At 35.3% G+C, this 57,671-nt stretch carries 49 protein-coding genes (2 of these 49 only partly in view); 32 read left to right on the forward strand and 17 right to left on the reverse strand.

What is annotated here, in order from left to right; translation table 11 throughout:
• The 8 genes from V0410_RS16480 to V0410_RS16515 all read left to right on the forward strand — a co-directional run.
• Window positions 1–1,244, forward strand: partial view of a Na+/H+ antiporter gene (locus V0410_RS16480; protein WP_330744911.1) — the 3' portion only. It extends 109 nt beyond the left edge of the window; only the last 1,244 of its 1,353 coding nucleotides appear in the window; the start codon falls outside the window, past its left edge; its stop codon occupies window positions 1,242–1,244.
• The gene (locus tag V0410_RS16485) at window positions 1,245–1,475 is read left to right on the forward strand and encodes a hypothetical protein (RefSeq protein WP_330744912.1); all 231 of its coding nucleotides are present in this window, start codon (window positions 1,245–1,247) and stop codon (window positions 1,473–1,475) included.
• Between the two features lie 155 nt (window positions 1,476–1,630).
• Window positions 1,631–1,969, forward strand: a complete 339-nt coding sequence (locus tag V0410_RS16490; RefSeq protein ID WP_330744913.1) for a Y-family DNA polymerase — start codon at window positions 1,631–1,633, stop codon at window positions 1,967–1,969.
• Between the two features lie 259 nt (window positions 1,970–2,228).
• Entirely contained in the window at window positions 2,229–3,569 is a 1,341-nt protein-coding gene (locus V0410_RS16495; protein ID WP_330744914.1) for an SIR2 family protein, read from the forward strand.
• Entirely contained in the window at window positions 3,566–5,593 is a 2,028-nt protein-coding gene (locus V0410_RS16500) for an ATP-binding protein (protein ID WP_330744915.1), read from the forward strand. The genes V0410_RS16495 and V0410_RS16500 overlap by 4 nt, the downstream gene beginning before the upstream one ends.
• Window positions 5,594–5,609: 16 nt before the next feature.
• Complete coding sequence (locus tag V0410_RS16505; protein WP_330744916.1) at window positions 5,610–7,085, forward strand: putative phage abortive infection protein; 1,476 nt, start codon at window positions 5,610–5,612, stop codon at window positions 7,083–7,085.
• 17 nt (window positions 7,086–7,102) lie between these two features.
• Window positions 7,103–7,954, forward strand: coding sequence for an FRG domain-containing protein (locus tag V0410_RS16510; protein WP_330744917.1), 852 nt, complete (start codon window positions 7,103–7,105; stop codon window positions 7,952–7,954).
• Between the two features lie 21 nt (window positions 7,955–7,975).
• Window positions 7,976–8,356, forward strand: a complete 381-nt coding sequence (locus tag V0410_RS16515) for a hypothetical protein (protein WP_330744918.1) — start codon at window positions 7,976–7,978, stop codon at window positions 8,354–8,356.
• A gap of 607 nt (window positions 8,357–8,963) precedes the next feature.
• On the opposite strand, the gene V0410_RS16520 is transcribed toward V0410_RS16515, so the two are convergent.
• Complete coding sequence (locus tag V0410_RS16520; protein WP_330744919.1) at window positions 8,964–9,206, reverse strand: helix-turn-helix domain-containing protein; 243 nt, start codon at window positions 9,204–9,206, stop codon at window positions 8,964–8,966.
• Window positions 9,207–9,375: 169 nt separating this feature from the next.
• Here V0410_RS16520 and V0410_RS16525 point away from each other — a divergent pair, with 169 nt between their 5' ends.
• From V0410_RS16525 to V0410_RS16540, 4 genes are all read left to right on the forward strand, one after another.
• A complete protein-coding gene (locus tag V0410_RS16525) occupies window positions 9,376–9,738 on the forward strand; it encodes a superinfection immunity protein (protein WP_330744920.1) in 363 nt (120 codons plus the stop codon).
• A gap of 14 nt (window positions 9,739–9,752) precedes the next feature.
• Complete coding sequence (locus V0410_RS16530) at window positions 9,753–9,911, forward strand: hypothetical protein (RefSeq protein ID WP_330744921.1); 159 nt, start codon at window positions 9,753–9,755, stop codon at window positions 9,909–9,911.
• A gap of 7 nt (window positions 9,912–9,918) precedes the next feature.
• Window positions 9,919–10,098, forward strand: coding sequence for a hypothetical protein (locus tag V0410_RS16535; RefSeq protein ID WP_330744922.1), 180 nt, complete (start codon window positions 9,919–9,921; stop codon window positions 10,096–10,098).
• 124 nt (window positions 10,099–10,222) lie between these two features.
• Entirely contained in the window at window positions 10,223–10,927 is a 705-nt protein-coding gene (locus tag V0410_RS16540) for a hypothetical protein (protein WP_330744923.1), read from the forward strand.
• 78 nt (window positions 10,928–11,005) lie between these two features.
• Here the strand turns inward: V0410_RS16540 and V0410_RS16545 are convergent, their stop codons facing one another.
• Window positions 11,006–11,200 (reverse strand): alpha-ketoglutarate-dependent dioxygenase AlkB, encoded by a 195-nt coding sequence (locus V0410_RS16545; protein WP_330747713.1) that lies wholly within the window; start codon window positions 11,198–11,200, stop codon window positions 11,006–11,008.
• 198 nt (window positions 11,201–11,398) lie between these two features.
• Here V0410_RS16545 and V0410_RS16550 point away from each other — a divergent pair, with 198 nt between their 5' ends.
• The 4 genes from V0410_RS16550 to V0410_RS16565 are packed head-to-tail and all read left to right on the forward strand — an operon-like array spanning window position 11,399 to window position 21,081.
• The gene (locus V0410_RS16550; RefSeq protein ID WP_330744924.1) at window positions 11,399–13,018 is read left to right on the forward strand and encodes a T9SS type A sorting domain-containing protein; all 1,620 of its coding nucleotides are present in this window, start codon (window positions 11,399–11,401) and stop codon (window positions 13,016–13,018) included.
• A 9-nt stretch (window positions 13,019–13,027) separates the two neighbouring features.
• Entirely contained in the window at window positions 13,028–16,936 is a 3,909-nt protein-coding gene (locus tag V0410_RS16555) for a DUF5977 domain-containing protein (protein WP_330744925.1), read from the forward strand.
• Between the two features lie 6 nt (window positions 16,937–16,942).
• Window positions 16,943–20,470 (forward strand): DUF6443 domain-containing protein, encoded by a 3,528-nt coding sequence (locus V0410_RS16560; protein WP_330744926.1) that lies wholly within the window; start codon window positions 16,943–16,945, stop codon window positions 20,468–20,470.
• 2 nt (window positions 20,471–20,472) lie between these two features.
• Window positions 20,473–21,081: a hypothetical protein gene (locus V0410_RS16565; RefSeq protein ID WP_123869400.1), complete on the forward strand. Its 609-nt coding sequence runs from the start codon at window positions 20,473–20,475 to the stop codon at window positions 21,079–21,081.
• A 49-nt stretch (window positions 21,082–21,130) separates the two neighbouring features.
• Here the strand turns inward: V0410_RS16565 and V0410_RS16570 are convergent, their stop codons facing one another.
• Window positions 21,131–21,898, reverse strand: coding sequence for an XRE family transcriptional regulator (locus V0410_RS16570; protein WP_330744927.1), 768 nt, complete (start codon window positions 21,896–21,898; stop codon window positions 21,131–21,133).
• Between the two features lie 91 nt (window positions 21,899–21,989).
• Between V0410_RS16570 and dinB the strand changes: the two genes are divergently transcribed.
• The 6 genes from dinB (at window position 21,990) to V0410_RS16600 (ending at window position 29,407) form a co-directional block, all read left to right on the forward strand.
• Window positions 21,990–23,138, forward strand: coding sequence for a DNA polymerase IV (gene dinB, locus V0410_RS16575; protein ID WP_330744928.1), 1,149 nt, complete (start codon window positions 21,990–21,992; stop codon window positions 23,136–23,138).
• A 16-nt stretch (window positions 23,139–23,154) separates the two neighbouring features.
• Complete coding sequence (locus V0410_RS16580) at window positions 23,155–26,211, forward strand: DNA polymerase III subunit alpha (RefSeq protein ID WP_330744929.1); 3,057 nt, start codon at window positions 23,155–23,157, stop codon at window positions 26,209–26,211.
• A gap of 87 nt (window positions 26,212–26,298) precedes the next feature.
• On the forward strand, window positions 26,299–26,574 hold the full coding sequence (locus tag V0410_RS16585; RefSeq protein WP_330744930.1) for a hypothetical protein: 276 nt from the start codon (window positions 26,299–26,301) through the stop codon (window positions 26,572–26,574).
• A gap of 226 nt (window positions 26,575–26,800) precedes the next feature.
• Window positions 26,801–27,661, forward strand: coding sequence for a hypothetical protein (locus tag V0410_RS16590; protein WP_330744931.1), 861 nt, complete (start codon window positions 26,801–26,803; stop codon window positions 27,659–27,661).
• Between the two features lie 10 nt (window positions 27,662–27,671).
• The gene (locus V0410_RS16595) at window positions 27,672–28,484 is read left to right on the forward strand and encodes a hypothetical protein (RefSeq protein WP_330744932.1); all 813 of its coding nucleotides are present in this window, start codon (window positions 27,672–27,674) and stop codon (window positions 28,482–28,484) included.
• An 8-nt stretch (window positions 28,485–28,492) separates the two neighbouring features.
• Complete coding sequence (locus tag V0410_RS16600; protein WP_330744933.1) at window positions 28,493–29,407, forward strand: hypothetical protein; 915 nt, start codon at window positions 28,493–28,495, stop codon at window positions 29,405–29,407.
• Here V0410_RS16600 and V0410_RS16605 read toward each other — a convergent pair whose 3' ends face one another.
• The 3 genes from V0410_RS16605 to V0410_RS16615 are packed head-to-tail and all read right to left on the reverse strand — an operon-like array spanning window position 29,408 to window position 32,731.
• Window positions 29,408–30,967, reverse strand: coding sequence for a tetratricopeptide repeat protein (locus V0410_RS16605; RefSeq protein ID WP_330744934.1), 1,560 nt, complete (start codon window positions 30,965–30,967; stop codon window positions 29,408–29,410). It lies immediately after the preceding gene.
• Window positions 30,968–30,980: 13 nt separating this feature from the next.
• Window positions 30,981–31,592, reverse strand: coding sequence for a YdeI/OmpD-associated family protein (locus tag V0410_RS16610; protein WP_330744935.1), 612 nt, complete (start codon window positions 31,590–31,592; stop codon window positions 30,981–30,983).
• 5 nt (window positions 31,593–31,597) lie between these two features.
• On the reverse strand, window positions 31,598–32,731 hold the full coding sequence (locus V0410_RS16615; protein WP_330744936.1) for a serine hydrolase domain-containing protein: 1,134 nt from the start codon (window positions 32,729–32,731) through the stop codon (window positions 31,598–31,600).
• Between the two features lie 98 nt (window positions 32,732–32,829).
• On the opposite strand from V0410_RS16615, the gene V0410_RS16620 reads away from it, so the two are divergent.
• Window positions 32,830–34,158, forward strand: coding sequence for a M48 family metalloprotease (locus V0410_RS16620; RefSeq protein WP_330744937.1), 1,329 nt, complete (start codon window positions 32,830–32,832; stop codon window positions 34,156–34,158).
• A 94-nt stretch (window positions 34,159–34,252) separates the two neighbouring features.
• On the opposite strand, the gene V0410_RS16625 is transcribed toward V0410_RS16620, so the two are convergent.
• Entirely contained in the window at window positions 34,253–35,782 is a 1,530-nt protein-coding gene (locus tag V0410_RS16625) for a hypothetical protein (protein WP_330744938.1), read from the reverse strand.
• A gap of 82 nt (window positions 35,783–35,864) precedes the next feature.
• Window positions 35,865–37,406 carry a glycine--tRNA ligase gene (locus V0410_RS16630; protein WP_121486492.1) on the reverse strand — a complete coding sequence of 514 codons (1,542 nt, stop codon included), beginning with the start codon at window positions 37,404–37,406 and terminating at the stop codon, window positions 35,865–35,867.
• Window positions 37,407–37,691: 285 nt separating this feature from the next.
• On the opposite strand from V0410_RS16630, the gene V0410_RS16635 reads away from it, so the two are divergent.
• Both V0410_RS16635 and V0410_RS16640 read left to right on the forward strand, forming a co-directional pair.
• Window positions 37,692–38,399, forward strand: coding sequence for a pseudouridine synthase (locus V0410_RS16635; RefSeq protein ID WP_280213234.1), 708 nt, complete (start codon window positions 37,692–37,694; stop codon window positions 38,397–38,399).
• A 560-nt stretch (window positions 38,400–38,959) separates the two neighbouring features.
• Window positions 38,960–39,997 carry a quinone-dependent dihydroorotate dehydrogenase gene (locus tag V0410_RS16640; protein ID WP_330744939.1) on the forward strand — a complete coding sequence of 346 codons (1,038 nt, stop codon included), beginning with the start codon at window positions 38,960–38,962 and terminating at the stop codon, window positions 39,995–39,997.
• 30 nt (window positions 39,998–40,027) lie between these two features.
• Here the strand turns inward: V0410_RS16640 and V0410_RS16645 are convergent, their stop codons facing one another.
• Window positions 40,028–40,918, reverse strand: coding sequence for a hypothetical protein (locus V0410_RS16645; RefSeq protein WP_330744940.1), 891 nt, complete (start codon window positions 40,916–40,918; stop codon window positions 40,028–40,030).
• Between the two features lie 27 nt (window positions 40,919–40,945).
• Window positions 40,946–42,190, reverse strand: a complete 1,245-nt coding sequence (locus V0410_RS16650; protein ID WP_330744941.1) for a DUF445 domain-containing protein — start codon at window positions 42,188–42,190, stop codon at window positions 40,946–40,948.
• A 142-nt stretch (window positions 42,191–42,332) separates the two neighbouring features.
• On the opposite strand from V0410_RS16650, the gene msrB reads away from it, so the two are divergent.
• Window positions 42,333–42,779, forward strand: coding sequence for a peptide-methionine (R)-S-oxide reductase MsrB (gene msrB, locus V0410_RS16655; protein ID WP_330744942.1), 447 nt, complete (start codon window positions 42,333–42,335; stop codon window positions 42,777–42,779).
• Between the two features lie 127 nt (window positions 42,780–42,906).
• A complete protein-coding gene (locus V0410_RS16660) occupies window positions 42,907–43,662 on the forward strand; it encodes a murein L,D-transpeptidase catalytic domain family protein (RefSeq protein ID WP_062673223.1) in 756 nt (251 codons plus the stop codon).
• Between the two features lie 30 nt (window positions 43,663–43,692).
• On the opposite strand, the gene V0410_RS16665 is transcribed toward V0410_RS16660, so the two are convergent.
• Both V0410_RS16665 and V0410_RS16670 read right to left on the reverse strand, forming a co-directional pair.
• Complete coding sequence (locus tag V0410_RS16665) at window positions 43,693–45,066, reverse strand: HAMP domain-containing sensor histidine kinase (protein WP_330744943.1); 1,374 nt, start codon at window positions 45,064–45,066, stop codon at window positions 43,693–43,695.
• Window positions 45,063–45,749 (reverse strand): response regulator transcription factor, encoded by a 687-nt coding sequence (locus tag V0410_RS16670; protein ID WP_330744944.1) that lies wholly within the window; start codon window positions 45,747–45,749, stop codon window positions 45,063–45,065. Before V0410_RS16670 ends, V0410_RS16665 begins: the two co-directional genes overlap by 4 nt.
• A gap of 238 nt (window positions 45,750–45,987) precedes the next feature.
• Here V0410_RS16670 and V0410_RS16675 point away from each other — a divergent pair, with 238 nt between their 5' ends.
• From V0410_RS16675 to V0410_RS16685, 3 genes are read left to right on the forward strand one after another with little or no spacing between them, the layout of a single operon-like run.
• Entirely contained in the window at window positions 45,988–47,316 is a 1,329-nt protein-coding gene (locus V0410_RS16675) for a hypothetical protein (protein ID WP_330744945.1), read from the forward strand.
• Between the two features lie 11 nt (window positions 47,317–47,327).
• Window positions 47,328–47,747 (forward strand): Dabb family protein, encoded by a 420-nt coding sequence (locus tag V0410_RS16680; RefSeq protein ID WP_330744946.1) that lies wholly within the window; start codon window positions 47,328–47,330, stop codon window positions 47,745–47,747.
• A 21-nt stretch (window positions 47,748–47,768) separates the two neighbouring features.
• Window positions 47,769–48,248 (forward strand): hypothetical protein, encoded by a 480-nt coding sequence (locus V0410_RS16685; RefSeq protein WP_227941155.1) that lies wholly within the window; start codon window positions 47,769–47,771, stop codon window positions 48,246–48,248.
• A 143-nt stretch (window positions 48,249–48,391) separates the two neighbouring features.
• Here the strand turns inward: V0410_RS16685 and fabF are convergent, their stop codons facing one another.
• The 5 genes from fabF to V0410_RS16710 form a co-directional block, all read right to left on the reverse strand.
• Window positions 48,392–49,633, reverse strand: a complete 1,242-nt coding sequence (fabF, locus tag V0410_RS16690; RefSeq protein WP_330744947.1) for a beta-ketoacyl-ACP synthase II — start codon at window positions 49,631–49,633, stop codon at window positions 48,392–48,394.
• 200 nt (window positions 49,634–49,833) lie between these two features.
• Window positions 49,834–51,102 carry an acetyl-CoA C-acetyltransferase gene (locus tag V0410_RS16695; protein WP_330744948.1) on the reverse strand — a complete coding sequence of 423 codons (1,269 nt, stop codon included), beginning with the start codon at window positions 51,100–51,102 and terminating at the stop codon, window positions 49,834–49,836.
• Window positions 51,103–51,112: 10 nt separating this feature from the next.
• The gene (locus tag V0410_RS16700) at window positions 51,113–51,718 is read right to left on the reverse strand and encodes a TetR/AcrR family transcriptional regulator (protein ID WP_330744949.1); all 606 of its coding nucleotides are present in this window, start codon (window positions 51,716–51,718) and stop codon (window positions 51,113–51,115) included.
• A gap of 177 nt (window positions 51,719–51,895) precedes the next feature.
• Window positions 51,896–52,315 carry an OsmC family protein gene (locus V0410_RS16705; protein ID WP_002982623.1) on the reverse strand — a complete coding sequence of 140 codons (420 nt, stop codon included), beginning with the start codon at window positions 52,313–52,315 and terminating at the stop codon, window positions 51,896–51,898.
• 88 nt (window positions 52,316–52,403) lie between these two features.
• Window positions 52,404–53,270: a helix-turn-helix domain-containing protein gene (locus V0410_RS16710; RefSeq protein ID WP_330744950.1), complete on the reverse strand. Its 867-nt coding sequence runs from the start codon at window positions 53,268–53,270 to the stop codon at window positions 52,404–52,406.
• A 201-nt stretch (window positions 53,271–53,471) separates the two neighbouring features.
• On the opposite strand from V0410_RS16710, the gene V0410_RS16715 reads away from it, so the two are divergent.
• Window positions 53,472–54,350, forward strand: a complete 879-nt coding sequence (locus V0410_RS16715) for an AraC family transcriptional regulator (protein ID WP_330744951.1) — start codon at window positions 53,472–53,474, stop codon at window positions 54,348–54,350.
• 387 nt (window positions 54,351–54,737) lie between these two features.
• Window positions 54,738–57,671, forward strand: the 5' portion of a protein-coding gene (locus V0410_RS16720; protein WP_330744952.1) for a SusC/RagA family TonB-linked outer membrane protein. Its footprint extends 33 nt past the window's final position; 2,934 of the gene's 2,967 nt are visible here — the first part of the coding sequence; the start codon lies at window positions 54,738–54,740; its stop codon lies beyond the right edge, outside the window.

Genomic DNA, 57,671 nt, shown 5'->3' on the forward strand with positions numbered 1-57,671 from the left:
GACTGCTTGTTAGTTTTGTGCCAGGTCTTCCGGTGGTAAAGATCAATCCGGATCTTATATTTTTTATCTTTTTGCCTCCTCTTTTGTTTGAGGCTGCATGGTCAATTTCCTTTAAAGAAATGAAAAGATGGTGGCGTATTATCGGAAGCTTTGCTTTTTTAGTGGTCTTTTTTACAGCGCTGGCAGTAGCGGTGACAGCGAATTATTTTATTCCCGGATTTACACTTGCTCTCGGGTTTTTGCTGGGAGGCATTGTGTCTCCACCGGATGCTGTGAGTACAGGAGCCATTATGAAATTTGTAAAAATACCATCCACTACATCTGCGATTCTGGAAGGAGAGAGTCTGTTGAATGACGCTTCCTCTCTTATTATATTCCGTTTTGCTCTGATTGCTGTAGGAACCGGACAGTTCGTATGGCAGGAAGCTTCTCTGGATTTTTTATGGATGGTAATCGGAGGTGCAGGAATCGGGTTAGTACTGGCATGGTTTTTTGTACAGGCTCACAAGCGGCTTCCTACAGAAGCTTCTTCTGATATTGCCCTGACCCTTATTGAACCGTATCTGATGTATTGGGTCGCAGAGCAGTTTCACTGTTCCGGAGTTTTAGCTGTAGTTTGTGGTGGGTTGTATATGTCTGGAAAACGAATGATATTTCTAAACAGTACCAGCCGTATCATGGGGTATAGCGTATGGGAAAGCTTCGTATTTATTCTGAATGGCATCGTATTCTTAATAATAGGGCTCGAGCTTCCTGAAATTGTCGGAGGGCTGCGGTCAGAAGGAATTCCTTTGAGAATTGCTATCCAATATGGAGTGTTGGTGACCGGTATTCTGATTGCCGCCAGAATCATAAGTTCTTATGCCGCCATGCTGGCTACATTGATTTTCCGGCCAAGTGTCGCTCCCCGTGCTTCTTCTGCAAGAAGACGTCTCCTGATGCCTTTGATGCTTGGATGGACAGGAATGAGAGGTGTTGTCTCACTGGCCGCTGCCCTGGCCATTCCGATTACCCTTGAAAACGGACTCCCTTTTCCCAACAGAAACCTTATCCTATTCATTACTTTCGTGGTAATCTTGCTTACCTTACTCGTACAGGGACTTACTTTGCCTTACTTTATAAAATATGGACATGTATTTGATGATTTCACAGATGAAGAAAAAGATAAAAAGACACGGGAAGAAATAAAATATAAACTAAAGCAGCATGTCTACCATTTTCTTAAAACCAAGCATGAAACCTAATTGAACAGCCATGCAGGATTAGAAAGAATGCTGAAACAATGGGAAGAAAAGATCCAGACCAATAATACTGAATGGATGAATGAAAAGGCCAAAGATATCTTTTTTGAAATGCTGGAAAGCCAGAGACAGTTTCTTTCAGAATTGAATAAAGATACTTCCGTGAATGAAGAAATTATCCGCCATCAGCTCTATCAGCTCGACCTCGAGGAAGAACGGTTGAGAATGATTTAATCCTGATCCCAGTGAATATTTTTTGAAAACAAAATTACAGCACTAATACGACAAAACATGTCGTATTTAAAAATTTTATTCATTTGTTTTCAGAGTGTTAAATATGATGTTAATTATGGCTTAAAAGATTATTTTATTCTTTAAAAACTATAATTTTGTATAGATTTTACTATGCAATTGTCATGTACGCTCTGGTAGATTGTAACAATTTTTTTGTTTCCTGTGAAAGGACTCTAGATCCCGATCTTGAAGGCAAACCCGTTGTGGTTCTTTCCAACAACGATGGATGTGTTGTATCCAGAAGCAAAGAAGCAAAAGATCTGGGAATTCCCATGGCTGCTCCTGCATTCAAGTACAAAGAGCTTTTCCAAAAACATGATGTGAAAAGCTTTTCTGCAAAATTTGAACTGTATAATTACAAAAGCCAGCAGGTTATTAATATTGCCAAATCGTATGTCCTTGACCATGAGGTGTACAGTATCGATTATCAATAGTTATTTTTAATCGTAACTTCAGTTCAATTTATGATGATAATATATTGATTTTTAGATTGTATTTTGATAATAATGTTTCGATATAATTATCAATTTGTTATTTGATTTCGGATCCAATTCACATCTGTTACTTTGGATTTGTACTTTAGTTTTTACGGGAAACCATATTGTTAATATTAAATATTTGTGGATATTTGCTATAATGCTAGTTCCCAATAAAATATGATTAGCATGTAAAAACTAATAAATCAACTCCAATATGCCATTATTTTTTTATAAAGGAAACGAGAATACTATCGAATACAAAAATACTCAATCTGAGAATGTACCAACTCAAAAAATTAAAGATGCTTTTTTAAAGGTCTTAGATAATAAGAATTTATCTTTTTTATTAGGCAGTGGTTGTTCATCGTATGAAATTGAAAATAAATCGGAAGCTGGAACTGACTCTCAAAATGTAAAAATCCAAGTTGGTATACCAATTATGGTCCCCATGGCAAAGGAGTTTTATGGTTCTGAAGCTTTTAGGGAAAAAAAAGAATGGCTAAAAAGCAGCTTAAAAATTGATGTAGATGCTTCTCCATTTGCAACCAATCTTGAAACTTTTTTATCGACGCTTCATAATTTGTCTTTCTATCATTTAAGTATTTTAAGTGATCATGATAAAAAGGAAGCTGTTACAATAATTAACGAAGGAAAAAAAGAATTCGCTATAAGAACTGATTTTCAAAAAATAGAAACTATAATTATAGATGCTCGAAATTTCTTATTACGAAAGTGTATAAATGAATCGAATATTAATTCTGGATTGGATAATGAATTGATTGAGTTGTATAAAGAATTCTATAGGAAATTACTTTCTAGAAATTCAACTTTGCCACGATTAAATATATTTACAACAAATTATGATTTATACTCAGAACGTGCTATGGATTTACTCGGAATTCATTATGTAAATGGTTTTACAGGTGGAATAAGTAAATTCTTTAATCCTGCAATTTTTAATTATGCACTTGCGGAAAAAATGGATTTATCACAGTCTAAATGGAGTGTTATTGATAATTTTTTCTACCTCTATAAAATTCATGGTTCAGTAAATTGGATTGAAGAACAAGGAGAAAACAAACTCTTTAAAGTTCGTGAAATTCAGGAAGCAAAATATGATATTTTAAAAGAAAAAGATAATATCATGATTCATCCTACTCCTTTAAAATATAATGCTAGTCTTGGTAGTCCATATTCAGATTTATTCAGAGAGTTCCAAAAAAATTTAATGCAAAATAATAATATCCTTATAACACTTGGATATAGTTTTAGTGATGAACATATAAATAACATAATATTTCAAGCATTTACAATTCCATCTTTCAGATTAATTGTAGTTGGTGAACCTAAAAATGGAAATTCTATTGAAAAACTACAAAAGTTAAATGATTCAAGAATATGGATTGTTGGAGGTAAAGATGAATTGGATAGTTCTGATTATCCCTTACATTATTTTAGACGTTTTGTTTATGAAATGTTACCTGATTTAACGGCTGACGATTTGGATAAAAAAATGGAAACGACATTAAATAATTTGAAAGATTTACTAAAATGACAAAAGAGGATAAACAAAGAGTAATTGGTAAAATAGTAACAATTAATTCTGATCGTTTTAGCGTAGAACTTTTAAGTGGGCTGGATAATTTTAATATGAATGGTTATGATGACATACATTATTTTGCGCAATTAAATAGTTACGTTATTATTCCTTACCAGAACTATCATATTGTAGCAGAAGTTGCAGGTGTAAGAGAAAAGGATCTAAATCTTGCATTCTCTAACCCAACTGATCAAATCCTTAGTAAAATACAAGCAGGAAAATTTCTAGATGTTTTACCAATTGGTACTATAAAGGCTAATAGCAAGAACGAAGATTTTGAATTTGGTGTTAGTGTATACCCATCTTTATATTCTGATGTCTTATATATTAAAGAATATGAATTGGATGTTATATTTAAGACTAATAAATTGAAAGAAATAAATTGCCAGAAGTTAGAAGAATGTGCTCAAGGTGATTGTAAGTGTGATAGTAAATATACTTCTTTACCAATAGGAAAATCAATAATTTTTCCAGATTATGAAGTAAAAATTGACATAAATAAATTTTTTGGAAGTCATTCTGCTGTTCTTGGAAATACAGGTAGTGGTAAGTCATGTACAATTTCATCTATGTTGCAAACATTGTATAAATTTAAAAGCTATAGTGCCACTGGAAGTACATTTGTTTTTTTTGATGTAAACGGAGAATACAGCCAAGCTTTTGGAGAAGTAAACATTGAGAATAAAGATATTGAAGTAAAAAACTTTACTATCGATTATATTGAAAAAAGTAATGATAAATATGAGAAATTTATACTACCACATTGGCTTTTAAATATTGATGAATGGGCATTATTATTAAAAGCGAGCGAAAAATCTCAATTACCTATTTTAAGAAATGCTCTTGCCCTTGCTGTATTATTTCAAATGAATTACACTGATAAGATAAAAAATCACATCTTGGCTTCGTGTATTACCCAGATTTTAAGAGATGAGACTAGTAGTCCATCAAAAAAAGACAGAATAAAATCAATATTACAAAAGTTTAATACGCCTGAAATAAATTTGGCAATTCGCTGCGGAGTTGGAGATTTTAATAATGGATTAAGAAATGTTTCTTGTACAATTGAAAATTGTCTTTTTATTCATTTTGGGGAGATGAAAGGCATTAAATATTTATACGATTATTTAGAACAGAAAGATGAAGATGGTGAATATAAATTTTTAGATTCAGACTTTTCACTTCCGTCTTATCAAGGTAATCAATTTTTTGATTTTAAATTTTTAGATGATGCTTTGGATCTTGCAATTCTATATGAAGAAGCTCATGGCAATCGTCAAATTAGAGATTATTGTTCATCATTAATAACTCGATTTAAAAGTATTAAAGAAAGAGAAGATTTTAATTTCTTGACTAAAAACAGAGTTGATATTGATAGTTTTAGTTATTTGAATAAGTTTTTAGGTATAGATGCGGAAATAAAAAAATCTCAAATAATTGTTTTAGATTTAAATTCGGCAAATGATGAAACGACAGAAGTAATATCATGTGTTCTTGCGAGACTTATATTTGAAAAATTAAAGATTGTAATTGAAAGAAATATATTTCCAGTAAACTTAGTTTTGGAAGAAGCACATAGGTATTTATCAACTAATGCAGGAAAAGTATTTGGAGATGCTAATAACATTTTTGAACGTATAGCCAAAGAGGGAAGAAAGTATGGAATGTTTTTACTTGTATCTTCACAAAGACCAAGTGAACTATCAAAAACGGTCTTGTCACAGTGTAGCAACTTTATTGTACATCGAATTCAAAATCCTGAGGATTTATCCCATATACGACAAATAACTCCTCATATATCAGAGACTGTCCTAAAACGTCTTCCATCAATTCCAATACAGCACGCATTAATATTTGGTCACTCGGTGAATTTACCAACAACTTTTAAAGTAAATGATGCAAATCCTAAACCGAAAAGTGACAATAATGAAATAAGTGAAAATTGGTTTAAACCAAGGAATCATCAAGTAAAACTATAAAAACTTAAACTATACCATGAAATCAAAAATTATTTTAGGTGCTGCTATTTCATTAGGTTTGCTTTTCACGTTAATCTCTATTGTTTTTGCTGCTAGATATTTTTATGATAATCAATTATTTCCTATTTCTGAAAAATATAATACAAAAGAATTAAATGATCTCAACGTTGAGAATGACACCGTATTTATTAGGCAAATAGCCTCTCCTAAGACTATTGTTATTGATAGTACTTTGATCAATCCTTTGTCGCCAGGAATAGAAAATTTTTTTCAAAAGAAAGTTAGATTATCTAAAAAAATATTATCTAAGAAAGATTCGATTTCAAAAAATAATTCAGCGATATCAAAAGATGTTAATGCAGTTGATTATTATATTATTCAAAAAGATAAGGAATCTTTCCAGCTTGGAGATATTGGAGATTTTTTAGGTGGGTATTTTGGTGTACTATTGGGGTTCGCAGGAATTGCTTTTACTTTTATTGCATTTTATGTACAATATATAGCTAATATAGAAGTTCAAAAACAATTTCGATTACAGCAATTTGAAACTCAATTTCAAAAATTAATTGATATATATTTAAATAATAAAGATAAATTTGAAATAATAGGATATAAAAATCCAGATAATTTAGAGACAAATCTGAACATGAATAGTGGAACTAATTTATTAGACAAATTAAAGTTCATACTTATTGCTAAAAGAGGACAGAGTGGGATATCCTATTTCGCTCAGCCACATCAGGCGTTATTGACACAGACCAATAATAATCGAATATTTATTGATTATAATACTAAAGATCAAATAGTATTTCAAAAGATGTTAGTAGAATTAAAATGTGTTTACAGAGTATTCTTAGAAGCGTATAAGGAAAAGAAGGGAAAAAGAGAACAAGATCTTTCAGATTTAATAAAAAAAGAATTGTTTTCAATGGCTTACAAAACATTCTTTAAGGGCCTAAATAAATTTTCAAAAGAATACTTAGAAGATAACACTATAAGTACAATAGATGAAGGTGTTATTAAATACAGCTTTTCTATTTTAAAAGAGCTTAGAAGTATTTATAAATTAGATGGAACTAAAGCATACCAAAATTTTTATAAGGACAGTAGAGACCAATGGAAGACTCTCTGGTTAAAAGTTAATTATGAACCGTTTAAAGGCTATCTTCATTTTTTACCACAATATTACCGTAACCTTTATACAATGGTGAAATTTGTTGTAAATGATAATTCAGACTTAAAATTAAATGATGAAGATAAATTAAAATATTTACGAATTTTAAGATCTACTATGTCAGATTATGAACAAGCTATGCTTTTTTATAACTGGTATAGTGGAATTGGTGATGATTGGGAAAACAGCAATAACAAGTTTCTATCAAAGTATAAAATGATTCACAATATGAAAAAAATTACTCTAATAGATCCTCAAATTGACATTTTAACAATTTTAGGAATTTCATCAACAGCTAATTTCTTTGAGAATTATTAATTTATGATTATAAATATATGTACACAATTGTAACCAATTTAGCTGAGTATCAAAAGACTATTGAAAATTTACAAAATTCCGGGATGATATGGTTTAGGGGGCAAAGTAATGCCAGTTATGAAATAGTACCATCACTCTTTCGAGAAAAATTTGTAATTGGAGATGATCAAGGAATTGATAGACATAAGTACGGATTTAAAAAATCCGATGCTATTATGAAAAATGATATTAAAGCAATAGAAATCTTTAAAAATAAATTTGAAACACTATATCCTTCGAGAGTAATACGTGAAATAGATTGTTTGTACTTAATGCAACATTATGGAATAAAAACTAGATTGTTAGATTTTACAACAGATCCGATAATTGCTTTGTATTTTGCGCTTAATAAATTTAAGAAATGTGATAATGAAAACGATGAATACGTTGATATTGATGAAAAATATGGTTATTCAGAAAAAGGGAGCAGTATTTTTTGCATCGATCCCAATTTCTTAAATAAGGAAAGCTTTAATGATGGCGAAATTGTTAATTTAGAAAACTCAGAGTTTTCAGAAATTAAGGATATTTTTCATCCTGTAGCAATAGAAACAGATTTTGATGAGCCTAGAATTAAAGCCCAAAAAAGTAAATTTGTTTTTTTTGGAATTGATTACAAGCCATACGAAGCATATGACGTTTTAAAGAGTCACTATCATAAAATTATCGTTCCAAATTCTGCTAGAAAAGATATGTTTAATGAAATTAAGCAAAATGGATATAATCATTTCACTATATATCCGGATTTAAAAGGATTGGCTTTAGAGACAAATGATGAAATAGAATTTGATTATTCGAAAAGGGTAGAAAAAATAAAGAATAATAGATAATTACCATTTTTTAAATCGATAATGACATATTTACAGATTTCGGAAATTGTGAGAGATAATTTTTTATCAGGCTTAAAAGATTATAAAATTAAAAATCTTGATGATTTACAAAACTTACATGAAGAATTGATACAAATTAGAACTAATTTGCATTTTGATTACGGTTTTGATGTACATCCTCATTATAGAGGAGAACAATTATTTGGCAGAGATATCATACCTGGAATTTTTCGTCCTCCTTTTTCAGCAGATGTTAATATGGAGAATGCTAGATTAATCGAAAAAAATGCAATAAATATTTTTAAAGAAAAGGTAATTGAAGAATATGGTAAAGATGTTATATTTAAGTATGAAGAGCATTCTGAACATTCTGAATCTTGGAATTTACTGTTTCAAGCTTAACATGCAGGTGTTAAAACTAATTTAATTGATTTATCTACATCAATTTTTAGTTCAGCTTTCTTTGCTACCGAACCTTCAGAAAAACATGATGATAAAGCTGGGCAACTTTGGTGCTTACTAGTACCCTCAGAATTTATATATGGTGAAAGTACAGAGTATGATAAACCATGCTATTCAAATTTAGATCCATTTAAGTTAGATGAGTCATTTGTTTGTAATGTTCCAACCTTTATTGATAACATTGATCAAAGAAAATATCAGTTTAGATTATTTCGTCAGCATGGTAGATTGTTTGTTTCATCAGATAGGGACATCAATATCCCATTAAATAAGAAAGAATTTTGGAAGAATATGATTGTGCCTATAAAGATATTGCCTCAAAATAAAAAAAAGATTTTTAGACAATTAAATGATAATGGTATCAATCATGGGAAATTAATCTTAGATGATGATGATAAGTCTCGTGAATTTATTACTAAAATTAATGATCAAATAAAAGATATATAAGCGAGTGAAATAATATGAAGCGTATTGGATAATTGTCAACTATTTCTATAAAATTAAAATTTAATTTACGTACAAAGAAAGTGGTTATACTTTATTTTTATTATTCTTCAAATCCTTCTGAAAAAAATTCTTCCAGAGTCATATCAAAAGCATATATTATTTTCGCCAATGTACTGAATCTTAAATCTTCTCCTTTTTCGTATCTTCCAAATTGAGCTCTAGATATATTGTGTTCATAAGCAAAATATTCATAGCTAGAATAACCTTTAGCTATTCTAAGTTTTCTTATTCTTTTCCCAAGCTTCTTCAGGATTTCTTCCTTTAAAAATTCTTTTTCCTCCATATAGCCTCAATTAGAGAATACAAAGCTTGGAAATAAGCGTCAGTTATGTTACCACTAAAAAGATGTATCTTATTAGTGGCTTTTTTTAAGAAAAGTTTTATATTTGACCTATTCTTTATTGTGAGGCTGCTGACATAAAGAGAAATAGATTAAAAATAAATTATAAATAATGTTGGTAATACTTTCTGCTATAAGCCATAGTGATGGAGAAGCTCTTTTTTTTAGAATAATTCTTTTCATTTATTTTGCTCCTACTATAATAGCTTTATTTAGATCTCCAATTATAAAGTTTAAATTCTTCAGTGTATTATTTATTAATCTTTTTTTTGGCTGGACTTTATATGGTTGGTGGCTGGCATTTGCAAAGGCTTTTTCAAGTAAGAATATTATTAATCTTAGGCGAAAGTCACAAGATCCTTTAATACTTGATAAGTACGATCAGCTTAGTAAATTAGATAATTTGCGTTCTAAAGGTATTATTAATGAAGAAGAATTTGAATCCGAAAAGAATAAAATTTTAAATCTGAAATAATTAATCTAAATGCAATGATGAAGGTTGTTCTGAAAATTAATGAAAAGGATTTAGATTCTATGTTAAAAGAGTTTTTTAAACTTGAGATTAAAGAAATTAAAATTAAAAGAATTGCTAAGAATAAAAATATGCGGAAGGTTCCTATCAGCACATATAATGAACCTGATAAATAAATTTTATATGAAAAAAGGAGAATTAAGAAAGCTGATTGATACAACAGAAAAAAGAGGTGTTGTTGTTTATAAAGGAAAAGATACTAGAAAGAAATTTGATGAGAGCGTTACTCAAAATAAATTAATTATATTCTCTAAATTAATAGGAGATAAAACAGAGGAAATTAAAAAGATTTTAACAACCTGATATTATTAAGTAATTTCAGTTGATCTAACTTTAAATAGTGATTTGCGAGAACCCGTAATTTTATGAATAGTTTAATTTGTTTATTTGTTACTTTGATTTATTCGAATAATATAATAAATAAAAAATGAAAAGATTTTTTGATGCACTTCTTGCAAATAGTATATTAACATTTTTAAAGGAATATTTCGCAATTATTATTTTTGTCCCTACTTTATTAGGTGGATTGGGGCAACTTTACCAATTAGTATCACTTTCTCCATCTCTTATAGAATACTTTTCTATTAGCCAGCTTCTAATTGATGGTATTTTAATACTTATCAGATCTCCATTATATCTTATAGGAATTCTTTCATATGGTTTTTATCTGGCTATTAAGAATGATAAACGACAACACATAAAATTTTGGATTACTTTATTTTTTGCTTTTATGGCCCTGGCACTAAATATTTATAGGGATTTCGTAGATGAAAATTATTATAAACTCTTCAAAAGCTTTATGCTACTTGGAATTAATATTTTTTTCATTTTTCTTTATAAAAACATGGGAAATGCAAAGACTAGTTTAAAGATTTTTGGACTTGTTATCACTGCTGTTTTATTCTCAATACTATTAAATATTTTAGATAGACAATTTGATTATAATTCTATAGAAAATATTTCTTTATTAACGGATAAAGTAAAAGCTCAGTATCCTAAAGCTGAATTTAGATATTATAATGATAAGTTTGTGATTTTTGAGAATACAACTAATCAAAGATATATCATTAAAGAGTTTGGAGATTTGTTTAAAGAAAATGATTTAAAGGATAGCTCCATTGAAACAAAATGATTAAACATTTTCAAGATACCTTAAAAAGCTTATTTCAATCGAAGTCGTAAAGTTAAATTAATCCGTTCTTTCATAGTACTATTGATTTAGAATTCTATGTTCCCAATACTCCTGAAGGTCACCTTTCATAATGAGTAATGAACCATTAATGAGTAGTAAGCTATATTTACTTGGATGATGACCTATTTTTCTGAAATCGAAATTCCTGGTTTGTTTAAGGCTTACTGATGCAATAATTGAGTGCTTACCATAGTTGATATCGACGTAAAGTATTTAATATTTTGCGTAGGGTTCTGTCGTTGTACTGTAGTAGATTTGTAGAATCAATGAAAGGCTATAGAATCACAGAAGATTTCCTAATGTTTGGAAATATTTTGTATTAAATCACGTATATACGACTTATATGAACTAAAAAAGTTAAATTTGTGCAAAATTTGAAAAGCTAATTACTAAACTCAAAACAACACGGGAATGAAAAAGATTTATCTCAGTGCATGTCTTATATGTACAGTTCTTGGGGTGTCTGCCCAAGAGGTTCTGTGGCAGAAAGATATCAGATCTTCTACCCAGGATTTTCTAAGTCAGGTTACCACTACCATCGATCAGCAGTATCTTATTACAGGAAGCTCCATACAGAGCGATAAACTTCAGCAGGGAAGCAAACAGAACAACGGTTACGATTTCCATCTGCTTAAGCTTAACCAGCAGGGAGAAGAAGTCTGGGAAAAATATTTCTCCGGGGACAATCACGATTATTTATCTTCTACAGTAAGCACCCAGGAGGGTGGATTTTTAATTTCCGGAACCAGCTATTCGGGGAAAGGTTTAGATAAAAAAGAGGAATCCAAAGGCGGATCAGATATCTGGCTCATCAGAATCAATGAATTCGGGGATGAGTTATGGCAGAAAACGTTGGGAACCTCTTCTGATGAAGAAGCCAGAGCAGTAATTCAAAGTACAGATTTAGGCTTTTTTGTCGCCGGAAATGTACAGAACTCTTCCAGTGGCTATGGTTCAAAAGATGTCTGGATCACTAGGATCAATAAGGATGGCAAGGAACTTTCCCAGCTGATTTTAGGCGGAAAAGGCCTTGATGAAGTGGAAAAGATGATTCCCACAAAAGACGGTGGCGCTTTATTAGGGATTTACTCAAGGAGCTCCGAGTCCCGAGGTTCGGGATCCGGGATTAGATATCCTGAAGCAAGATCTTCTGCTGCAGATACTGCTACCCGCAACCTGCTATCTGCAGTCTCAAAACAAAGCAGTAATTTCGGTGAAGGGGATTACTGGATCGTTAAGCTGGATAAAAACGGAAAAGTAGAATGGGAAAAGAACTTTGGCGGTAAAGGAGATGATCATATCAGAACATTGGCTTTAACATCAAATGGTTACATCATCGGTGGGGAATCGAGATCAGAAAGGTCTGGCAACAAAACCGTAGGAATTGAAGAAGGCACAGATCTTTGGATCATTGCTCTTAACGAAAGAGGGGATGAGCAGTGGCAGAAGTCCTACAATTTCAAAAATCGGGATATACTGATGGGAATGAATGTGATTCATTCTGCAGACAATCAATCTAAAGGAATTCTGTTAGGTGGTTACACCCAAGCCGAGGGAAGAATAGAAAAAGATGATGAAACCTTCTGGATGTTATATCTGGATTGCAACGGCAATGAGCAGTGGAGAAAGCATGTAGCAGGAGAATCTAGGCAAAAAGAAGAGCGGCTTTCGGACTTGAAACTAAATCGTGATGGTTCAATTGTTTTAGCAGGAACCAGTGCCAAAGAATTAGGGAAAGAGAACTGGAAGATTGTAAAGTTGGGTGACAAACAGGTGAATGATTTAATTGCAAAATACGATATCAAAGTCTATCCAAATCCAGTAACTGATTATGCCTATGTAGAAATCGGATTTGATTTCAAAGAAGCTGATATTATGCTGTATGATATGAGCGGAAGACAACTTCAAAACTTCGAAACCAAGAATAGAGTGACTAAAATTAATACGCAAGCTTTAGTACAGGGAGCTTATTTGGTGACGATAAAAACTGATAATAATAAAACAGCGAATGCAAAGCTGATAAAAAAATAAGGATAAATAATGAAAAAAATATTTTTAATATTTCTATTATATAGCTATGGTAGTATATATTCTCAAAAAAGTGTAATAGACTCAATGGCCAAAAGTGATATTCTTAGGTCTTTAGACAAAATATCATCTCTTGGTGGAACTACGAGTAAAAATTCTACTGATAATGATGGCTCTCAATATAATACACAAACTCCCAATACTAACAGAGATTTATTCCAATTTAATAAGATAGAACCATTTGGTTTAAATAAAGTTGTAGGTAAGGTTAATGTTAAAATTCCTTTGTATGAAATTGACTTTCAAGGGTTAAAGATTCCGATTGAACTTGTTTATAATTCTGGGGGAGTTAAAGCTGATCAATTTGCTACTGAGGTCGGATTAGGTTGGGCATTAAATACTGGAGGGGAAATCAATAAAAATATTGTGAAAATAAATGATGCAAAGTCAAATATACAATACTCTTTTGGTTTAAGTAAGTTATATGAATTTTGCTTAGGGTATCTTTCGTCTATTACCATGGATTTTAGTAACTCAATGCCATCCTATAATAAAGATTTACCTGATGTATATGATGTGAATTTTTTAGGATTAAACTCTTCGTTTTATATTGACCCTAACTTACAACCAGTACATATTAATCCCTTTAATGGGCAAAAAATATCACTTACTTATGAAAGATTTGATCCTAATTTTGTAAACAAATATGGATTTTATCGTGAATATTCTTCGGGGCACTTATGCCCATCTAATCCTGGGCTTACCAAAGTTCCAGTATATTTTTTAGGACATCATCAGAATTTGGGGTGTAATTCTATATTTTTAGCTTATAAGGATGTACAGAAAATTAATATCATTAAAGATCACTTTACTTATGACTTTAATGACTTCTCGGTACAAATACCATCAAGTGCCTCTGATTTAGGGCATCTAACAGATTCTGGTGCAAACTATACTTCTACACGTTCTAGTGAAGTAACTAGAAATGTTAATAAATATCACATCAGTTCTATTACAGATAATATAACGAAGAAAAAGGTGCTTTTTTCATACATGGTGCATAGTGGTATAAATGATTATATTAGGCAGGGAGCAACCTATAATGTACTAAGACTTGGTTATGATGGAGATTATCAGGCACCCAATTCAATACAGGATGCAGTAACCCAGGATTATGATGGCTTTATTAAAAAAAATATAACTCAAATTAAAACTGATAAAGAAATCATTGATTTTGAATATATTAATGGTAGAGACGATAGTAAATCTCTTGATATATTGTTAAGCAGCCCAACAAATTGGGTTGGTCACAATAAAGATCCTTATTTATCCAAAGTCTATATTAAGGATTATAAGGGTAATCTTAAATGGATGTACGTTTTTAATTATAGTTATTTTGATTCAAAATGTACAGATTATAATCTGACATATAATGTGGAACAATGTCGTAGATTGAAGTTAACATCAGTTTATAAATATTCTGATGTAGAAATGCAAAATATTGTTGATTATAATATATTTAGCTATTATGAGGATCGTGATCAGCCTAAAATAGGAACTTATCATGTGGATCCTTTTGGCTATAAGTCACCCTTAGATCCTGCTGCAACATCATATTTGTTATCAAATAACGAATGGGATCCTATAGATTGGCCGACCAAAGAATATGGAAAAAAATATGCTAATAAGCGGATGCCAAGAAAACCGAATATGTATAAGTATACAGAAACACAAGGAGGTTTTAGTTTAGATTATTATTCAACATTGATAATACCTGCTTTATCTCCAGTTTTAGTAAACTACGGTGGATATAATCAAGAACTTTCAACATTAGAGGATTCAAGAGCTTGGAGCCTAAAATCAATTCAGTATAGAACTCAAGGATTGCAAAACTTTAATTATGAATTAAATACATTTAATTGGAAAGGGCAGCAAATATCTGGAGCAGGTATAAGAATTGCTAGTATTGATTTAATTGATGATGGTAAAATTTATACTACCACATATCAATATTCTGGTGGGCAAATTGCTCACCTCCCAATAATAAGTAATGGAAAAACTGGTGTTGCCAATCCAGTCCTTTCACAAAATCTATATGGAAAAGAAACTACTTATAACGGAGGTACTGTTCAATATGAAAACGTAACAGAGAAACTCCCTAATGGTGGGAAAATAGTTGAAAAATATTCTTCAATAAGTGATAATCCTCAAAAAGTGACTGCTATAAATACAGTTACAAATGCAAACTTTGATCTTTATAATTATTATTTTCCTGTTGGATCAGAATCGTTTTTGTATATGTTAAAACATCCTCTCGTGGGGCAACTATTAGAAAGAAATGAATATAATGATTCAAATGATTTAATTAGAAAGACAGAATATAAATATACTTTAGAAAATAAGGACTTTCCTATAATGGATATGATTAGGTATGATGCGAACCAGCAATATATACAAGATAATAACATACCATATACTTTTGCTTTTGATTATACAGGACCTGGAGTTAATGTAAAGATTCCTGCTGCATTGTTCAACCTCGTTCCTGGGACTAGTACAGGCTCGTTTACCGTAGGAAAGGATAGCAGAATGTATCGTAATAACCTATTAGAGGTAAAGACAACTGACTTTTTTAATAGTCGAAGTCTCACTAAAAATAAGGTTTATAGTTATCTAGATGCTTATAATTTGTTAAAGAGTACTACAGATTACTTAGGCGCAGATACATATAAAAGTGAATTTTTATATAGTTTTGAACAAGGCGATCAATTTAACCAACAGATGTCTACTGATGATAATGTTAAAACAATGCCTGTTGGGAGTAAAGAGTTTAAAAATGGAAAATTTACTATTTCCAATATTGATAAATTTATTTACACGCCTAGTGGGAGTATTAATTTAACAGAAAAAATAAAAGGTTATCCACAGGATGATTCTGATAAGACTTACTTTACTCGCTATGATAATAAGGGAAACATTATTGAAGTAAAAAATTCTGTACAGACCCCAACAACTTTTATTTGGGGATATGGCCAAAACTCATTAATTGCAAAAATTGAGGGCGCGACTTATGCAGAGGTGATGCAAGCATTCTCTTTGGATCCAAATAATTCTAATTCTTATTTAGATTTGGATATTGTTAAGAAGTCAGATTTACATATCAATGACGGAACCGAAGGTGAATTAATTTCTAATTTAGAAATATTTAGAAAGAAGGCAGAATTTAAAAACTTTAAAATTTCTACCTATACTTATAATACTTTAATAGGAATAAAAACAGAATATAACGAGACAGGAGTTAAAACTGTTTATAAATATGATGCATATAATAAGTTGCAAAAAATTCTAGATCAGGAAGGAAACATTTTAAAGGAATATAATTACAATTTCGCTTCGAGAATATTTTACAGTAATACAAAAAGTGGAAGTTTCTTAAGAGCTAATTGTGGGCCAGGAACTCTACCGGAAGCAAGTCTCTATACTGTTCCTGCAGGGAAGTATACATCTACTTTAAGTCAAGCCGATGCTGACCAAAAGGCCCAAAATGATGTTAATGTTAATGGTCAAAACTATGTGAATAATAATGGAGTATGTAAACCTTATGTATGTACTATTACTCCTACACATCTTGCAGATATTTATTACTCTTCTTTCCAAGAAACTTCTTTCGGACATATAAAGGTTATTCTAAGTTTTCCCATAACTGGCTACAACGGATCTACACCCAATTGGTCTAATGGAGTGTTTATAGGAACATTAGATAGTTTATGTAGGCCAAATTCTTATAAAAATATAGATGTGTCCTCCAATGATGGTGGATGGAGTGTATCATTAGGCCCAGCTGGAGATGTTACAGTAAGATCTACAGGAGGAAACTCAGGCAGTTCAGCAACTTTATATTTTGAATATGATAAAAACTAGTAATAAATGAGAAAAACTATAATTTTAATTAAAATTTTTGCTTGTACTGGGGTAATATATGCTCAAAGTTCTCCAAGTACAGGAGAAAATTATATACAGAAAAAGGAGTATTTGGAGCCTGTTAGTGTGAGTAGTTCAACAGCTAAGCAAATTAATACAATAAAATATTTTAACAGATTAGGAGCACCTAAACAAACGATTAATGTGAAGGGATCTCCAAAGGGAAAAGATATAGTAAAACATATAGAATATGATAATTCTGGAAGACAAATCAAAAACTTTCTTCCAGTTCCTCAAAGCTCTACCCAGAATGGAGCTATTTATTCTAACCCATTAAGTAATGCTACTGATCCGGAAATTTATGGAAGTGAGAAAATATATTCTGAAAGAGTAATAGAAAACTCATCTTTAAATAGGATAAAAGAGGAAAAACCATTAGGAATTGGTTGGGATGGGAAATCAGTACAATTTGGTTATGATGTAAATATTTTTGAAGATTATGTAAGAAAATACGAAACAATTACAGAATGGGATGCAATAAATAAAGTTTTTAAGCCTTCGGTAAAGCTTCTTCAATATTTTGATGCAAATCAATTATATAAAAATACTGTAATTGATGAGGATGGAAATAAAAGTATTAAATTTAAAAATAGTAAAGAGCAAATAATATTAGTTAGAAAGATATTGAGCTCTACTGAAAATGCTGATACTTATTATGTTTATGATGATTATGATCGATTAGTATATGTAATTCCACCACTTGCCTCTGCACCAACTGTTGAGCCTAGTACGCTTGAAAAACTTTATTATGAGTATAAGTATGATAACAAAGGTAGACTGGTAGAAAAGAAAGTACCAGGTAAAGGATGGGAGTATATTATCTATGATAAGCAAAACAGAAAGGTACTAACTCAAGATCCAGCTTTACGAACATTAGAAAATAGCTTTAAAAAGAAAGGTTGGTTATTTAATAAGTATGATAAATTTGGAAGGATTGTCTATACAGGATTTTTTGCTAATACATCTACTAGAGTAGATTTGCAAACTGTCATAAATAACATGACAGCTAATCCTGGGAATAATGAAGAAAGAAGTACTGCTCCGTTTTCAATAAATGGGATGGATGTGTATTACACTAAAAATGCTTTTCCAACAGAGAGTATGACTATACTAAGTATAAACTATTATGACACTTATCAATCCTATAGTTTTAATCCTGTTTTTCCATCTAGCATATTGGGTGCAAATACACTAACAGATAATTCTATTGGTAATATTTTAAGTACTAAGAATTTACCAGTAATGAGTTTTGTTAAAAATATTGAAGATGATAGCTGGACAAAGAATTATACTTATTATGACAATAAGGCCAGAATAATTGGTACACATTCTATTAATCATCTGGGCGGTTATACTAAAACAGAATCTAGGCTGGATTTTGTAGGAGTAGTCCAAACTGTAATCACTAAGCATAAAAGGCTGGAAACAGATCAGGAAAGGGTAATCACAGAAAATTTTGAATATGATAACCAAAACAGACTGCTCGTACATAAACACCAGGTAGACGCCAACCCTGTTGAAATCCTTACCCAGAACAAGTATAATGAACTTACCCAGCTTGAATCTAAAAAAATAGGTGGAACGGATATTATTAATCCTTTACAAACAGTAGATTACAGATATAATATCAGAGGGTGGTTGACTAAAATCAATGATCCTTCTAATCTGAATGGAAAATTATTTGGATATGAAATAAAGTACAATAATCCATTAAACTCCACAAATTCACCTGGCAGATTTAATGGAAATATTGCAGAGATAGACTGGAGAAATTCTTCAGAAGATATTTTGAAAAGATATAATTATCAGTATGATTCCCTGAATCGTTTAAAAAATGGCTTCTACTCAGAACCTAATGCCACTAATCCTGCTAATGGTAATTTTGATGAATACCTTACTTATGACCTGAACGGAAATATCAATACCTTGAAAAGAAATGCGATTCCTGTATCGGGAGGAACCTCTACTTTGGTAGATAACCTGGAGTATAAATACACAGGAAACCGTTTGAATCAAGTTATAGAATCTGCCATGAATGATGCAGGGTATGAAGGCGGGAATAATATGATTGATTATGATGCAAATGGAAATATGACCACTATGAATGATAAGGGGATCTATTCTATTGTTTATAATTATTTAAATTTACCCAACTCCTATTCAATTCAGGATAACAAGTTTGGGCTTCCTATGTATATAGGTCTGAGCTATCTTTACCGTGCAGACGGAACTAAGCTTAGAAAAATCTATTCAAGCAGACCTGTAAGAGGTTCAACCAGTTACACTACAACTGATTATTTAGATGGGTTTCAGTATACTTATAGAGAAGGTGACGGAATATGTATAACCTGTCGTACAGAGTCTGCTTTTGAACAACAGGCTTATGGAAGTATCAGTAAAGTTTTTCCTGATCTGGAACTCCCCCCAAGATGGATACTGGATTTTGTACCTACAGCGGAAGGTTTTTACAGTTTCACAGAAAACCGTTATATTTACCAGTATAAAGATCATTTAGACAATGCCAGGGTAAGTTTTGCCAAAAACAGTGCAGGAGTTCTTGAAGTAACAGATACAAACGACTATTATCCATTTGGGTTAAACCACATCTCAGGAATGTTTAGTCTTTCTAATTTTGGAGGATTGTATAGTTACAAATACAATGGTAAGGAATTGCAGGAGACTGGAATGTATGATTATGGCGCAAGATTCTATATGCCGGATTTGGGAAGATGGAGTGTAATTGATCCAAGGAGTCAATATACTCATGAAGCATATAGTTACGTTTGGAATAACCCAATAAAGTTTGCTGATCCAACAGGTATGCAAGGTGAATTGATTGGAAAGTGCCCGCCTGAATGTCCAGAGGGAGTTAGTGCAATTAATGTACTTCCAAGTGGAGAGAGTGAAACTCAGATTCAGGAAATAACCTTTACAGGTCAAGCAGGAAACAAGAATTCTGGACCTGGTAGTTTAGCAATGATGGCCCTATATGTCTCACAAGTTGATTCTCCGGCACCTGGACCCGCAGATATAGTAGCAGCTGTAATGTTGGCAACAGCGGGGGTTTGGTGGACATACAATCATCTTAGTACACCAACTACAGGATATACTACCATTGCAGATCCTGGTGCTGGTTATGGTAGCATGAAAACAGAAGATGCAGCTGAAGAAGATGTGAATGGAACAGATGTTCCTCAAGAAGATGGAGAAAATTCGCTTTATGAATCAAAGACTGGTAAAAGAGCTGTTAACAACAGGGAAACGAATATCTCTCAGGGAGAGTTTGAAAAGAATTTAGAAGAATCCGGATTTGAAAAAACAACTTCTTCAGATGGAGAGAGAACTACTTATTCGAAAGACGGAAAATCTTATACGGTGAGACGGAATAGTAAAGAAGGAAGCCCAACAGCAGATTTTAGAAAAAGTCCTGATGGAAAAGGAAAAACAGACATTAAAATAAGATTAAAACCATAACAATGATTGATTTTGTAAAAAATAAACAAGAATTTGAAGATTATAGAAGTAGGTTTCTACGATTATTCAATTCTGATAAAGAGATAGAGAATAATATATTTAATAATGAATTAAAATATTATTTAGCTTTTGATTTTGATTATATTTTTGATAATTCGTTTTTTGATACTTTGGTTATGTTTTTAATAAGTATAAAATCTGAAAAGATAATATTTTATACTATCAATCCTTCACCAGAAAATTATTTCCTATCATTCAATAAGTATAATGTTTTTAGCTTTAGTACTTCAACCGATTTTAACGAATTTGAAGATATTCTTTATAAGGAACCGGATAATAATGTAATAGACTCCATAGGTTACAGTTCAAATGATATTGCTTTGTTCTCAAGTAATTCTGATGAATGGGCTATAGCAGGGTCAAGAGATTTGGAAGTAGCTATTATTGGGTTTAAAACTCAAGATATGAAGGAATATTTTTCGAGTTTCTTTACAAGTTTTAATCCATGTCTTCCTATAAAAGAGTATATAAAAGATTTGGATGATAGTATCGGATTTAATGAAAATCAGTGGACATACTATAACAGGATAATAGACAGTTATACTGAGTAATGACGTAAATAATCAGTAGTTTTAAAAGTCTAACCAGCTAAAAGGCAGGTTAGACTTTTTTATGAGATTGTTTGTTGGCGTTAAATGCTACATTTTCTAATCTCTGAATATCTTTTCGTAATTCCAGAAACATGTCTTTTACGTTATGGTCTCTGCTGTCAGGTTCAAAATCCTCTGGAAATATACTCGAAGCGTATTGCCATATCTCCACAATATCTTCTAATGGAATATCATAAGGCTGGTAAAATGGATTATCAGCAACTACGGTAATTGATTTTTTCTTTCCGGCATCGAATCTCTTGTAAGAAATCCCATCATTGAGGGTAACAAATATGTAGCTTTTGCCAGGTTTCAGATCTTCGATATTTTCCACATACTTTCCGATAATGTAAGATCCATCTTTAAAAGGAGGCATTGAATCTCCTTGCGCTGGAAAAGCTCGGTATTTTCCATTGGTTAAAAAAGGAAATGTGATCCTTTGCAGCCCTTCAATATATTCCGGGTCACTGTAGCCGGATAAATAACCCATTGATGCTTTTTGCGGAACTATCTCGATACTGTTGTTTCCTAATTGGTCTACAACAACAGGTAAGACTATTCTATTATCAGGAAGTTTCAGGATATCTTCCAATGGATATTTTCGGATATCAACAGTAAGAAGTAAATCAATGCTTATATTGAAGTACTTCGAAATCTTTATTAAAACTTCGTAAGGAGCTTCCGAACGGCCACTTTCATATTTGGAGTAGCGATCTCTGCTGATGATCAGAATATCATTGGCAAAAGCCTGTTGGGATAATCCTCGCTTAACTCTCAAAAACCTTATGTTATCTGCAAAAGTTGACATTGGGACAAATTGTACCAGCAAATATAATAATTTTGGGACAAATAGTCTCTAATTTTGTAACGTGAATCGTGCAATTGTACATATGGACCTTGATACATTTTTCGTATCCTGCGAGAGGCGTAATAACTCGCAGCTTCAGGGTATTCCTCTCATCATAGGGGGTGGAGATCGTGGAGTGGTAGCCTCGTGTTCCTATGAAGCAAGAAAGTTTGGGGTTCGTTCAGCAATGCCAATTCGTATGGCGATGAGACTTTGTCCTGATGCAAAAGTTATCAAAGGCGATCATGAAATGTATTCCAATTTATCACATACTGTAACCGAAATTATTCAGGAGAAAGTTCCACTGATGGAGAAAGCAAGTATCGATGAATTTTATCTGGATTTATCAGGAATGGATAAGTTTTTTGGCTGCTACCAATGGACCAAAGAAATTGCTGAGGCGATTACCAAAGAAACAGGCCTTCCGATAAGTTTTGCTCTGTCAACTAATAAGACCGTTTCAAAAATCGGAACCGGAGAAGCCAAACCTGTTGGAAGGTTGGAAATCAGAGAAATGGAAGTGAAACCATTTTTAAACCCTTTATCCATTAAAAAAATTCCAATGGTGGGTGACAAGACCTTTCAGTTATTATCAAGGATAGGAATCCGGACGATTCATACCTTATCTGAAATGCCAGTACTGGTTCTGCAGCAGATGATTGGCGTTAACGGAAAGGAACTCTGGAAAAAGGCCAACGGAATTGATGAAAACCCTGTTGTTCCTTATTCTGAAAGAAAATCTATCTCAACTGAAAGAACTTTTACCAATGATACCATGGATATTATCGAGTTAAAACGGATGATATCGGGAATGGCAGAGCAGCTGGCCTATCAGTTGAGACAGGAAAAATGGCTGACATCTATAGTGGTGGTAAAAATAAGATATTCCAATTTCGATACCGAGACCAGGCAGTGTAAAGTGTCTTATACCTCTGCTGATCATACTTTATCCAGGGTAGCATTAGACCTTTTTAATAAAGCCTATACAAGGAGAATGAGGCTTCGTTTGGTAGGGCTGAGATTTACAGGATTAGTACACGGAAACCATCAGATGAATCTATTTGAAGACACCGAGGAACAAATGAGTTTATATCAGACAATGGATGATATCAAAAACCGCTTCGGGTCTGATGCGGTAGGGCGCGCCTCCGGTTTTGACTTCGGGAAATAATTTTAAATCTTTTAACATGTTTATTAATTGTCATTCTTTCCACAGCCTTCGTTATGGAACATTATCCATACAGGAATTAGTAACACAAGCCAAAGCTTTAGGGATCAAAGAGCTGGTGCTTACTGATATCAATACCGTGACGGGAATTTATGATTTTAAAAAAACATGTGAAGAGCTGGGAATAAAACCTATTCCCGGTGTTGAGGTCAGAAACGGGGGGAAACTTCTTTATGTAGGCATAGCCAGAAAATTCTCAGGAATTGGTGAGATCAACAAAATGATTACAGATCATAATTGTAATGGTAAAGAACTGACTGAAGCTGCTCCTGAATTCAAAGATGTATTTATTGTTTATCCCATGAGTAATATTCCTCGGGAATTGAAAGACAATGAATTTATAGGAGTAAGAATAGAAGAATTAAATTTTCTGATACGTCCCGAATATGAAAAACACATCGCTAAAATGGTTGTTTTTCATCCTGTTACCTTTAGTTCTGATGAAGAATACGAATTGCATAAAATTCTGCGGGCTATTGACAACAATACACTACTGTCTAAGCTGACCAAAAGAGAAGTGTGCCGCAGATCTGAGTATTTTATTTCCAAACAGGAGATGATAAAGGCATTTGAAAGATATCCCCGGATTATTGAAAATACGAAAAGCCTCCTCGAACAATGTAACTTTGAATTTGATTTTGGAAAAGTAAAGAATAAGCAACACTATAAAAAATCCAAAGAATCTGATGTAAAACTTCTCAGAAGATTAGCCTATTTAGGATTGAAAAAACGGTACGGAAAAGATCATGAGACGGCAAAAGAAAGAGTTGAAAAAGAGCTGAAAGTTATTGATGAACTGAATTTCTGCGCTCATTTTCTGATCACCTGGGATATTATCCGCTACAGCAACAGTATGGGATTTATGCATGTTGGCAGGGGAAGCGGAGCGAATTCCATTGTAAGCTACTGCCTGGGAATTACAGACATTTGCCCTCTGGAGCTTGACCTTTATTTTGAAAGATTCCTCAATCTTAACCGCCAGGTACCACCCGATTTCGATATCGACTGGAGCTGGCAGAACAGAGATGCTATATTGGAGTATATCTTCAACAGGTATGGAAAAGACCATGTCGCCTTTTGCGGAACTAATGTTGAATTCAAATACAAATCAATTTTCAGGGAAGTAGGAAAGGTATTTGGTCTGCCCAAGGAAGAGTTGGATGATCTGGCAGGTAAATCAATGGAAGTTCATGACCGGAATTCAGTAGTGGAACAGGTGCAGAAATATGGTAAGTTATTGGAAAAGTTTCCTAACCAAAGAAGTATGCATGCCTGTGGAATCCTTATTTCGGAAGAGCCCATTACCCACTACACAGCATTAGAAATGCCCCCCAAAGGTTTTCCGATTGCCCAGTTTGATATGAACGTGGCAGAAGATATAAAAATGGAAAAACTGGATATTCTCTCACAACGTGGGCTGGGTACTATTAAAGACACGGTAGACCTTGTAAAAAAAACAAGAGGAATTGATATTAATATCTGGGATACAACGATTTCCAAAGATGAACAGAAAGCTAACGAATATTTGGCAATAGGAAGAACTATCGGATGCTTCTATATTGAATCTCCGGCCATGAGAGGACTCTTAAGAAGATTAAAATGTGATAATTACAGAATATTGGTTGCCGCTTCCTCTATTATCAGACCTGGAGTAGCACAAAGCGGTATGATGCGGGAGTATATATTCAGACATAATCATCCTGAGCAGTTTGAATATTTTCATCCCATATTTGAAGAGCACTTAAAGGAAACTTATGGCATTATGGTCTATCAGGAAGATGTGCTGAAGATTGCCCAGTATTTTGGAGGGCTGTCTCTTGCAGACGGTGATATTTTACGTAGGGCAATGAGCGGAAAAGGAAGATCAATCAAAAAGCTTCAGGAGGTAAAAGCGAATTTCTTTGCATCATGTAAAACGAAAGGTCATTCGGAGCTAATGACAGCTGAAGCTTACAGACAGATTGAGTCTTTTGCAGGATATTCTTTCTGCAAAGCTCACTCCGCTTCTTATGCCGTGGAAAGTTACCAAAGTCTTTATCTGAAAGTATATTATCCGTTGGAGTTTATGGTTTCTGTGATTAACAATCAAGGTGGATTTTACCGCACCGAAGTCTATATCCATGAAGCAAAAATGTCAGGTGGAAATGTTCAGGTTCCTTGTGTGAATACCAGTGAATATAAGGCAACGCTTAAAGGAACAGATATTTACCTGGGGCTGATGCTTTTGGAAGGGCTCGAAACAAGAGTCGCACATGGTATTATTGAAGAACGCGAAAAAAACGGAGTATACAAATCGCTGGAAGATTTTATCAGACGAATTCCCATTGGTATTGAAACAATACAGATTCTTATTTTTATTGGCGCGTTCAGATTCACAGGTAAACCTAAAAATGAACTGTTGGTGGAAGCCCGATTACTATTGGTCAATTTTAAACCGGAACAGAGAGGGCTTATGCTGATTGAAGAACCTGTGCAGGAATTTAAACTTCCGCAATTAAAAAGGGAACAGTTTGAAGATGCTTTCGATGAAATCGAACTGATTGGTTTTCCGGTTTCATGCAGCCCTTTTGATTTACTGCAGACCCAATACAGAGGTTCTGTTTTTGTTAAAGATCTGCTGCAATATCATAAAAAACAGGTAAAGATACTCGCCTATCTTATTTCAAGGAAACATGTTCCAACCAAAAAAGGAACGATGTATTTCGGAACCTGGATTGATGCAAATGGAGATTACTTTGATACTGCCCATTTTCCGGATAGCCTGAAAAATTATGACTTTCAGGGTGGCGGCTGCTATTTATTACTGGGAACAGTAGAAGTAGATTTTCATTTTCCAACTGTAACGATTCATAAGATGGCCAAAATGCCAATGATCCCAGACCCCAGATACGCTTATGATAAAGAAAAACAATATGATATCCACAGACAGATTAAGGAAGATGTGAGTATGACTTTTCGAAAACCTTATCCACAGGCACATGAGATTGGGCTGCCAAGACATAGAATAGTTAAATAGTATCTCTTATATTAACTTTAAATTTTCATTGACATTATTTTTAATTCAAAAATTCTGTTTATTTTTCCCTTTATTATTTCTTATTGAATGGAAAATAAAATACCTGAAATCAATAATTTAGTATATAAACTTGAACTGGAAGACTTTTCCGGATATGAATTTGTAGATTACTGGGACGCAGATACTACAGCTTTAGGACTGAAGAAGGGAAATGTTCTCATTTATATTTCAGCATACGACTATTTTAAGACCAATGGCTATGATGTCATTATTGAGGAATCTGAAACAGGAACAATATTGAGATCGGAATATGAGAGATCGTATAATGAACTTATTAATGACATCCAATCTTTTCTGAAATAATCTTTTTCATCCAAAAGCATAAATTCTTTAAAAATTTCTTACGAAATAGGGTTCAGTTTTATCGTAAAATAATAAAATTCCGTATTTTGATAATGTAAAATAATATCCTATTTTGCTTATTATCAATATTTTAAGTGTTTGTGTCTTAAGCGGGGCTATTGTGTGGGATGTGCTTTTACATTTATCTTTGACCAAGAAATGTACTCGTTTTAAAACCACAAATTAAATGAAAAATCTAAGTATTTTGATGAAGGGAATTCTGGTTCCCTTATGCTTTACCATAAGCTATTCAAAAGCTCAAGTAGGTATTAATACTTCAGGCCCTCAAACTATTTTCCATGTGGATGGGGCAAAAGATAATCCCTCATCCGGAGCTCCGTCCTCTACCCAAATTTCCAATGATGTTGCCATCACTTCTGCCGGAGAAATCGGAATCGGAACTTTAACACCGGCCACCAGAATCGATACGCGCTCAGCCACCAATACTGATAATGCAATCGGAATAGGAGAAACCAGTCAGACAGCATCAGCTGCAGGCGGAGGTGCTGTACGGTATAATCCGCTGAATGGTGGAAAGATGCAGTATTCGGATGGTATTGTATGGCAGGATCTTATTTCTTCCCCAACAAAGGCAGTAGTGGTAGCCAACCTTCAGGCTGCGAACTTTGCCGTTAAAATTCCCTATCAGGCTGCTACAGGTATTACAGGCTGGACAGAGGTTTCCGACCCGACAGGAAACTTTACTCCCGGAACAGGTATTTTTACAGCGCCAAGAACAGGAGTATATCTTGTTTCTTTTACGTATGACTTTGTAAGAATTCCTATTGTTTCAGGCTATTTTTCAGAAGCAAGATATGTTGTAAACGGAAGCACTACGGTAAAAAAATGCGTAAAATCTTACTCCAATATCTCAAAACAGGCACAGGTGGCAGGATCTTGCGTTGCAGGCGTTCAGCTCAATAAAGGAGACACGCTTCAGCCGTATATCTATCAGTCTGTTTATAATGGCAACCTGAGTCTGAGAACCGATACTTCTTCTGCAAGCAATGAATATGGCTTTGTAAATCTTTCTATTCTGGAACAATAACACATTGGATATGATAAAAAAATTAGGACTGGCCCTGGTCATTTGCAGCAGCATAGCGATGAAGGCCCAGATAGGAATCAATATGTCTTCCCCGGAAGGAGCAGTACATATTGACGGACAGAAAAATACAAATACCTCAATACTTTCCAGTTATTATGATGATGTAGTCATTACTTCTTCCGGAAATGTAGGAGTAGGAAAAAAAACTCCCAAAACAAGACTGGATCTGAGATCAGGGGAACGCCTGAATGCTATTGGAATCGGAGGAACTTCACAATCTGCGTCTGCAGCAAAGGCAGGAGCGATGAGGTATAATTCCGGAACTCAGGATCTGAGCTATTCCAACGGAACGGCCTGGGTAGCACTGGCTCATAAGGCTCCCAATGATTTTGTGGATGCCGAAAATGCTTCCATACAAAGTTTCAGCAATGGAGTACAGACTGCCGTTACGGGCTGGACTAAAAAAACAGATGTGAACAGCAGCTTTAATGCCGGTACAGGAACTTTTACAGCTTCAAAAGCTGGGGTATATATTGTATCCTTTACCTTTTCACTGGCTTCCGGAAGTATTGCAGACGATTCAAGATATGAAACCTTGATCCAGACCAATTCTACCTCTTCCGCAACCGGTAAAGTTTTCAAATGTGTAGGAAGTTATCCCGGAAACAATACAATTGGAAACCGCGTCGCAGGAAACTGCTCAGGTATTTTCAACCTGAACCAGGGTGATAATATTACAGTAAGCCTGAATCAGAAACTGGGAAGTTCAAAAACCCTGGATACCGATTCTACGCTAACTTCTTTAAGTATTTTCGGATTATAAAAACATACATGATGAAAAAAAATTGTTTACTGATTTTAATGACGTTAAGCTTCCAGTGTGCATTTTCACAAATTGGAATCAATACCCCAAATCCGCAGGGCATTTTGCATATTGACGGACAAAAAGATAATCCTGCTTCAGGGTCTGCATTTACTCCAGCCCAGCAGAGTAATGATATCCTTGTGAACAGTGCAGGGAAAATAGGAGTTGGAACTTTGGTTCCAGCCGTAAAAGTGGATGCCAGAAATTCCGGAAACGGCGCCATTGGTTTTGGAACATCTGCCCTTACAGCCGCAGCCGCAGATGAGGGTGCCGTACGGTATAACAACGGTGTGGAATATTCCAATGGAAATGAATGGCTTCCTTTGCTCACAGCACAGCCTGCCAGTAATAAAGTAATCGTTATTGCAGCCAAAACGACCAATAATGTAAAACTGGCAACTCCTGCTGCTCCCACTATAACTGCGGGTTTACAGAACAGAGCAAGCAATTATCTTGTAGACTGGAGTAAAACTTTTGAAAGCAATTCCGGGACGAGCTTTAATGCTGCGACAGGTATTTTTACAGCTCCCAGAAATGGAATTTATGTAGCCACTTTCACTACAGATCTGGCTCCGCTGGCCATTAATTATACAACGGATCCTTTAAATCCTATTCAGATAGAAGCCATCTGGCAGCTTTACGATAACACGGCCGGACTGGCTGTCACCAATATTATCAACACCGTAAAATGTGCCAATACCATGTCCTCAAACAGCGTAGGAAATATTGATGCAGGAAGTAACTGTACTGCTTCATTCTACATGACAGCAGGGCAGAGGCTGATGCCTTATATCTGGTTTAATTTAAATAATTCAAACCTCGCGAATTTTTCACTCAACAATACGGGTGGCTATAATAATCTTACCATAGCAGAACAGTAATCAGGAGATTTCATCAAGGGTTTTGATAAAAGCAGACGGGTGAAGTCCTGTAATCTTTTTGAACTCAAGAGAAAAAGCACTGTGGGAGGAATATCCCGTAATTTCTGCAAGGTGATTGATCTTATACTTTCTGTATTGAGGTTCATTTTTCAACTGGTTAACAATGTAATTGATCCTCAGATGATTAATGTATTGGTTGAAATTGAATTTCTTATGTTTCTTAATAACCGTTGAAAGATATTTTGTGTTGATATTCAATGTGTTGGCAAGATTGTAACGCGAAATGTTTTTGTTGTTAAACTCAAGATTTTCTTCAAATATTTTTAATCCCTGTAATATGTTTTCCTCTACTTCCGGCGAAATTTTTATTTCTGTTGGAGTAGAGGTATTTTTTGCCTGAATATCCTCAGAAATTTCCTGTGGATCTTCCTCATAAATAACGGGTGAAATGCCTTCTCTGTAAATTCTGGAAACAGCTTCTTTATGTTTTTTACGGAGACGAAGGCTATTGAAAATCACAGCTCCTGAAACAATTAACAATGCAAGGCACGCAATAATAAGCCCTTTTGAGACAGAATGGCTTTCATTGAGCTGCTGATGAAAGCTTTCTTCTTTTTTAGAAAGTGTTTTGTTGACGGCCATGGCCTTGTTGTAAGCAATGCTGTCTTTTAATGTAAGATTTTCAATTTTATATTTTTCGGTATTGGTGTCGTCGTGAAGCTGGGCGTAGGCTTCTTCAAGATTTTTAGTTACCTCAATCTTTTTTTCATTGAATCCATACCGATCTACAATGGCCAGGGATTTCTGATAATAAAGCACCGCACTATCCGGTTTATTCTGTTTTGAAAAAGAAAATCCGATATCATTCAGGATGTTTGCCCGAAGATAATAATTGTTTTCCCCTACCAGCGAAAGGGCTTTTACAAAATAAGGTTTAGCCTCCCTGAATTTTTTTACCTCAGATAAATTATATCCCATATTGGTATAAGCGGAAATCAGCAGTTCGTTTCTTCTGTTGACATTCTTAAGCTTCTGAAATTCCTGAATGGCACTTTTGGAATAATATGCTTTTTCTTTATACTGTTCCTTGTTAAGAAGGATCAAAAAAGAATTATAGATCATTCCTTTCAGCTCATGTCCTTCTTCGGTATTATTATTTTTTACTTCAGCGAGTGCATTCCGGAGGCTGGCAGAAGACTCTTTAAGCAGCCCGAGCTTTGCATATTGAGTTCCCTGCATTCTGTATGCGAGAGCTTTTCCGATGCTGTAATCGCTTTGGGTCGCTATTTTAAGCGCCTTATCTGCAAAATCAAGACTTTTCTCAGCATCAGATCTCAGATAGCTGTTGAAAGACTTTAAATAATAAGCTTTTGCTAAAAATTCCGGCAGATTTCTTTTCCGTGCAGAATCTATAATCTTATTCAGAACAATTTCTGAGCTGTCCGGATTTTTGGACGATAGTGTACGGGCATACTTATATTGTCTCTCAAAATCAAATTCCTGAGCGAATGTAAAAATTGAAATAATCAGGAAGAAAAAGAGAATAATTTTTTTCTTCATTGTGTGTGTTTTTTTATTTTTTCTGGTACTTCCAGTTGCGGCCTTTACCTTCGGCTATCCATTCCAAAGACTGTTCCAATCTTTTATTTCTGGTAGCTTCTGTTTTGGCTTCTGTAAGCCATGCAATATACTCTTTTCTGAAAGATGGTGAAGCTTTTTCAAAAATTTCTTTTGCTTTCGGCTGAGCATCCAGAGCAGATTGAAAATAATCAGGAATTTCCATTTCTATCCTGGATGGGGGTGCTTTTTTCATCGTTACACCCATATCTGTAAGCTCCATGGCTTCTTTAATTGCTCTTTTCAGCTGAGATTGGGATGGCAGATCTTCAAGACGGGTTATTTTTCCCAAACTGAACATTGAACTTTTTTCAGTATTTGTTTCTATTTCCTGTAAAGCTTTCATTTCCTGATGCAGCCAGAATCCCAGGCTGCAATATTGCTTGAAAGCGGTGATGGAACATAAAATCTTCCCTTTATACATGAAAGTGGGAAACTTCCATTTGATGGCTTCTTCCACATCGGGGCTGGCTTCATGAATGATTTCACGAAGATAATCTAAGATAGGTTTTGCAAAATCAGGAGATTTTTCAATGTATTCATCAACTTTTACGCTATGTTTTTCCATACTGTTTATCGGAATAGTTCTACAATTTCATTCACAAGGAATTTTACCTGGTCAGGTCTTCCTCTGTCATTCTTAGGATTATTGGAATAGCTCCCGGTTTTTACAATAACCATATTATGCTCCGGAACCATGATAATATATTGTCCCTGTAATCCGAGGAAATAATAATGTTTGACAGGATTGTCATGATTGATCCAAAGTCCCATTCCATAAATGTTTTGAGACTTTTCAGTAGGAGTTCTCATCTGTTCAATAAAGTCTGCATTGAGAATCTGATGATCTCCGGCTTTCCCATCATCCAGAAAAAGCTGCCCCAGTTTGGCAAAATCTCTTGCATTGGAATGAATACAGCAATAGGCTTTTTCCATACCGTGATCATCTGTACTCCATTTCGCATTCTGTTCCATTCCCAGCGGGACCCAGAATTTTTCTGATAAATAAGTTGCCAATGGCTGATTCAATGCTTTTCGGAGTGCAAAACCAAGAAGCTGTGTCGAGCCGCTTTGATACTCAAATCTTACACCTGGTTCTTCTTTAAATTTTCGGGAAAATACAGCTTTTACAAGGCTTTTTCCATAATAGGCTTTAGCATTGGGAAGAAAAGGATTGTTGTAATCTTCATTCCAGTCCAGTCCGGCTTCCATCTGGGCCAAATTCTTAAGGGTAACCTGATTTCCAAAGGGTTTGTTTTTAAATTCGGGATAAAAATCGGAGAACTTTTCATCTAGAGTTGGAATAATTCCTTCTTCCAGTGCCTTTCCCAGAAGCATCACTGTCACTGCTTTTGCCATAGAAAAAGAATTGGTTTGTGATAGCTGGTTGTAGCCATCCCAATACTGTTCATGAAGAATTTTTCCATTCCTTATCACTACCAAAGCAGCTGTTCTGGAACGTTTTAAGTTTTCAACTAAATGTTTAGGTAATTCTGTTTTATTGTAGTCCGGATGTTCCTCCCAGAGTTTAGGTTCTTCTGTTGCAACAGGATTGCTCGGGAAAAGATTTCCATCATCAATATGGGCGCTTGATTTTCCTTTCAGGTAGGTTTTGGAAATGCCATTGAATAAATAATCATATCCCAGAAAATAAGCTGCTGCCGCACCGGCTACAGCCCCGCCTATCATATATTTTAGTATTCTCATTTTTTATGAATGGGTCTTTAACAAATTTAAAATAATTTGGTTATAAAATTTAAAATGAATCAGCAAATAAGTTATTTTTGTTCTTATTGATGAAAACTATGACCAGAAAAATTTTTGTATTGGGGTACTTCCTGTTTTCAATCCTGGGAACAGCCCAGATTTATAAACCGATAGATACTGCAGATTATATACAGAGAAAAGCATTTTTAAAGAGTTTTGAAGGGAATAATGAAGCGACTGTAAAGAGATTAAAGTCTCAATATTCCGGGAAAACAGGCTCTGAATTATCCAAAATTTATAAAGAGTTCGGAACAGACTTTGAAAAGCAGGTGAAGAATAAGGATTTTATTTTTAAATCTGAATTTGAAACCAGCATACAGTCCATGATTCAACGTCTTAAAAAGAACAACCCGGCAATTCCCCAGGATCTTAAAATTCTGATTGCCAAAGACAACACTCCCAATGCCTATTGCCTTGCTGACGGAACTTTTGTCATCAATATGGGTCTTTACAGCTGGCTGAATAACGAGGAACAGATTGCTGCAGTGATTTCCCATGAGCTTGGGCATAAAATAGAGGAGCACTCCCTGAAGACTTTTTTGAAAATTATAGAACAGGATAAACAGGATAAACTGGTGGTTGAGAATATCAAATCCACTACGACAAGCAGAAGCCAGAGCCAGAACCAGAAGGCTTTCGATATTTTTAAAAACAGAGTCTACAAGAAAAGCGTGGAAAGAAGACAAAATGAAATACAGGCAGATTCTTTAGGGTATGTTATTTTTAAAAACAGTGATTTCAGGAAAACAGAATTTGTCAATGCTCTTCAGAGGTTACAGGATTTTGATACGATCTCTCCACGGGAATTAAAGGTGGAAACCTATAAAAAACTGTTTAATCTTCCCAGACAGGCATTCAATGAGAAATGGATGAAAAAGGAAGATTTTTCCCTGTACAATTATAACTTTTATAAAGAAAAGCTGAACAAAGATTCTCTGGCATCGCATCCTGAAGTTTCCAGAAGAATAGAAGCGCTTAAAAGGACTTTTACAGAACTTAAAACTCCTGTCAGTCCGGAAAAACCTTCAGACCTTTTTTTAACATTAAGAAAAACTGCAAGGATGGAGATTTTACCCAATTATTTCCATTCGGAAGATTATGGACTGGGAATTTATGCTGCCATGCAGTTTTTGCAGGATGAAGAGGAAGAAAAATATTATAAAAGCTGGTTGGGAAGATGTTTCTCCAAAATATATGAGGCGAGAAAAAATTATAATCTCAACCGGTATCTGGATAGAATAGAACCTAAAAATCAAAGTGAAAGCTATCAGCAGTTTCTGAACTTTATGTGGAACTTAAGTCTTGATGAAATAAAGAATATAGCAGACTATTATCAGACAAACGAGACTATAGCAAAAGTAAATTGATTTTTATTACAAGTGATTGAAATATCAATAGGAACGGGCTTTAGCCTAAACACAAAAGAAAGAACCCTGATGTTTTGTCAGGGTTCTTATTATTTTAATAATTTAATTTCTCCAAACGGATTTTATTGAATTTCTCTTTCTCGTTATACTCACGAAGCAGGATATAGCCTTCTTTTCCTACATATGGCGTTACTGCATAATTATCTTTTTCAGAGATCGGAATAATCTCCTGTTTGAATTTTCCATCAATAATGGTATTGATAAACAGATTCCATCTTTTTTGTTTGGTGACTTCATCTTTTTGATAGTCACGATAGAAAAATACCACGTCTTTTCCTCCGTTGAGGTACTGTGAAAACAGATAATCGCTGTTCACCCATTTTGATTTTTCCTTTTCAAAAACCTGAACATTTTTCACTTTAAAATCCTTATCCGTGTAGATGTACACAAGATCAGTCGTCTTTGGTGCGTTATATTGACCGGCCGGCTTATACTTTTCTGATAAAATACCCACACTTCCATCATTCATAAAGTACATGTCTTTAGTCTGAAGCATGTATCCGCTTTCTACCATACCATTTTTATTGAGCTTCGGGAGAAAAGCAGAGATGTTGGGCTCGTAATTAATCGTTTTCGTATCTACAGAGAAATCGGATTTGTTGAGGAGCATTCTTGCAAACCCTACTGATTCTGAGTTATCATAGTTTCTTCCCAGCAAAACTACTTTATCATCAAAGGTTTTATCATTATCAAGCTTTCTGTAATTGGAGTAGAAGGATTCAATATTGTCTATGGTATCATCAGATAATCCGGTAATAGGCTTGCTGGATTTCTCTTTTCCGGTTTTCATATCAAGAACCATGAGACTGAATGTTTTCTGCTTGTCATTCACTTTTTTCATAATGCAGTACATATTGTTCTCATCCCTTTCCAGAACAGAAAGGGTAGTGTACAGTTTTTTGCTGCCGTCTGTGTTGTATTGATACCTCCAGATTTCCTTTTTGTTTTCATCAAATCTCATGAGGCTGTTGCTGTTTTCATACTTACCGTAATCTTTGTATTCAACAGCAAAATAACCGCCTTCTTTCAGTTCTCCTACTGCGGAAACGTAGTTGTAGCCTTTTTCTTTTTTCTCATCACGGTTTTCCTTACGCTGTTCTTTCCAGCTCTTTGGTTCGTTAATCTCTTTGAAAGTACCGTTTTCCAGATAGTCGTAATATATTTTCCGGGTAATGGAGTTGGTTTTCGGATCTATTACCATAGAAACCGGAGTAAATATTTCTTTGCTTTTCACAAGAGAATAATCCATCATGGAAGGCTTTAAGATAATCTGACCTTTAAAATCAACATATCCCAGATAAGAGGCTGCCGTGATATCTCCTTCAAACTCCTTATTGGCAACAGGGTTGAGGTTTTTATCAAGAATTACATACTCAAATTTCTTGGTCTTGTCACCGGATTTACCATAAGAATAGAGAGAAACGTAACCGTACAAATTATCTTTATCATCGAATAGCGCATTCATTCCTACGTGATCACCTGCAGCTAATGTTGTCAGGTCCTGAGTTTGGGAAAAAGCAAATGTCTGGATCAGGCCAAACATCATCAGAGTTATTTTTTTCATGGTTAGAATTTGAGACATAAAAGTAATAAATTAACCCATATGTTACGAAAAATAAAAAAGCCCTGAAACCAGGGCTTTTCAACTATATTTTAGAAAGTAAATTTCTGAAGTTTGTTTTTTCATCAATGATTCTTCTCAACTCTGAAACAGGAACTCTTTCCTGCTGCATCGTGTCTCTGTCTCTGATGGTTACCGTGTGATCTGTAAGAGAATCGTGATCCACAGTGATACAGTATGGAGTACCAATGGCATCCTGTCTTCTGTAACGTTTTCCGATAGCATCTTTCTCTTCGTAGAACAGGTTGAAATCATATTTCAGATCATTGAAGATCTTTTCAGCATATTCTGCTAAACCATCTTTCTTCATCAATGGAAGAATAGCTGCTTTAATGGGTGCTAATGCCGGAGGTAATGATAAAACCGTTCTTTCTGAACCGTCTTCCAACACTTCGTCTCTTAAACAATGAGAGAATATAGAAAGGAATAATCTGTCTAAACCTACTGAAGTTTCCACTACATAAGGAACATAGTTTTCGTTTCTTTCAGGATCAAAGAACTGAAGTTTTCTTCCTGAGAATTCTTCATGCGCTTTTAAGTCGAAATCCGTTCTTGAGTGAATACCTTCCAGCTCTTTAAATCCGAATGGGAAGTTAAACTCAATATCAGCGGCAGCATTCGCATAGTGAGCAAGCTTTTCATGATCGTGGAATCTGTAGTTCTCATCTCCTAAACCTAAAGCCCTGTGCCAGTTCAGACGTTTCTGCTTCCATTGTTCATAGAATTCAAGTTCTGTTCCCGGAGCTACAAAGAACTGCATTTCCATCTGTTCGAACTCACGCATTCTGAAAATAAACTGTCTCGCAACAATCTCATTTCTGAATGCTTTACCGATCTGCGCAATACCGAAAGGAAGCTTGTGACGTGAAGTTTTCTGTACGTTTAAAAAGTTAACGAAAATACCCTGAGCCGTTTCCGGTCTCAGATAAAGATCCATTGCACTGTCAGCAGAAGCTCCCAGTTTTGTTCCGAACATCAGGTTGAACTGTCTTACTTCAGTCCAATTTTTAGAACCTGTATCAGGATCTGCAATCTCAAGCTCCTCGATCAAGGCTTTTACATCAGCAAGGTCTTCATTTTCCAGAGACTTTGCCAATCTTGAAAGAATAGCCTCTCTTTTTGCTCTGTATTCAATAATTTTTGGATTGGTAGCAACAAACTGATCTTTATCGAAAGCCTCACCGAATCTTTTCGCTGCCTTTTCGATTTCCTTATTCTCTTTATCTTCAATTTTAGCACAATAATCTTCCACCAAAACGTCTGCTCTGAAACGTTTCTTGGAATCTTTATTATCAATCAATGGATCGTTGAAAGCGTCTACGTGGCCCGATGCCTTCCATGTTGTTGGGTGCATAAGGATCGCCGAATCAATGCCGACAATATTTTCGTTAAGCTGTACCATAGCTTTCCACCAATATTGTTTGATATTATTTTTTAGTTCGGCACCGTTCTGTCCATAATCATAAACAGCGGATAAACCATCATAGATCTCACTCGATGGGAAAATAAAACCATATTCTTTAGCGTGAGAAATCACTTTCTTGAAAACATCTTCTTGCTTTGCCATAATTTTTTTACGTCTGAAATGCAAAAATAGCAATTTGGATCCAAAATCATGAGATTCAATAAAAAAAGCAGTTAATAAACAGACAAATATTGACAATTTAATTTTTCAGGAGCCGGGAACCCGCTCTCCGTTACAATTCCTCGCTCGGCGGCTCTGCTTCGCGCCGCCGCCTCACTGCGGGATTTTCTCTCAGATCGGGGCTATTGATAAAGGAATGTCTAAACCTGTTAGGTTTACAAAGATGGCAGCATATAATATCAATCGAAAAATCTTTACTTTTGCCGGATGTTAGAAATTCTTTATCGTGACGAGCATCTTATTGCCATCAACAAACCCAGCGGGTTACTGGTTCATAAATCTTTTTATGCCGGAGAAGCTGATACCTATGCTATTCAGGAGTTGAAGAAACAGATCGGGCAAAAAGTGTATCCCGTACACCGGTTGGACCGGAAAACTTCGGGGGTTCTGCTGTTTACTCTGGATAAAGATACGCTTAGAATCATGAGCGAGCAGTTTGCATCACGCGATGTGGAGAAGAAATATCTGGCCATTCTTCGAGGGTGGACAAAAGAAGAAGAAACTATTGATTATGATTTAGTTAATGAAAATGAAGTTAAACAAAATGCGGTTACAAACTATCGTCGTTTGCAGACTTCAGAAATAGATTTACCTTTTTTAAAACATCAGACTTCGAGATATTCTTTGGTAGAAGCAATTCCTGAAACAGGTAGATTTCATCAGCTGAGAAAACATTTTAAGCATATTTTGCATCCTATTTTAGGTTGTAGAAAACATGGCTGTAATAAACAGAACAAATTGTGGCTTCAGACATTTGATATCAACAAAATGACGCTTCATGCCCATCAATTGATTTTTAATCATCCCATTTCTAACGAAAGAATCACCGTAAATGCTACTATAGATGAGGAATTCAAAAGAGTAGGAGATATTCTGAAATTCGATCTGAGTGCGTACTCTTCATTAAAACCTTAAGATTTTAAATATCCTTGTCAAGGTTTTAAACCTTGACAAGGATGGTGAAGGTATTTCTCTGTTTCTATTGTTTTAACGCAATGCTCGCAAAGTTATTGATAAATAGCTTTTATTTCCGATCGCGAGTGCACTTCGTTCAGTAAAGACTGATAGCGTGTACTTTGCTTAGTGAAACGCCCTTGCGAACCAAAATGTTTTCAGGATTGTCCAATTTCTTTGAAATCGTAGCGTTAAAAAACTTACTTGCTTGCAGTGCATATAGATTGTACTTATTGTTTTAACGCAATGCTCGCAAAGTTATTGATAAATAGCTTTTATTTTCGATCGCGAGTGCACTTCGTTCAGTAAAGACTGATAGCGTGTACTTTGCTTAGTGAAACGCCCTTGCGAACCAAAATGTTTTCAGGATGGTAATATTTCTTTGCGATCGTAGCGCTTAAAAAAATTATCTCACCAATATGTATATCTTATAGATGCTGTATATGAGATATTTCGATAAAATATCATACATCAATCCAACATTAATTTTAAAATGAGTAATTTTGTAAAACTTTTTTTCAATGTACAAATCGCTCATTCGTCCGATCCTTTTCAAATTTGATCCTGAAGAAGTTCATTATTTTACATTTTCAATGCTTAAAAATTTTGGATTTCTTACCAAACTGTTTTTACCCAAACCTATTGAAGACAAACGTCTGGAAAGAGAAGTCTTTGGATTGAAATTTAAAAATCCTGTAGGACTGGCTGCCGGTTTCGATAAAAATGCAGTGTTATTTAACGAATTGGGAGATCTTGGTTTCGGATTTGTAGAAATCGGGACGGTAACTCCAAGAGCGCAAGCCGGAAATCCTAAAAAAAGATTGTTCCGTTTGATTGAAGATGGCGGAATCATCAACAGAATGGGATTCAATAATGACGGTCTTGAAGCAGCTATTGAAAAACTGAAATCCAATAAAGGAAAAATAGTTATCGGTGGAAACATCGGGAAAAATACAGATACAAGCCCGGAAAATTATACGCAGGATTACTTAGATTGTTTTGAAGGTCTTCATCCTCATGTAGATTACTTTGTATTGAATGTGAGCTGCCCGAATGTAGGAAGCCACGCCAAACTGGAAGACGTAGACTATCTGAGAGAACTGATTACGGAAGTTAAAAAAATAAACCAGTCAAAATCTGTACAGAAACCTATACTGCTTAAAATTGCACCGGATTTGAATAACAATCAATTGGATGAAATTATTGATCTGATCGCAGAAACAAAAATAGATGGTATTGTAGTTTCCAATACATCCGTGAACAGAGAAGGACTGAAAACCTCTCCGGAAGTTTTAGCACAGATAGGAAATGGTGGATTAAGCGGAAAACCCATCCGTGAGAGAAGTACAAACATGATCAAATACCTTTCCGATAAAAGTAACAGAGCATTTCCAATCATTGGAGTTGGAGGAATTCACTCTGCTAAGGATGCGATGGAGAAGCTGGATGCAGGGGCTACACTGGTTCAGCTATATACAGGATTTATTTATGAAGGTCCGGAACTGATTAACGACATCAATAAGGAATTACTAAAAAGAGCCAGCAGGTTGCCGAGATAAAATAAAAGAGAGTTGATATGACTCTCTTTTTTATTTTGACTTTACAACAGATGCATTTTTAATATTTACTGTAAGCGTATGGGGCGGAGTGCTTTCGGTTTTTCCTATTTTATAGATAATCGTTTGTTTGTCTTTGGATTTCGTTTTGGTAACGTCATATATATTTTCGCGGCAGCTCTCAGTCAGGAATTCTTCATAGCTTTTATAATTCCAGTCTTTTGTGAAGTAAAGAACCCGGTAGCCTTTCTCCCCATTGCTTGCCCCGCATTGCCCGCAGGCATTAAAATTTGATATTTCCTCAAAATACAGTAAAATCCTGTTCCCATTTTCTCCTGAGGAATAAGATATTAGCTCGTTTCCGCCTGCTTTATTAATGAAATCATAGGTGTTTATTTTCTTGTTATTCGGTAAGTACAGATAATTGTTGAGACGGTAGATCATCGTATTGCCTGTAAACAATTTTGCAGGCTGAGCTTTTCCATTCAGATAAAAATGTCCTGGAACAGGGCTGGTATTCCGGCTGCTATTTTCAAATACAATAGATTCCTTTGGAGCTAATTTCTGGGCTATTTCATCAGTCTTTTCTACCTTCTGAAGAGAGGTAATCTGCTCTTTCAAAAGCTTCGAATTCTGTTTTTGTTTCGCTCCAAAATTATATAGCGACAAATTTCCATAATAGTCATATATTCCGGTAAGCGGGATTTTCTTTTTGTATTTGTCATAATAATACCATCCATCCACATAATGCTGATACTGATTACAATCTACTATTCCTGTATAGTTGAGTTCTATGGTAATCGGAATTCCTCCGATTTCTCCGGTAAAGGTCTGGGAAGAATCCGTTACTTTCTTTAATTCAACTTTTTGACACAGGGCAAATGTGAGGAAACAAAAAAAGAAGAGACTGAAAATTTTTTTCATGGCTGAGTGATCGTGGATTTTAGTTTTTTAAATGAAGAAGTGTGCGATGGTGTAGATAATCAGACCGACCAGCCCGCCGACCAGCGTTCCGTTGACCCGGATAAACTGCAGGTCTTTTCCTACTTCCAGTTCCAGTTTTTCACTGAGCTCTTTTCCCTGCCAGTTCCCAACGGTAGTACTGATGAGGTTTCCGAATTGATGAGTGTTTTTCAGGATGTACTTATAAGCCGTTACGCGAACCCAATGGTCAATTTTATTCTGAAGGTTTTCATCTGTTTTTAAATTCTGGGCAAACTCATTCAGATTTTTTGAAAGGTAATTTTTCAAAGCGGAATCCTCCTCCTGAAGTTCTTTCATCAATGTCCTTTTAATGGAAACCCAGATATCATTGGAATATTCATCCAGTTTATCATTTTTGAGAAGACCGTTTTTAATCGTTTTAAATTCCTCATCCCATTTCGGATCTTCTTTCAGATCAACGGAAAATTCATGAATTTTCTGAGTGATCAATGCTCTTACTTCATGCTGAGGATCTTCTTCTATTTCTTTGAAAAAATCAGAAAGTCCGTCGGCAATTTTATCAGCAATTTTGTTATCTACAAAAGATGGAATGAACGAATAACTGCCTTTTTTTACTCTCTCCTGGATCATTTCATCGTTTTCAATGATGTATTCTTTGATCTGTTTTGAAAGATTGGTGATGATTCTCTGGTGATCATTTTTTTCCAGTATATAACCGATTCCGTTTCCTACTACTTTATTAAGCTTGACATCATCTGTCATTTCAGAAACCTTTTTGCTGATAAACTGGCTTACCGTTGAATCATCCAGTTTATTGAGAATATCAAGAACAATATCCGAAAGGTTTTTAATCAAAATGTCCTGGCTTTTTTCCTTGGCCAGCCATTCTCCAACAAAATTGGAAACTTTAAGCTTTTGGATGTAAGGGCGGATATTCTGAGGTGAAAGGAAGTTTCCCACCACGAAATTTCCAAGATTGTCTCCCAGTCTCTGCTTACTGTTTTCAATCAGATTGGTGTGGGGAATAGGAAGCCCGAGAGGATGCCGGAATAAGGCCGTTACCGCAAACCAGTCCGCAAGCGCACCCACCATAGCGGCTTCAGCAAAGGCCCGGACATAGCCAATCCAGTGAGAGTTATCAGACTTCTGTAAAATAGTGGTAACAATGAAAATAACAGCCATCAGGACAAATAATCCGGTGGCAAATGCTTTATATTTTCTAAGTTGTTTTCTTTTTGCTTCGTCATTCATATTCTCAAATTTACTAAATTTGGTTATGAAACCATTCGTGGTTAAAGAATTAAAATTTACTATGAAATTTTTAATTTCAATAACCCTATTAATTATTCTGCAGGCATGTACGCAGAAATATGAACCTATTAAAAAAACTCCTATGGAAAATACACAAGCAAAAAGCAATCCATACTACTCCAGAACAGATACTTCAAAACTCAATGTTTCGAATGAAGAATGGAAAAAAATCCTTGCTCCGGATCTATACGCAATAGCCAGAGAAGCGGCAACAGAAAGAGCTTTTACAGGAAAATATAACGAATTTGATGAGGTAGGAGAATATTATTGTGCGGTATGTGGAAATCATCTGTTCCGTTCGACATCAAAATTTTCCAGCAGCTGCGGCTGGCCGAGTTTCTTTGAAGCTGATAAAGAAGGAGTCTATTATGTAAGAGATCAGTCGTACGGTATGGATAGAGTAGAGGTACTTTGTAAAAGATGTGATTCCCATCTGGGACATGTTTTTGATGACGGTCCGAAACCTACCGGATTAAGATATTGTATGAATTCTGTAAGCCTGGAATTTGTTCCGGATTCTCTAAAATAACCACTTTAATTCACAAAATCAGGACGTTAAAGTTTCTTAAATAGCGTTAAACTTTGTAGAGTTATAACTCCTTGGTAATTATGTTTTTATAATTTTGCCCCACTAATTTGGATTTATATAGTATTGAATGAAAGGATTTTATAGCGTATTAGGCCTTGTTTACATGGTGACGACTTCATTCTACATTTCCCCAAAAGTGGTGGCGAAAAGTGAGAATGTGAAAACAACGAAAACTGAAAAAGTAGCTGAAACGAAATCTGAGAAGAACACTGCAGCAGTGTCTTCATCAGAAGCACTGTACCAATCTATTGCATTTGAGCCGGGGCATGAACTGAATTATGATGTGTTCTCAAAAGCATTGACTGGCTATGAAAATTTAAAAAAAGCAGGATTGCTTACCCAGGACTCGCATTTATTGACTATCTGCGATTTTTCTATGTCTTCTAACACCAAAAGACTTTGGATTATTGACCTTGAAGACAAAAAAGTTCTGTTCAACTCATTGGTAGCACACGGAAAAAATACCGGCGAAGAATTTGCGACGAATTTTTCTAACAAGGAAAGTTCGCTGCAGAGCAGCCTGGGATTTTATATCACGGATGCAACCTATCAGGGTGATAACGGATACTCTCTGAAATTATTGGGAATGGATAAGGGCTTTAATGATGCTGCATACAGAAGAGCAATTGTAATGCATGGTGCGGATTATGTGAGTGATGCATTTGCTGCGATGCACAAAAGAATCGGAAGAAGCTGGGGATGCCCTGCCGTCCCAAGAGAACTGACACAGTCTATAATCAATACGATTAAAGGCAAAAACTGTCTGTTCATCTATTATCCTGATCAGAATTATCTTTCTTCCTCAGAATGGTTGAAAGCATAAATTAAAAAGCAGTCTATTTTAGACTGCTTTTTAATTTATGGAAGGAAATTCCACAGTAAATATACTTCCTTTGGCTACTTCAGAGTCGATAGTCAATTTTCCTTCGTGTATTTCTACAATTCTTTTTACAATGGAAAGACCGATTCCGTTTCCTTTTTCGAAACTCTTATTGGAACCGCGATAAAAAAGATCAAAAATTTTTGAAAGATCCTTTTCTGAAATACCGATCCCATGATCAATAAAATGAATTTTTATATGTTCCTGTTTGGTTTCTATCTCGATATGACAGCTTTTGTCTGCCGAATATTTACAGGCATTCTCTATTAAGTTGGAAAAAGCAACCTGCAGCAGGTAAGGGTTACCAAAAAAATCATAATTGTTTTCATCATCATCTGAGGCATTGCTCATATAATTGATCCCGATTTTGTAACTGGCATTTTTCTGCAGCAATGCAAGTTTGGCTTCTGCCAAAATCTCATCCAGACGTAGATTGGTAAAACTGATTTGTGATACATCATAGCTGGCTCTGGCAAAATCCAAAAGAGCAGAAGATAGTTCCGAAGCATCATTCGCATCCTGCAGGGCATTGTCAATAGAAAGCTTATAGTCATCCAAGGTCACGTTAAGTTCCTTGGCAAGCTCAAGCTCAGCAATTAAGGTAGAAAGAGGTGTCCGGAACTCATGGGAAATAGTGGTGACGAATTGCTTATGATTGTTGAAGGATTTTTCAAGTCTGTTGAAAGTAGAATTAAAAGTTTCCGTTAGTTCATAAATCTCATCTTTTGCTTTGGGAATATCCAGCCGTTTATTAAGGTTGTGCTCTGAAATATCACGGATCTGGAGAATGATATCCTTTAAAGGCTTAAGTGTATAATAGGAAAAAAGAAATCCTATAATAAAAATGATAACAATGGAGCTGATGTAGATGATGATAATATCTTTTTTAAACTCAGAAATATGGGCTTTTCCCGTAACATCTACTGCACTTCCAATGATATAATATTTTTCTCCGTTGGATGGAAACTGCATGGCAATATACTGACGGTCACCCTGCTGCCAGAATATTCTGTTTTTATTGGACCGGGTAATTTTGTTCAGGTATTTTTCATTGCTTTTGAGAGGAGGAATATCTGTGAAGGTAAGCTCTTTTTTGCTGTTATAAACACTGATGTCTGCTTCATTCAGAAGTTTTTGGTTACGCCGGTGAAGTTCACGGATTTTTTCATCACTGATTCTGGCATCAAATATAAATTCTGAACGCCAGATCACTTTGTATCCCAGCCGGTCATTGAATTCATCTTCTCTGTTTTTTTCAGAAACAAAATAAAGAACGTAGGCAAACAAAAATAGGATGCCTGCAGTAAGGATGGAATAAATGAGTGCTGTTCGGGTTGCTATTTTCATAATTGTGAAGCAAAAATAAATCCTACTCCGGGTTTGGTATGAATCAGTTTATGGTCAAAATTTTTATCAATCTTTTTCCGTAAATATGCAATATAGACATCAATATAATTGGTTCCGGTGTCGAAATGATTCCCCCATACATTTTCGGCAATTTCTTCGCGGGTAAGAATTCTTTCGGCATTGCTTACGAGAAATACCAGGAGTTTAAATTCTTTGGGAGTAAGTTCTATTTCCGCTCCGTTTCTGAAAACCCTGTTGAATTTCTTATCGATCTTCAGGTCATGATATTCGAGTTTGGTCAGATAAGCTTCTTTATTTTTATTTGATCTCCTCTGCAGAATAGCTTTGATTCTCACATAGAGCTCCCGGATCTCAAAAGGTTTCACCATATAGTCATCCGCTCCGGCGTCAAATCCTTCAATTTTTTCATCAATCGTTCCCAGAGCGGTAAGCATGATGATGGGGAGGTCAGGATATTGCTGTTTGATCAGTTTGCACAGATCAATACCACTCATTTTCGGGAGCATAATATCCGTAATGGCCAGATCAAATGTTATTTTATTCAGCAGGATAATCGCATCTTCTGCATCTTCCGAAATATAAACCTGATATTGCTGGCTTTCCAGTCCTCTTTTCAAAAGACTTGAAACACGTGAGTTATCTTCTACAATTAAAATTTTCATAAAGAAATACGATGAATAGGGGTGTTGGTTTTTCAAACGTTTTTTTGATTTTAAAAGCCTGACTTTCATTTATTCACAAAGCACTTTACAAAGGTATTTTATATTTTTCTTTTATCAGAAAACATTCCCCCTTTTAATAGTTTTCTATAAGGTTTCTAATAGATTTCTAATACCTGTCGGGCTTTTAGCAATCTAATTTTGTCCCGTTGAAATCAACAAAAGATAAGAATAGAAAAATATGAAGACTACCTCTTTCAAAACAGCAATTGCGTTGTTTTCCTTATTAGGACTTATGGGGAAATTAGAAGCCCAGAAAAAAAATGATTTTAATAATCCCGGATTGACTCATTATTTCAATGAAGATCACTCAAGATATATTTCCTTTAGCGGATATGCAGAATTGTGGGGCAGATATACTCAGCTTAACCCTGGGAGCCTTGTCAATAACGAAGCAAAATCAGACCTGTCTGACCTTTCGCTTAGAAGGGTTCGTGTAAAAATGACTTATAAGCCAACAGAAAAACTGATGTTTGTATTGCAGGGTGGAACTACCAACGTGAATGTCAATGCAAAAGGAAGTAATTATTTTGACCTTCTGGATGCCTACGCTGAATATGCTTTTAATGATAAAATTGCTTTTGGTGCAGGACGTTCTACATGGCGCGGCCTCTCAAGATTTACTACAGGACCTTTGAATACGCTTTTATACGACCTGCCGGCTTATGCAACCTCCAATGCAGGGACTACGGATTATACCGTGAGGGAATTGAGTGCCTATATTAAAGGGCAACTCGGAAAGTTTGATTACCGCCTGGTAGTAGCCGATCCTTATACCATGGCAACTTCTGATCCGAAACTGAATGTCGCTTCCTTTAGTAAAAACTCCCCCGGAAAAGACTTCTCAGGATATTTCAGATATGCTTTTTTGGACAAGGAAAATATTTCCACTCCCTTTAATGCAGGAACTTATGTAGGGAAGAAGAATGTACTGAGTCTGGGAGCGGGGTTTGATTATATTCACAATGCATTATGGCATCTGGATTCCGGTAAGAATACAGTGAATGATGATATGAAAAGCTTTGCAGTAGATTTATTTTATGATGCACCACTGAATAAAGAAAAAGGAACGTCAATAAGCGCTTATGGGATGGCGATGCATAACGACTACGGACCCAATTATATCCGGTATGTAGGTACCAATAATCCTGCAACTTCTGTAGATGTGACACAAGCGAGTCTGAATGGAGCAGGAAATGCAATGCCTGTTATCGGAACCGGAAATACATATTATGTACAACTGGGAGGAACCCTGCCTTATCTGGACAAAGAAAAGAAAAGTCTTCAGCTTCAGCCTGCCGTAGGAATGCAGCTGTCAGATCTGAAAGGGCTTCATGATAATGCTGTGATCTATGATGCAGGAATATCTCTGCTGATGAACGGAATGTCTTCCCGTTTAACCTTTGACGCCCAGAACAGACCTGTTTATACCAATGACCCTTCAAACAATGCCGTAGTTTCAGACCGGAAATGGCAGTTTGTCCTTAAATACAGAATAGATTTTAATTAAAATAAATGACAATGGAAAGAAGAAAATTTTTATTCCGCTCAGTCCAGGCTTCTGCTTTGCTGCTGATCTCAGGAAATATGTTTGCCTCTGCTTTACCCATGTTTAATCCTAAAAAAAAGAAAAAAGTGTACTTCCATTATTTGTTGTTCTGGCTTAGAAAAGACCTTTCCGGGCCTGAGGTAAAAGAATTTGAAAATTTTTTTGAAGGTCTTAAAAAGCTTCCTTATCAGAAGAATCTCCGTTATGGAAAGCCGGCAGCTTCCAGCCCGAGAAGCGTTTTAGACAGCACATTTACTTATAATGCTTCTATGGAATTCGATAGTCTGGAAGAGCTTGAAGCATATGGAAAACTTCCTGAACATCTTTCTTTGGTTCAGAAATATAAACCATTCTTTGACAGAATGCTGGTTTACGATACTGTTTATAATTAAAAATAAAAAATTAAATTTATAATGAAAAACATCATTAAGGGCTTAAGCCTTGTTTTAGTAGTAAGTACTGTAGGATTTATGAATGCACAACATAAAAAACACAACCATGTGAGCGTTACAGCGGAGAGCTCCACTGAGTTTATTCCTGCCATAAGATTAATTAATAATCCTGACGGCTCATGCTCTTTTGAGAAAGGGAAAATACCTACTCTTAAACATATGAATACCACAACATTCTGGATGAGCAATAAAACGGAGGAGTGGGAAAAAAATGCACATCCGGCTCCCAGAAGACAATATGTGATTACCATCAAGGGCAATATACGATTTAAAGTAACAGATGGTTCTACTTTTATGATTAAACCGGGAGTAGTTCTTCTTGCAGAAGACCTTAAAGGAACCGGCCACAGCTGGGATATGGTGAAAAGCAAAGAATGGGAGAGACTCTATATTCCGATTGCTGAAAATGCCGATGATTTTTTTATACCGGATGCTCAATAGTTACAAGTCAATCTCTTTTATAAGGGGTATATAATTCGTTATATTTGAAGCAGTCAGTTTTGACTGCTTTTTAATTTTTAATCTGATTAAAAAATCCCTGTATGATTATTATACAGGGACTTTCAATTATTATTTAATGGGATTTAACTGAATTTCTTGAAAACAACAGTTGCATTGTGTCCACCAAATCCAAAAGCATTACTCAACGCAAAATTGATATTCTTTTCTTTCGCTTCTCCGAAAACAATATTGATATCCTTAGGAATACTTTCATCAATATTGTGAAGATTAATCGTTGGAGGAATAATTCCGTTCTGAATCGCTTTGATCGAAAGAATGGCTTCCACCGCCCCGGCAGCACCCAATAAATGCCCGGTCATGGATTTTGTGGCACTGATATCAAGGTTTTTACTTCCTTTGAATGCTTTATTAATGGCTGTTAATTCAATCATATCTCCTAATGGTGTTGAAGTAGCATGAGGGTTAATATAATCAATATCTTCCATATTGGCTCCTGCTTCTTTCACTGCCAGCTGCATTGCTTTTATAGCTCCTGCACCTTCAGGATGAGGTGCTGTCATGTGGTATGCATCTGCCGTCATGGCAGCTCCTGCTAATTCTGCATAAATTTTTGCTCCTCTGGCCACAGCATGTTCATATTCTTCAAGCACCAGGGCTCCTGCACCTTCACCCATTACAAATCCGTCTCTGTCTGCATCGTAAGGTCGGCTGGCCGTTGCAAAATCATCATTTCTTGTCGACATGGCTTTCATAATAGAGAAGCCTCCGATAGAAGCCGGAGTGATAGCTGCTTCAGAACCACCGCTGATGATTACTTTGGCTTTTCCCAAACGGATATAATTGAAGGCATCCATCAATGCCGTATTTCCTGTAGCACAGGCAGAAACTGTTGTATAATTGATTCCCTGAAGACCGTATTTCATAGAAATCATTCCCGAAGCCATATTGGCGATAAACTTCGGTACAAAAAAAGGATTGAAACGGGGCGTTCCGTCTCCGGCTGCGAAATCCATTACTTCTTTTTCAAAAGTCCACATTCCGCCCTGTCCTGTTCCCCAGATGACTCCTGTGTCGAAGGGATCCATTTTTTCAAGCTCCAGGCCTGAATCCTGAATCGCTTCTGCAGAAGCATACATGGCATATTGTGTAAACAGGTCACTTCTCTTGATTTCGTTATGATTCAGATATACTTTTGGATCAAAGCCTTTTACCTCACAAGCAAAATGTACTTTAAATTTTTCCGTATCGAAATGGGTAATGAGTCCTGCTCCGCTGACTCCTTTAATACTGTTTTGCCAAAAATCTTCAACATTATTTCCCAAAGGTGTCACAGCACCTAATCCTGTAATGACAACTCTCTTCATATGTAGTTACTATTTTTTAATAGATTAGACTTTCATAAGATAAACCCTGTTTATCCCATGTTTTATTAATTACTTCTTTTATCAGCTAATTTTTGCACTGCAATATTATCAATTTTCTATCTCTGCAGACGAATAATCAATCATATTATTTACTGCATAATAAAAGAATCTGCTCTTTTGAATATAGGATGAGGCTTTTATTACTTTTCCAAAATCATCGTTACTCCCTGTCCACGGGCTGCACAAATGGATATAAACCCTTTTCCACTGCCTTTTTCATGAAGTAATTTTGCCAGTGTTGCGATAATTCTTCCTCCGGTTGCAGCAAAAGGATGGGCGGCTGCAAGGCTTCCTCCTTTTACATTCAGTTTATTTCTGTCTATTTTTCCCAGCGCTTTTTCCAATCCGAACTTTTTGGCCAGCTCATCATTTTCCCAGATTTTTATGGTAGCCAGGACCTGTGCTGCAAATGCTTCATGAATTTCGTAGTAATCAAAGTCTGACAAATTCATACCTGCTTTTTTAAGCATTCTCTCTGCTGCAAAAACAGGAGCTAGAAGTAAATCCTGTTTATTTTCAACATATTCTATTCCTGCCAGCTCTGAAAAAGTGATATAAGCTAAGACGGGAAGGTTATTGGCTATCGCCCATTCTTCGCTGGCAAGCAAAACTGCAGAAGCACCATCTGTAAATGGAGTTGAATTTCCTGCCGTTAAGGTTCCGTTCTGCTTATCAAAAGCAGGTTTCAGCTGCGATAATTTTTCAATACTGCTGTCACGTCTCAGATTATTATCTTTATCCAGCCCAAAAGCTGGAGTGATCATATCATCAAAAAATTCCTCATCATAAGCTTTTGCCATATTCTGATGGCTTTTTAATGCCAGTTGATCCTGTTCTTCTCTTGGTATATTGTAATATTGGGCAGTGATTTCTGTATGTTCGCCCATGACAAGACCTGTTTTGGGTTCCTGCCCTTTATAAGGAATGGGCATCCAGTCTTTCAGCTTCGGGCTTAGCAGTTGTTTTATTTTTCCAAACGCTGATTTTTCTTTATTAGCTTTGAGCAGGGCTTTTCTTAACCTTGGTGAAGACTCAAAAGGAATGTTGCTCATGGCTTCCACACCGCATGCAATACCACAGTCTATCTGACCCAGGGCAATTTTATTCCCAATATAAACAGCTGCTTCAATTCCTGTATCACATGCCTGCTGAAGATCACAGGCAGGAGTAGCGGGATCCAGCGTTGTATTCATCACCGTTTCTCTGATGAGGTTGCTTTCGGAAATGTGTTTAATGACTGCGCCGCCGGCAACCTCTCCGAGTCGTTTTCCTTTTAAGTGATAACGGTCTATTAATCCGTTCAGAGAAGCAAGCAGAAGATCCTGGTTTCCCTGCTCTGAATAAGCGGTATTCATTCTGGCAAAAGGAATTCTGTTGTATCCTACAATAGCCACTTTTTTTGTTTCCATATGGTGTAATTTATGATGGAAGAATATTGAGTTCATGATCAATCATTTGGGCCACCTTATCTAAGGCATGGTTGAGATAACTTTGATCACCCATTGTTTTTGAAAGCAGGATTCCGCCTTCAATAAGCATGATGAACAGGGAGGCATATTGCTCAGCATTGACTTTTTGATCAATTTCACCTTTGTTTTGCCCCTCAGCGATAGTAGTTGATATTTTTGTCATCCATTGTGTAAAAGACCTTTTCACCTGAGTTTTTAAAGCAGGAAAAGAGTCATCAGCTTCCGTAGCAGCATTCATCAGCGGACAGCCGCCGTTGGCAAAGACAAACTTCCAGTTTTTTCGGTAAAAATCTACAAATGCATGGAGTTTATCCAGTGAAGTAGGAAATTCATTGCCAAAGGAGCGGCTGAGGGTTTTACTCAACACGGCGGCATTGTATTTATAAACCTCAATGGCTACTTCATCTTTGTTTTCAAAATTTCCATAAATGCTGCCTTTCGTCAGTCCGGTTGCCTGGGTAATGTCTGACAGCGAAGTGGAAATATAACCCTTGGTATTAAAAAGAGTTGCTGTTTTCTCAATGATATGCTGTTTTGTTTTTTCTGCCTTCGACATTATAAATGTTTAAATATGATGCAAATATACAAAAATATACCACTCGGTATATTTTATTGAAAAAGAATAATTAATTTCAATGTTTTGGATTTAAGTTTTGGCTGAAGCCAACGGATTCTTTTAAATTAAAAAAACGGGCTAAAGCCCGTTTCTATTGATATTGAATGAATACTTAAATTAGTTTTCCAAAGTAGCATTCAAAGTAATTTCAAAGTTGAATGCGGCGCTTACAGGGCATCCTTCTTCTGCAATTTTCGCAAACTTCTGGAATTCTTCTTCTGAGATTCCCGGCACTTTAGCGGTTAATGTCAGTTCAGATTTTGTAATCTTTCCGATGTTTGGATCCAGGGTAATAACAGAAGTTGTTTTTAATTCTTCTGGATTGTACCCTGCCTGAGATAATTCGGCATCAAGTTTCATGGTGAAACATCCTGCGTGGGCAGCTGCCAGCAATTCTTCAGGGTTGGTACCTACACCGTCTGCAAAACGGCTGTTGAAAGAATATTGAGTCTGGTTTAAAGTTGTACTCTGAGTCGTTAAATGTCCTTTTCCTTCTTTAATAGTACCGTTCCAAACGGCTGTTGCGTTACGTCTCATAATGTTTGTTTTTTTGTATTTAGTATTGTTTGATTTTGATGTTACAAAGGTATGTCTGCGATAAGGATCTTTCAATAGATAAAATGACTTAAATATTGTACTTTTTTCCCGTAGAGTAATTTTTTTTAAAATTTGCGGGAGTGCTTCCTATTTTATTGGTGAAAAGACGGTTGAAATAAGCCGGATCTTCATATCCGAGATCATAGGCAATTTCTTTTACAGGTTTATCCGTATAGAATAGTAATCTTTTTGCTTCTAATAAAATTCTGTTAATGATAAACTGGTTGGGAGACTCCAGCTTTAAGTTTTTAAATTTATGAGTTAAAGTTTTGGGAGCAATGTGAAGAAGTTCTGCATAATCTGCGACATTATGTTTTTCTCTGAAATGAATTTCCAGGTGTCTGCTGAAATCCCGGAAAATATCAAGTTCGCTGCCAGGAATTCTGATGGTATCATTGTCTAAGTTTTGTTTCTTCCATTTGCGGGTAGCCCGTATGATGATCTGTTTTACATACGTTCTGATCATTTCCTCTGCAGAAGAATCTCTCCATTCAAGTTCATTCTGGATATTCTGGAACAAACTTTTTATAAGAATGGCTTCTGAGTTGTCAAGTTCCACAAAAGGAATTTCAAATACATTATGAAAGAGAAGCCCGTCACAAGCCACTTCCTTATCATGGATCTGGATACAGTAGAAATCGCGGTTGTAGAAAAGAAGGATTGATTCGTCCTGTCCTTTTTGTATGCTTAGATGCTGGTTGGTCAGAAAAAACAGAGAGGGTTTCTTTGTTCTATAATGATTAAAATCTACCGTAAGCTCATATCCGGGAGGAATAAAAAACACCTTGATATCAGTTTTGAAATGATTTCCGTTGAAGTTTTCCAGATTTTCTTCTGAAAATACTTCCAGTCCGAGTCTTTTATAGTGATCTTCAAAAATAAGCTGTTGCGGCATCTTTTAACTTTAGTTTAAAGATACAAAAAAGCATGATTTGAGCTGTATTAAATTATCGAACCCTACCATTTCTTATGTTTGATATATAAAATTGAAATAAAATAAATCGGAAATATGTTTTTACATTGATATTATTTTATCATTTTTACAAAGATTTGTATTGTAACCTAAAAGTATTAACTTTTTTTCATAACTGCCTGTATGAGCGAATTAGAAAATATTCTGAGAGAAATAACTCCACTATCTCCTGAGGACAGTTTTCTCGTGTTTGACAGGATTAAGGCCTCCTTCGACTTTCCGTATCATTATCACCCGGAAATAGAAATCAATTTTATTTATAAGGGGAAGGGTTACAAAAGGATGGTGGGAGATCATACCGGAGAGATCGGAAATATAGAATTGGTATTGGTGGGACCTAATTTACCGCATTGCTGGGCCAATTACAGATGTAAGAACAGAAAGACCCACGAAATTACCATACAGTTTAATCAGGATTTCTTTAACCAGTCACTGATGGAAAAAAATATCCTGAAACCCATCAATAATCTTATGAAAGATTCCATCCGGGGAATTCTTTTTTCTACAGAAACTGCCGAGAAACTAAAAGATTCGTTTCTCAATCTTTCAAAGATGAACAGCTTTGAATCTTTCATAGAAATCATGAAAATTCTGAATGAACTGGCTGTAGCAGAGGATAAAATACTTTTATCTTCGTATAGTATTGAACTTGAAACTTTTGCAGATAATGATAAAATGAAAGTGGTTCATGATTTTGTCCATAAAAATTTTGAAAACAAAATTACACTGGATAATGCAGCATCATTGGTGAATATGAGCAATGTAACGTTCAACAGGTTTATTAAAAAAAGAACAGGGAAAACCTTTATCAATTATCTTAACGAGATAAGAATCAGCTATGCTGCGCGCTGGCTGATGGAAAAGAATCTTACTGTTTTTGAAATTGCTTTTGAGGCTGGCTTTAATAATATTGCCAACTTCAATAAAGTTTTTAAGTCGATCAAAAAGACAACTCCAACCGAATTTAGAGAACAGTTCAAAGGAGTTAAAAAGATTGAATAATACGTTTTAAAAATTTATTTTTTCATTTTTTACATACTGTTTTTTGCACTAAAATTCTGTGCAAAACTCTACTTTTATTTTGTCAGAATATCAGAATAAATCCTCTTTTTTTTAATGTTTGGAGAGTGTTGTATTGTGTTGATATATAGGTGTTTAATATCTTTTAAAATTAATTGCTGAAAAAATAATATCGTTTTATGATAAAATAGTATTATATCAGACTGGTTACAAAATTTAGATTTGTGAATGTGAATTAAATCTTAACAAAACTTTAAATAATTTAATACATAAACGGCAAAATTTTGCTGAAAGAACAATAATTTTTTTTGTATTAAAAAATAAAGTAATGTCACTGATTCTCAATTAAATCTAACGAATCTATACCTTATGAGAAAAGCAGTTATACCCGTTCTGTTCGTTTTTTCACTTACTGCGAATGCACAGGAGAAAAAAGCGGCCGACACTACGAAGACAACCAGTATTGAGGAGGTCGTGGTCACCTCTTTGGGGATAAAAAGGCAGGCCCGCTCTTTGACGTATTCCAGTCAGCAGATTGGCGGGGATGAGCTTACAGAAGTGAAAACTCCCAATCTATTGAATTCGATCAATGGAAAAGTTTCCAACGTACAGATCAACAGAACCAATGGTGTAGGTAGCTCCGTAAGGGTGGTCATGAGAGGAGATAAGTCTGTCAACAGTGCACAGCCACTGTATGTGATTGATGGTATTCCTATTATCAACGGAACAGGAAAATCAGCAGATATCGGACAGTATTCCAATATGCCGGATCCGGGGGATGTACTGAGCTCTATCAATCCCGATGATATTGAAAGCATCAACTTCCTGAAAGGAGCTTCTGCTTCTGCATTGTACGGTTCTGCCGGAGGTAACGGGGCTATCCTGATTACCACTAAAAAAGGACGTGCAGGGAAAAGTTCAATTACTTACAGCTCCAGTCTTACAGTGGACAGGGCTTATAGTCTTCCAAAACTACAGCACAGTTATCTGTCTTATGACCCTTCTGTATCGGGATCACAGCCGGGACAGTCAGTAGAAAGCTGGGGCGCAAAAGGATCTTCTAAAGATTATCTTAAAGACTTCCTTCAGACAGGAACAACTTGGGTAAATAGCCTTTCTTTCCAGTCAGGAAATGAGAGATCAACAAGTTATTTCTCAATCGGAAATACTACCAACAAAGGAGTGGTTCCCATGTCATATTTTGATCAGTATAATGTATCCTTCAGAAATTCAAGTAAGTTTCTGGATGATAAGTTAACATTAGATGCCAACTTCATCGGGTCATTACAGGAAAGTAAGAACAGACAGACTCCCGGAGCATCTTTTTCTCCTTTGACGAGTTTGTACTGGTTGCCAAGAGGAGTCGAATTTGATCAGTATGGTCCAGATAATTACAGTTACTTAAATAAAGAAAGATTTTTACCAGCTCAAAACTGGTGGGAGGTTAATCCGGATGGAAGTTTTAAAGGAAACCCGCCAACACAGAACCCTTATTGGATATTAAACCGTAATCCGGTTACTGTAAGCAATAAAAATACCTATGGAGCGCTTTCATTATCTTACCAGATCAATCCCTGGTTAACGGCAAGAGTGAGAGGGAATTATAGCTGGAATATTTCAGACAGTCAGCGTGATATTGCTGCTTTTTCAGCACCTACTTTACTGGCTGTTAAGGAAGGAATTAATGGAAGAATTCTTAAGAATACCTATGAAAACTCTTCAACATATGGGGACGTGTTGCTTATCGGTAGTCCTAAAATTAGTGAGTCTTTCTCTTTAGATTTTACGTTAGGAGGAAGTATCAATACCACCAGAAATAAAATAGGACAAATTGATAATGCATATCTGACAAACCCTAACCTTTTCACTGTGAGTAATCTTGAATGGGGTAAAAAAAGATCCCCTGGTGACGGATATCATAATATCTATACCAATATGAAGAAGCAGGTACAATCTGTATTTGCAAGTGCTACAGTAGGGTATAAAAATATGTTTTATGTGGACATGACTTTTAGAAATGACTGGGATTCCAGTCTGGCCTTAACAGGGAGAACGGGATTTGACTATGAATCTGTAGGAGCTAATGCTGTATTATCTTCTGTTTTCAAACTTCCGGAAGTCATTAGTTTCTGGAAAGTAAGAGGATCTTATGCAACGGTAGGATTAGGGTTGCCTACCAATATTTCCAACGCAATGATTGAATATAATAAAGGATATACTGTTGGTGTAGATGCGGGAACACTTGTGTTTCCAAAGAGTTCATTCATTACTGATCCTAAGTATAAAGACCTGTTTCCGAAACCTGAATTTAATAAAACTTTTGAAGTTGGAACAGAGTTAAGGATGTTTAGTAACAAATTAAGTTTTGATATTACTTACTACAACTCTAATACGAGCAATCAATTGTTAGAGACAAAAATCGATTCTTATTTCGGAGGAATAGCTCCTGGATCATATTATATTAATGCAGGGAAAATCCGAAATACAGGTTTTGAATCTTCATTGTCTTATAAGGTCTTCAGTTCAGAAAAATTTGGATGGACAACTACATTAAATGCTTCTGCCAACAAAAACAAAATTGTTGAATTGTTTCCACCAAGTTTACCTATATCAGAAAACCAACTTTTCTCATTAACAGGAGGAGGGGAATACACAAAACTGAAATTGGGAGGATCTTTCGGTGATCTTTACGGAATAAAGTTTAAAAGAGACGATCAGGGACGTATTTTAGTGAATGAAAAAGGAATCCCATTAGCAGAAGGTACTCCTTCTTATCTTGGTAATCCGAATCCTAAGTTTATTATGGGATTCAATAACTCCTTTAACATTGGTAAGCTGGGAATATCTTTCCTTATTGATGGTAAATTTGGAGGGAAGGTACTTTCTCTTACAGAAAAAGCCAATGATATCTATGGGGTAAGTCAGTCTACAGCTGATGCAAGAGATGCAGGCGGAGTATCTATTCCAAATGCAGTGTATGCACCCGGAACTCCAAATGCAGGCCAAGCTTACACAGGTTTAACTAATGCAAAAGATTATTATAAAGCAGTAGGAACAACAGAAGGGTTTGGAAAAGGTATTGATGAAGCCTATCTGTACAGTGCTACAACAATACGTTTACGCCAGGCTTCCATTTCATATACTTTCGATATTCAATCTAAATATATGAGAAACGCAACCGTAAGCTTAGTAGGAACCAACTTATTTTTCTTCTACAAAAAAGCACCGTTTGATCCTGAGCAGGTATCAGGAAATACACCTGGTGGTGTTGGGGTAGATTCATTCGGATTACCGGTTACCCGA

Source organism: Chryseobacterium sp. CP-77, assembly GCF_036362765.1.
GTDB lineage: Bacteria > Bacteroidota > Bacteroidia > Flavobacteriales > Weeksellaceae > Chryseobacterium > Chryseobacterium cupriresistens.

What these genes read in the sequence shown, in the direction of transcription:
- V0410_RS16630 (WP_121486492.1), bottom strand. Translation starts at nt 37,406, where the DNA reads ATGGCAAAGCAAGAAGATGTTTTCAAGAAAGTGATTTCTCACGCTAAA.
- msrB (WP_330744942.1), top strand. Translation starts at nt 42,333, where the DNA reads ATGGAAAATACACAAGCAAAAAGCAATCCATACTACTCCAGAACAGAT.
- V0410_RS16670 (WP_330744944.1), bottom strand. Translation starts at nt 45,749, where the DNA reads ATGAAAATTTTAATTGTAGAAGATAACTCACGTGTTTCAAGTCTTTTG.
- V0410_RS16560 (WP_330744926.1), top strand. Translation starts at nt 16,943, where the DNA reads ATGAGAAAAACTATAATTTTAATTAAAATTTTTGCTTGTACTGGGGTA.
- V0410_RS16605 (WP_330744934.1), bottom strand. Translation starts at nt 30,967, where the DNA reads ATGAAGAAAAAAATTATTCTCTTTTTCTTCCTGATTATTTCAATTTTT.
- V0410_RS16715 (WP_330744951.1), top strand. Translation starts at nt 53,472, where the DNA reads ATGAGCGAATTAGAAAATATTCTGAGAGAAATAACTCCACTATCTCCT.
- V0410_RS16635 (WP_280213234.1), top strand. Translation starts at nt 37,692, where the DNA reads ATGTTAGAAATTCTTTATCGTGACGAGCATCTTATTGCCATCAACAAA.
- V0410_RS16650 (WP_330744941.1), bottom strand. Translation starts at nt 42,190, where the DNA reads ATGAATGACGAAGCAAAAAGAAAACAACTTAGAAAATATAAAGCATTT.
- V0410_RS16600 (WP_330744933.1), top strand. Translation starts at nt 28,493, where the DNA reads ATGATGAAAAAAAATTGTTTACTGATTTTAATGACGTTAAGCTTCCAG.
- V0410_RS16615 (WP_330744936.1), bottom strand. Translation starts at nt 32,731, where the DNA reads ATGAGAATACTAAAATATATGATAGGCGGGGCTGTAGCCGGTGCGGCA.
- V0410_RS16590 (WP_330744931.1), top strand. Translation starts at nt 26,801, where the DNA reads ATGAAAAATCTAAGTATTTTGATGAAGGGAATTCTGGTTCCCTTATGC.
- V0410_RS16520 (WP_330744919.1), bottom strand. Translation starts at nt 9,206, where the DNA reads ATGGAGGAAAAAGAATTTTTAAAGGAAGAAATCCTGAAGAAGCTTGGG.
- V0410_RS16555 (WP_330744925.1), top strand. Translation starts at nt 13,028, where the DNA reads ATGAAAAAAATATTTTTAATATTTCTATTATATAGCTATGGTAGTATA.
- V0410_RS16510 (WP_330744917.1), top strand. Translation starts at nt 7,103, where the DNA reads ATGTACACAATTGTAACCAATTTAGCTGAGTATCAAAAGACTATTGAA.
- V0410_RS16505 (WP_330744916.1), top strand. Translation starts at nt 5,610, where the DNA reads ATGAAATCAAAAATTATTTTAGGTGCTGCTATTTCATTAGGTTTGCTT.
- V0410_RS16705 (WP_002982623.1), bottom strand. Translation starts at nt 52,315, where the DNA reads ATGAGACGTAACGCAACAGCCGTTTGGAACGGTACTATTAAAGAAGGA.
- V0410_RS16665 (WP_330744943.1), bottom strand. Translation starts at nt 45,066, where the DNA reads ATGAAAATAGCAACCCGAACAGCACTCATTTATTCCATCCTTACTGCA.
- V0410_RS16660 (WP_062673223.1), top strand. Translation starts at nt 42,907, where the DNA reads ATGAAAGGATTTTATAGCGTATTAGGCCTTGTTTACATGGTGACGACT.
- V0410_RS16530 (WP_330744921.1), top strand. Translation starts at nt 9,753, where the DNA reads ATGATGAAGGTTGTTCTGAAAATTAATGAAAAGGATTTAGATTCTATG.
- V0410_RS16700 (WP_330744949.1), bottom strand. Translation starts at nt 51,718, where the DNA reads ATGTCGAAGGCAGAAAAAACAAAACAGCATATCATTGAGAAAACAGCA.
- V0410_RS16610 (WP_330744935.1), bottom strand. Translation starts at nt 31,592, where the DNA reads ATGGAAAAACATAGCGTAAAAGTTGATGAATACATTGAAAAATCTCCT.
- V0410_RS16525 (WP_330744920.1), top strand. Translation starts at nt 9,376, where the DNA reads ATGTTGGTAATACTTTCTGCTATAAGCCATAGTGATGGAGAAGCTCTT.
- V0410_RS16595 (WP_330744932.1), top strand. Translation starts at nt 27,672, where the DNA reads ATGATAAAAAAATTAGGACTGGCCCTGGTCATTTGCAGCAGCATAGCG.
- V0410_RS16710 (WP_330744950.1), bottom strand. Translation starts at nt 53,270, where the DNA reads ATGCCGCAACAGCTTATTTTTGAAGATCACTATAAAAGACTCGGACTG.
- fabF (WP_330744947.1), bottom strand. Translation starts at nt 49,633, where the DNA reads ATGAAGAGAGTTGTCATTACAGGATTAGGTGCTGTGACACCTTTGGGA.
- V0410_RS16585 (WP_330744930.1), top strand. Translation starts at nt 26,299, where the DNA reads ATGGAAAATAAAATACCTGAAATCAATAATTTAGTATATAAACTTGAA.
- V0410_RS16540 (WP_330744923.1), top strand. Translation starts at nt 10,223, where the DNA reads ATGAAAAGATTTTTTGATGCACTTCTTGCAAATAGTATATTAACATTT.
- V0410_RS16550 (WP_330744924.1), top strand. Translation starts at nt 11,399, where the DNA reads ATGAAAAAGATTTATCTCAGTGCATGTCTTATATGTACAGTTCTTGGG.
- V0410_RS16640 (WP_330744939.1), top strand. Translation starts at nt 38,960, where the DNA reads ATGTACAAATCGCTCATTCGTCCGATCCTTTTCAAATTTGATCCTGAA.
- V0410_RS16645 (WP_330744940.1), bottom strand. Translation starts at nt 40,918, where the DNA reads ATGAAAAAAATTTTCAGTCTCTTCTTTTTTTGTTTCCTCACATTTGCC.
- V0410_RS16515 (WP_330744918.1), top strand. Translation starts at nt 7,976, where the DNA reads ATGACATATTTACAGATTTCGGAAATTGTGAGAGATAATTTTTTATCA.
- V0410_RS16620 (WP_330744937.1), top strand. Translation starts at nt 32,830, where the DNA reads ATGACCAGAAAAATTTTTGTATTGGGGTACTTCCTGTTTTCAATCCTG.
- V0410_RS16680 (WP_330744946.1), top strand. Translation starts at nt 47,328, where the DNA reads ATGGAAAGAAGAAAATTTTTATTCCGCTCAGTCCAGGCTTCTGCTTTG.
- V0410_RS16495 (WP_330744914.1), top strand. Translation starts at nt 2,229, where the DNA reads ATGCCATTATTTTTTTATAAAGGAAACGAGAATACTATCGAATACAAA.
- V0410_RS16685 (WP_227941155.1), top strand. Translation starts at nt 47,769, where the DNA reads ATGAAAAACATCATTAAGGGCTTAAGCCTTGTTTTAGTAGTAAGTACT.
- V0410_RS16500 (WP_330744915.1), top strand. Translation starts at nt 3,566, where the DNA reads ATGACAAAAGAGGATAAACAAAGAGTAATTGGTAAAATAGTAACAATT.
- V0410_RS16625 (WP_330744938.1), bottom strand. Translation starts at nt 35,782, where the DNA reads ATGAAAAAAATAACTCTGATGATGTTTGGCCTGATCCAGACATTTGCT.
- V0410_RS16535 (WP_330744922.1), top strand. Translation starts at nt 9,919, where the DNA reads ATGAAAAAAGGAGAATTAAGAAAGCTGATTGATACAACAGAAAAAAGA.
- V0410_RS16675 (WP_330744945.1), top strand. Translation starts at nt 45,988, where the DNA reads ATGAAGACTACCTCTTTCAAAACAGCAATTGCGTTGTTTTCCTTATTA.
- V0410_RS16565 (WP_123869400.1), top strand. Translation starts at nt 20,473, where the DNA reads ATGATTGATTTTGTAAAAAATAAACAAGAATTTGAAGATTATAGAAGT.
- V0410_RS16695 (WP_330744948.1), bottom strand. Translation starts at nt 51,102, where the DNA reads ATGGAAACAAAAAAAGTGGCTATTGTAGGATACAACAGAATTCCTTTT.
- V0410_RS16580 (WP_330744929.1), top strand. Translation starts at nt 23,155, where the DNA reads ATGTTTATTAATTGTCATTCTTTCCACAGCCTTCGTTATGGAACATTA.